The organism is Alkalilacustris brevis, from assembly GCF_003350345.1.
Classification (GTDB): Bacteria; Pseudomonadota; Alphaproteobacteria; order Rhodobacterales; family Rhodobacteraceae; genus Alkalilacustris; species Alkalilacustris brevis.
Window position 1 is genome coordinate 230,687 of sequence record NZ_QNVJ01000064.1, and the last position, 54,621, is coordinate 285,307.

The window sequence follows — 54,621 nt, forward strand, 5'->3', positions numbered from 1 at the left end:
ACCGTAGCCCGATTGAGGAGTTCAGGATAACTCAGCCTTATGGCGTTGCTGCCGCCATAGGGCTGACTGCGCCAGCTGCCGTTGCGGCGCTGCCAGTAGTGGCCGGTCGCCGGGTTGTATAGCGAGTAGGTATTGGCCGAATTGTCATCCGGGTTATACCAGATGTCGGACATTCCGGATTTCCGCGCCTCGATCAGGCGGTACTCGGGGAAGTTGTCGCCATCGGTCATCAGCACCGCCACCTTCAGCGTGTCCGGCTCATCGAAGTCGAAAGGACGGGTCGTATAATCCGGGGCGACCTGTTCTTGCGCGATCAGCCCGTCAACCACTGGCCGGAAACTCGGGTCGAGCAAGGCCACGCCCCATTTCATTCCGATGTCGATCGAGGTGGCGCCGAGTGCCTCCATCCCGTTGATGCGGTTTTTCAGAACCTCGGGGTTCGATTGCAGCGGCAGGATCTCAAGCCCGGCATTCCCCGGCGCAACCGGGCAGTTGTAGTAGAGCGGCGGATGCCCCCCGATGCCGCCATAGCCGACAAAGGGCATCGAATGCCCGGCGCCGACCAGCGGCTGCGAAAGGGGCAGCGCGGTCGTCGCGTAATGGGCTTCATCGAAATCGATGCAATGCGAATAGCCCTGCGCGTGGGCCACATCGTATTGTGAAAGGATGTGCGGCCCCGCATTCACCTGCCCGGTATAAGGCACGATTGAGATCGATATCTGCCCGTCCGAGGTGGCGCCCAGAAGCGTGTCGATGAAATCCCCCGCCGCGTCCTTCAGGTTTTCGAGCCGGTTGTAGGAGTTCATCGACCCCGACAGGTCGAGCACCAGCGACACCTCGACATTGTTGATACGTTCCTCCGCCGCCCCCAGTGTGTTGAGCTGTAGCGTGCCGATCCCCACAAGACGCATGAAGAAGGTCGGCACCGTGGTCGAGGCCGTGACCTGCACGTTCCTGTAGTTCAGCCCCTCATCGACGGTAACATCCCCCAGCAAGGGCAGGAGGCCGGCCTTGTCAAAGTAATCCTCGACCACCTCTCGGGCATCGCGCACCTGACTCAGCGAGGCCGCGGCAAGCACCGCCGAATCCGTCGTCGCCTGCAGCCGGGTGCGCTGCGCCTCGTAGCGCATCGTATCCACGGCGATCCCGCCCGCCACCAGCATGAGCACCATGATGAGCAGCCCGAAAACCAGCAGGCCGCCCTCTTCGGAGCGGCCGAATCCAAGCAGGCTGCGGGCGCTGCACCAGCCGCGGGCCCGCAGCCTTGCCGCAAGAAGTTTCGACCTTTTCATCTGCCAATCTCCCGATTGCGCAAAAAACGAGGTGCCCGAACAGGCGCTATACCAATTCCCGGAACCGGCGCGGGCCTCTTGCCAATTAACCGTCAGGCGGGGCACGTACCCGCAGAACACATTTTGCAACTCAGGGGAGATGCCACGCCACTGGGGCCGAATTGTGGCGCAATTGTTGAGCAACTTGACAGATTTCGCGGCTCTGCTCGGTTCAAGTTTGCGGTTTCACGGGTTCGGAGGCGGTGGCAGACTGGGCCTGTGGAATTGATTCGACACAAGCGGCACCGCGCGCGATCAAACGCTGGACACATCCCACCGCCGGTATTCGCAGCAGAAATTCAGGGAGGGTGAACCACATGAAAGATAATGAAATTCCCCGCGAACCGAGTTTTCGGGAATCCGTCGACCTGATGTTCAACCGGGCTGCCGCGCTGATGAACCTCAGCCCCGGCCTGGAAGAGAAGGTGCGCGTCTGCAACGCCACCTACACGGTGCGCTTTGGCGTGCGGTTGCGCGGGCGGATCGAAACTTTCGTGGGCTATCGCGCCGTGCATTCCGAGCATATGGAGCCGGTCAAGGGCGGCATCCGCTATGCGCCCGAGGTCAACCAGGACGAGGTCGAGGCCCTGGCCGCACTGATGACCTACAAATGCGCGCTGGTCGAAACGCCCTTCGGCGGCTCCAAGGGGGGCCTGTGCATCGACCCGCGCAATTATGAAGAGCACGAACTGGAGGCGATCACCCGGCGTTTCGCCTATGAACTAGCCAAGCGCGACCTGATCCACCCCAGCCAGAACGTCCCTGCCCCCGACATGGGCACGGGCGAGCGCGAAATGGCCTGGATCGCCGACCAGTATGCGCGGATGAACACCACCGACATCAACGCCCGCGCCTGCGTGACCGGCAAGCCGCTCAATTCGGGCGGAATCGCAGGCCGGGTCGAGGCCACCGGCCGCGGCGTGCAATACGCGCTGCGTGAATTCTTCCGCCACCCCGAAGACGTGAAGACCGCCGGGCTGAAGGGCAAGCTCGACGGCAAGCGGGTGATCGTGCAGGGGCTGGGCAACGTGGGCTATCATGCCGCCAAGTTCCTGTCGGAAGAGGATGGCTGCAAGATCATCGGCATCATCGAGCGCGACGGGGCGCTCTACAAGGAAGACGGTCTTGACGTCGAATCTGTGCGCGAGTGGATCGTCAAACATGGCGGCGTGACCGGCTGCCCCGAGGCCGACCACATCGAAGACGGCCCCGCGATGCTTGAGGCCGAATGCGACATCCTGATCCCCGCCGCGCTGGAAGGCGTGATCAATATGGGCAATGCCGACCGCATCAAGGCCCCCCTGATCATCGAGGCCGCGAACGGCCCGATCACCTTTGGCGCCGACGAGGTGCTGCGCAAGAAGGGCACGGTGATCATCCCCGATCTTTATGCCAATGCCGGCGGTGTGACGGTGTCCTATTTCGAATGGGTCAAGAACCTGAGCCACATCCGTTTTGGCCGTATGCAGCGGCGCAACGAAGAGGCGCACGCCCTGCTCCTGATCGAGGAACTCGAGCGGCTGTCGGCCGACAGGCAGTTGGGCTGGGAGCTGTCGCCGGACTTCAAGTCGCGCTACCTGCGCGGCGCGGGCGAAATTGAACTGGTGCGCTCGGGCCTCGATGACACGATGCGCACCGCCTATCAATCCATGCGCGAGGTCTGGCACGCCCGCGATGATGTCACCGACCTGCGCACCGCCGGCTTCATTGTCGCCATCGAACGGGTGGCCGCAAGCTACCGCGCCAAGGGACTCTGAGCGCCGCCGCGACAGTACAGCCAGGGCTGAACAACCGGGGCCGCCATGTCACTGGCGGCCCTTTTGCTGCGCAACTGCCTCATTCCGGCATGATCCCGCCTAAATATCGCCGAATTTGAAGGGTTAATTCGCGAGGTTGTTAGCCAAAGTGGCTTGGCCACACGGAGTACTGGCAAATGCGGCAGATTCGAAAGACTGTACATAAGATTCTGAAGCGGCATTACCGCGACGAAGACGCGGCCGTAACCGTCGAAGCCGTGCTCTGGCTGCCTGTCTTCATCTTCTTCTTTGCGCTAATCGTCGATGCCACCATGATCATGTCAGGGCAGGCGCAGGCGCTGCGCGTGGTGCAGGATGCCAATCGCGGCGTGTCAGTCGGGCTGTACCAGAGCCGCGAAGAAGCCGAGAGCTTCGTCAAGGCCAGCCTCTCGCGGCTCAGCCCCAATGCCGAGGTTTCAACCACCGTGTCCCACGGCATCATCGTCACCAATGTCGTGATGCCCTCGTCCGACCTGGTCGCCTCGGGGCTGCTGAACAATTTCACGTCGCTCGATATTCGCGTCGGCGCGCAACACCTTGCCGAATTCTAAAAGGAGCAGAACGATGCGCTGGAACGCGACCCGAGACGCCCTTGCGGATGCCATGCGCAAATTCCGGCGGCGCGAAGGCGGCGTGATCACGGCCTTCAGCCTGTTCATGCTGATCGCCCTGATGATGATCGCCGGGATCGCGCTGGACGTGGCAAACATGATGAGCCATCGCACCCATCTGCAGGTGGCCGCCGATGCCTCGGCCCATGCTGCGTTGCTCACCCGTGAAACCCGCAGCGAGTCCGAGGCGCGCGATGTCGCAATCCAGCTTTCGCGGCAGAACCTGCCCGGCGAACGCTTCGGCGAGGTTCTCACCCCCGGCGACATCGAATTCGGGCGCTGGAATTTTGAAACGCGCACCTTCACCCCTGACACCCACCCCGTCCAGGCAGTGCGCGTCCACACCCGCCGTATCGAAGGGCGCAGCAACGCGGTGCCGACATTCCTGCTCAAGCTCGTCGGGCTGGAACAATGGAACCTGGTGACGCCTTCGGTCTTTGCCGGTTACCTGCACCCTTGCCTGCGCGAGGGGCTGGTGGCGGAAGAACGCGTGCGCGTGCGGTCGAACAATACCTTCGGCAACGGGTTCTGCGTGCATTCCAATTCATATGTCGAATTCAACAACCACAACACCTTTGAAAGCGGCACGGTGGTCTCCATGCCCGATCTCGAAATGCTTGGGCTGCCCGGCTCTGGGTTCAAGCACAACGACGGGCTGGAAGCCGCGCTGCGCGAAGGCAGCATGGATATCCGCATCCTGAACCGGATCGACACGATCATCGCCGGCCTCAGGTCGGGCGACCCGGCCTACCTGCCCGACTACATCGTCAGCACGCTGCCGGTGGCACTGGAGAGCATGACCATTTCTGACGGCGACCTGGAGCCGGGCTACATATATACTGCTGACTGCCACGGCAGCGGCACGATCTCGATTTCCAGCGGCACGGTACTCTCGAATGTCGTGATCGCGACGGATTGCGACATCTCGTTCGGCAGCAACGCGGAAATTCACGACGTGGTCATCGCCACGTCGAGCACTGCGACGCAGTCAGTTCACGCCGCTGCAGACGTGTCAATCGGGCGCGAGGACAATTGCGCCGAAGGTGGCGATGCGCAGGTTCTGACCCTGGGTGGAATGCACTTTGCGGCCAAGCTCGGGGTGAATGGCGGGCAGCTTGTGGCAAGAGGCGATATCAACTTCGCCGCCCAGGGGGCCGCGGTGGAAGGTGGCTCAATGGTGGCCGGGGGCGAGATCGACGGCACAAGTAACCTGGAGTTCGCATACTGCGGCACTGGCATGGGAAATGCCTACACGGCCGAGGTCTTCCGCCTGGTCAACTGACCGCGCCGCCTTCCTCGGTGCCGGGCACACGGACGGCTTTCTGAGCGCTGGACAGTGGCAGCGGCAAGGCCGATATTCAGCACATGAGCCTGCCGCCCGGATTCCTTGAAGAACTGCGCGACCGCGTGCCGCTTTCGCGGCTTGCCGGGAGCAAGGTTACATGGGACAGGCGCAAATCGAACCCCGCCAAGGGCGACATGTGGGCGCCCTGCCCTTTTCACCAGGAAAAGACGGCGTCATTCCATGTCGATGATCGCAAGGGCTTTTACTATTGCTTCGGCTGTCAGGCGAAGGGCGACGCGATCAGCTTTCTGCGCGAGGCCGACAATCTGAGCTTCATGGAGGCGGTCGAGATGCTCGCGCGCGAAGCGGGGATGCAGATGCCCGCGCGCGACCCCAAGGCCGCCGAACGCGCCGACCGACGCGCCACGCTGGCCGAGGTGATGGAAAAGGCGGTGCGCTTCTACCGGATGCAGCTTGCCACGGCCGCGGCATCCGAGGCGCGCGAATATCTGGCCCGGCGCGGGCTGGACAGCGCCGCCTGCGAGCGCTTCGAGATCGGCTTTGCCCCAGACGGGCGGCAAGCGCTCTGGTCACACCTGACAGGAGGCGGGGCCGAGCCCGCGCAGCTTCTCGCCACCGGACTGGCCGGGCAGTCCGATGACGGCGGCACGCCCTATGACCGTTTCCGCGCGCGCATCGTCTTTCCCATCCGCGACGCGCGCGGGCGTTGCATCGGCTTTGGCGGGCGGGCGCTGCGCGATGGCCCCTGGCCCAAGTATCTGAATTCGCCGGAAACCGAGCTTTTCGACAAGGGGCGCACACTCTACAATCACGGGCCTGCCCGCAGCGCCGTTGCCAAGGGCCAGCCGCTGATCGTGGCCGAGGGCTACATGGATGTGATCGCGCTGGCCCGCGCCGGATTCGAAGGCGCCGTGGCACCGCTGGGCACCGCGATCACCGAGGAACAGCTCCGCATGATGTGGCGCATCGCGCCCGAGCCGATCATCGCGCTCGATGGCGACAAGGCCGGGTTGCGCGCGGGTTTGCGGCTGGCCGATCTGGCGCTACCGATGATCGAGGCGGGTCAGTCGCTGCGCTTTGCGATCCTGCCCGAGGGGCAAGACCCCGACGATCTGCTGCGCGCAGGCGGCGCGGCGGCAATGCAGCGCGTGCTGGACCAGGCCATGCCGATGGTTCGGCTGTTATGGCAGCGCGAGACCGAAGGCCAGGTGCTCGACAGCCCCGAACGGCGCGCCGCGCTCGACAAACGGCTGCGCGAATCGCTGCGCCTGATTCGCGACCCCTCGATTCGCGCCCATTACGCCGACGCGATTCGCGCCCTGCGGGCCGACCTGTTCGGACAGCAACGCAGTACGCGTACATACCCCCGCAGCGCTGCGGGGCGGGCATGGCATCGCACAGGGCAGCCCTCGGCCGCCCCGCTGCCGAGCACACGCGGCACGCTGCTGGCCGGCGCCCGCGACGAGATGGTCGAGGACCGCCTGCGCGAGGCGATCATCCTTGCCGTGCTGATCTCGCACCCACGCTTGCTGCCGGAATTCATGACCGCGTTCGAAACCCTGGAGCTTTCCAGCCCCGAACATGGCACCCTGCGCACAGCGGTGCTGCGCCATTATGCAGAGGGCGACACTGCCGGCACGCTCCGCGATAAAATTGCCGCTGATGCTGGCGAAGCCCTTGAAAAGCTGTTCTCCCTGAGCCATGTCACAACTGCGCCACCCGTCCGCAACACCGGCGATGTCGAACTTGCCAAGCTGTGTCTGGCAGAAGAACTCGCGAAACTCGAAGCACGGCGGGGCGCGCGGCGAGAGATATCGGAGGCGATGGAGGATATCGGCAGCATGGCCGATGAAAGCCTCACTTGGCGTCTGAGCCAGGCAGCAGCGGCCCGCGACAAGGCGGCACGCACCGGGCTAGATGACTCTTCCGATCTCGGAGAAGACCGCGCTGCGCTCTCACAACAACTGCAACGCCTCATAGACGGTGAGGTCTGGGTAAGGAAAAAACGATAGTCGCGTTCATCCCTGTGATTCGCGCGCAGCATTCGCTAAGACTCACCGACCGAATCAGCCCTGCTGCAGGAGCTTCCATGGCTGCCAAAGACACCGACGACACCAAGACCGACGATCAGGACGGCGAAGTCATCCTCGACATGAGCCAGGCGGCGGTCAAGAAGATGATCGCCGGCGCGCGTGAGCGTGGCTTCATCACCTACGACCAGCTCAACACCGTCCTGCCCCCGGATCAGGTTTCCTCCGAACAGATCGAAGACGTTATGTCGATGCTCTCGGAAATGGGCATCAACGTCATCGAGGCGGAAGAAGACGAGAGCGACGACAGCTCGGGCGAAGTGGTCGAGGCCTCGACCTCGCGCGAGGTGGCCGTGACCACCAGCCAGTCAGAGACGCTCGACCGCACCGACGATCCGGTGCGCATGTACCTGCGCGAGATGGGTTCGGTCGAACTGCTTTCGCGCGAGGGTGAGATTGCCATCGCCAAGCGCATCGAGGCCGGGCGCAACACCATGATCGCCGGGCTTTGCGAAAGCCCGCTGACATTCCAGGCAATCACCATCTGGCGCGACGAACTTGTCAGCGAAGACATTCTGCTGCGCGATGTGATCGATCTGGAAACCACATTCGGCAACGCGCTGGATGAAGATTTGGAAGGCGACACAAGTGCGGCGCCGGTGCAAGACCTCGATGTCGCACAACAGTCGCGCCCTGCCGAGGCCGAGCGCAAGGCCGACAGCGGGCCGGAACTGGACGCCGATGGCAACCCGATTGCCAACAGCGACGATGACGACGACGATGACGACCAGTCGAACATGTCGCTTGCCGCGATGGAAGCCGCGCTGAAGCCGCGGGTTCTGGAAACGCTGGACCGGATCGCGCAGGATTACGGCAAGCTGGCCGAAATGCAGGATCAGCGCATGTCGGCCACCATGAGCGAAGGCCCCGCCTTCGCCGCCGCTGACGAGGCCGCCTATCAGAAGCTGCGCTCCGAGATTGTCGAGCTGGTCAACTCGCTGCACCTGCACAACAACCGGATCGAGGCGCTGGTCGATCAGCTTTACGGGATCAACAAGCGCATCATGTCGATCGACAGCTCCATGGTGAAGCTGGCCGACCAGGCCCGCATCAACCGGCGCGAGTTCGTCGACGAGTATCGCGGCAGCGAGCTTGACCCCACCTGGTGCGAGCGCATGGTCGAGAAACCCGGTCGCGGCTGGCAGGCGCTGATGGAACGCTCGCGCCCCAAGGTCGAGGAGTTACGCGCCGAAATGGCCCAAGTCGGCCAGTATGTCGGCGTGGACATCAGCGAATTCCGCCGCATCGTGAGCCAGGTCCAGAAGGGCGAGAAAGAAGCCCGCCAGGCCAAGAAGGAAATGGTCGAGGCGAATCTGCGGCTGGTGATCTCGATCGCCAAGAAATACACCAACCGCGGGCTGCAGTTTCTCGACCTGATCCAGGAGGGCAACATCGGCCTGATGAAGGCGGTGGACAAGTTCGAATACCGCCGCGGCTACAAGTTCAGCACTTATGCGACATGGTGGATCCGCCAGGCGATCACCCGCTCCATCGCCGATCAGGCGCGGACCATCCGCATTCCGGTGCACATGATCGAAACGATCAACAAGCTGGTGCGCACCGGCCGGCAGATGCTGCACGAGATCGGCCGCGAGCCCACCCCCGAGGAACTGGCGGAAAAGCTGCAGATGCCGCTCGAGAAGGTTCGCAAGGTGATGAAGATCGCCAAGGAGCCGATCAGCCTGGAAACCCCCATCGGCGACGAGGAAGACAGCCAGCTTGGCGATTTCATCGAGGACAAGAACGCCGTCCTGCCGCTGGATTCGGCGATTCAGGACAACCTGCGCGAAACCACCACGCGTGTGCTTTCCAGCCTGACCCCGCGCGAGGAACGCGTGCTGCGCATGCGCTTCGGTATCGGCATGAACACCGACCACACGCTTGAAGAGGTGGGCCAGCAGTTCTCCGTCACCCGCGAACGTATCCGCCAGATCGAGGCGAAGGCGCTGCGGAAGCTTAAGCACCCCAGCCGAAGCCGCCGGCTGCGGAGTTTCCTGGATCAGTAACAGGAAAGGAAAAGGGCGCCTGACCGGCGCCCTTTTTCATTGAGACCTCTGGTGGGGGCGGTTAACCCTCTACCAACTCCCCTGCCAGCGCGCGTTCGATCAGGGCAACCGTTTCCTCGACCCCGTAAAGTGCGATGAAGCCGCCGAAGCGGGGGCCCTGGCTGGCGCCCAGAAGCACCTCGTAAAGTGCCTTGAACCAGTCGCGCAGAGGCTCGAACGCGTGATCCTTGCCCACGGCGAAGGCCAGCGTCTGCAACTCTTCGGCGTCCAGCCCGCCATCCCAGGCACGCAGGCGCTGCGCCAAGTCTTCCATCGCGGCGCGCTCCTTGTCATCAGGCAGGCGGAACTGGCGGGCAGGCGCCACAAAATCGTTGAAATAGGCCAGCGCGAAACCCGCGGCCCGATCAAGGTCGGGGTGGGTTTCGGGGCTGGCCTCGGGGGCGTAGCGGCGGATGAAGCCCCAAAGCCCGTCCTTGCCCGCAGCGCCCGCAACTGAGGCCAGGTTGAGCAACATGGCGAAGCTGACCACCATTTTCGATTCCGGCGGATTGCCGCCATGGATGTGCCAGACCGGGTTTGCGGCCTGCTGCTCTGGCGTCTGGGTCGGGTAGGCGCGCAGTTGCTGATGGTATTCATCCACCGCCTTGGGGATGACATCCCAGGAAAGACGCTTGGCCGTGCGCGGCTTGAGAAACATGTAATACGACAGCGACTCGGTCGAGGCATAGGTCAGCCATTCGTCGATGGTCAGCCCGTTGCCCTTTGATTTGCTGATCTTTTCGCCGTTCTCATCGAGAAACAGCTCATAGGTGAAATGTTCAGGAGCGCGGCCATCCAGAATTTCACAAATGCGATCATAGATCGGTGTGTTGGTGGAATGATCCTTGCCATACATCTCGAAATCGACATCCAGCGCGGCCCAGCGCGCGCCGAAATCCGGCTTCCACTGCAGCTTGACGTTGCCACCTGTGACCGGCAGCGTCCATTCGCGCCCGGCTTCGTCATCGAAGGTGATTGTGCCCGCGCGCCCGTCCACATGTTTCATCGGCACATACAGCACGCGGCCCGTCTCGGGATGGATCGGCAGAAAGATCGAATAGGTCTGCTGGCGTTCCTCGCGCAGGGATTTCAGCATCATCGCCATCAGGTCGTCATAGCGTTCGGCGGCGCGCAGAAGCACCGCGTCGAACTGGCCCGAGCGATAGAATTCGGTGGCCGAGATGAACTCGTATTCGAAACCGAAGGTGTCGAGGAACCGGCGCAGCATGGCATTGTTGTGATCGCCGAAGCTGTCATGTGTGCCGAACGGGTCGGGCACCGAGGTCAGCGGGCGTTGCAGGTGCTCGCGCAGCATTTCCGGGTTGGGCACGTTGTCGGGCACCTTGCGCATCCCGTCGAGATCGTCGGAAAAACACACCAACCGCGTCGGGATGTCCGAAAGCACCTCGAAGGCGCGGCGGATCATGGTGGTGCGCGCCACTTCGCCGAAGGTGCCGATATGCGGCAGGCCCGAGGGGCCATAGCCGGTCTCGAACAGGACATGACCCTTGGCGGGCGGGCCGGATTCGTAGCGTTTGAGGATGCGGCGCGCCTCTTCGAACGGCCAGGCCTTCGATGACATCGCGGCGTCGCGCAGATCGGACATGTCCTTAACCCTCTCGAGAACGTCAGGCCAATGGGCCCGCCAAGCCTCGTCTCCTATTGCCCTGCCAGTTCGGCGTCAATATTCTGCGCCGCAACATACCAGCCTACAGACAAAGGATCACCAGATGAGCGCCACCCTGCCTGCCCTGTCCGAACAGGATTGCCTTGTCGCCATCATGATCGCCGTTTCCGCCTCGGACGAGGAGATACGCACCTCGGAACTGGTCGCAATCCAGCAGGTGGTCAACTACCTGCCGATATTCGCCGGGTATGACACCGACCGGCTGCGCACGACCGCGCAAACGGTTTTCGACCTCCTTACCGAAGAAGACGGGCTTGATTCGCTGTTCGGCCTGGTGCGCGAGGCCCTGCCCGAGCGGCTGTTCGAGACCGCCTATGCCTTGGCCTGCGATGTGGCTGCCGCTGATGGCACGCTGATGCAGGCCGAGCTGCGCCTGCTCGAGGAAATCCGGCACGAGCTGGAGATTGACCGCCTGCATGCCGCTGCCATCGAGCGCGGCGCCCGCGCACGGCACATGAAACTGACCTGAGACCGCGCGCCGCGTTCAGGCGTGAAGCACACCCCAGCGTTCGATAAGCTGTTGCTGCAACCGTCGCGCGCGGCCGATCCAGTCGCGCGAACCGGGGGGGCGGTCGCGCTGATCGGCCCTCAGCCCGTTGCGGGTGTCCATGTCGGCCGCAAAGATCGCGAAGGCCAGTTCGGCCCCGCCCTGGCGTGGCCTGGCGTATCCGGCAAGGCCGCTGACGAAATTCAGCGTGCCGGTCTTGGCAGCAACCTCGACGGGATGGTTGCGCTGAATATTGCCTTGCCCGTCGCGCATGACGAATTCACGCATCAGCCCGTGCAGCGGCCCCTGGTGCCGGGCCGCGACCAGCACACGCACCATGTCGGCCGCGCTGATGCGCGAGGCATCCCCCAACCCCGAATGATCGACAAAGCGCGGCCCCTCCAGCCCGAAACGCGCGCGCGCCCAGTCGGCCATCATCTGCCCGGATTGCGCCAGGCTGACGGGGCGGCCGCCGCGCGCGATGCTGGCGGCAAGGCCCACGGCCTCGGCGGTGAGGTTCGTCGAATAGCGCATCATCCCGCGCAGGATTTCGCGCAACGGGTCCGAGCGATGCTCGGCCAGGGCCGTGCCGCGCAGGCTGCCGCCGCTGGCAAGCTGCGGCGCGGGCAGTGAAATCTCGTAGTAATTGGCGATAGCGCGGAACACATCTCCGGCGTAAAGCTCGGGCTGGCGCACAGGCAGCCAGCGCCCACCGCTGCCGCCCAGCGCCGCCTGCGCCACAGTCCAGGTCTCGGAGCCGCCGGCAAGCTCGTGGGTGTAGACGGGAGCTTGGCGGTTCACCACCTGCATCCGCGCCATCGAAACCCCCGGGCGAAAGCGTTGGTCAGGTGCTTCCATGACAACCTGATAGCCGCTGCCGCTGCGCTCCCATCGGAAATGCACGCGATTGAAGTTCAGGTTCAGGCCAGAGACCGCCGGGTTGTATCCCGCCTGCACCGGCTGTTCCGCTGCAATCTCGCGAATGGACGGATAGCTGCCGCCATGCACCAGAAACCGCCCCGTAACCCGGCGCACACCGGCATCGCGTAGCCGCTGCGCCAGCGCGCCCACCCCGTCGCTGCCCAGTGTGGGATCGCCGCCGCCCAGCAAGATCAGATCGCCATTGAGTTGCCCGCCCTGCACCGGCCCCGTCGCCAGGAGCCGGGTGACGAAGCGTTGCTGCGGCTCCAGCGCATCGAGCGCATATAGCGTGGTAACGGCCTTGATCACGCTTGCGGGGGGCAAAGCTGTTGCCGGGCGCAATGCCTCGACCACCTGACCATTGGCGGTATTCACCACGACATAGCCCAGGTTGCCACGCAAGCGCGCGGCCTGAATCAGCGCTTCGGCCGAAGGGGCCGTGCCGGCGACATTGCGCGCCGCTGCCCCGCCCGGTCGCACGGGTGGCATCGGCGAACGACCGGGCGGCGCTGCAAGCGCAGGCATGGCCGCCCCGGCCAGAAGAGAAGTCAGAAAGAAGCGTCTGGATAGATGGCTCACCGGTGCGCACCCTCCTTCATGCCCACAGGTTAAACCTATCCGACCGGGATCAGGCAAGCCTTTCCGCCAGTGGCCCGCACCAATTCATCCGAAAAGACCGCCTGCGGCGGGCGGAGGGCACTCAACTCCCGCTGCCCGAGGGCCAGCCACCGCCAGCGCGCAGCCCGGTGGACGAGATGTCGCGCATGGGCACGTTGAGAAAAACCCAGGCCGGCGGGCGGTGCAGCGCGAGCATCCCCGCATCGCGCGCCTTGACGCGATCCTGCGCAAAGCGCAGCGCCGCCTTGGAGCGCCGTGCGCGCACACGCGCGCCCGGTCGGGCGAACACGGCCACGGGCACCCGTTCCATGATGCTTTGCCAATCCTCCCAGCGGTGAAACCCGGCCAGGTTGTCGGCCCCCATCAACCATACGAAACGCACGCCCGGATAAAGCCGCTGCAGCAGCACAATCGTGCGCGCAGTGTAGCGGCTGTTCAGCCGGGCTTCGATATCGGTGATCTCGACGCGCGGGTGGTCCATCACCGCCCGCGCCGCCGCAAGCCGCGCCGCCATCGGCGCAGGTCCGCGCGCCTTGAGCGGATTGCCGGGGCTGACCAGCCACCACACCCGGTCGAGCCCCAGCCGCCTGAGCGCCTCGCGCGTGATATGCACATGGCCCGAATGCGGCGGATCGAACGACCCGCCCAGCAGCCCCACGCGCAGGCCAGGCGGCGCATGGGGCAGCCCATGACGATGGATGATGCTCATTCCGGAATCTCTCCCACCCGGCCCACGGCCCTGATCTCGCCGCGCTTGAGACGGCTGAAATAGCTTTGCGCTTCCGCCCGCACGATGGGCATGAGCGCGTAAAGCGCGATGATGTTGAAAACTGCCATCGAGAAGATCATCGCATCCGAAAAATCGATCACCGCGCCCAGCTGCGCCGCCGCGCCGATCACCACGAAACCGCAATAGATCAGCTTGAAGGTCAGTTCGGTCCGGCGCCCCTCGCCGAACAGGAAGGTCCAGGCCTTCAGCCCGTAATAGGCCCATGTGATCATGGTGGAAACCGCAAACAGCACCACGGCGATTGCCAACACATAAGGAAACCACCCCACCACGCTGGCAAAGGCCGCCGAGGTCAGCGCCACGCCCTGAACCCCATCCGCCGTGGCGATCTGCCCGCCATCGAGCACATAGACCCCTGCTTGCGCGTCGAACACCAGCACCCCCGAGACGATGATCACCAGCGCCGTGATCGTGCAGATCACTACCGTGTCGATGAAGGGCTCCAGCAGCGCCACCGTGCCTTCCGACACGGGCTCTTTTGTGCGCACCGCCGAATGGGCGATCGCCGCCGAGCCGAGCCCCGCCTCGTTGGAAAACGCCGCACGGCGAAACCCCATGATCAGCGCGCCCACCATGCCGCCCGCGACCCCGAGGCCGGTGAAGGCCCCTTCGAAAATCTGCGCGATCGCCCAGGGCACGCGGTCGGCATTGGCGATCAGCACCGTCGCCGCCCCCAACAGGTAAACCGCCGCCATAAGCGGCACCAGCCGCGAGGTCACGCGCGCGATGCTGCGTATACCGCCCACGATCACCGCAAAGACCACCAGCGCCAGAAAGGCACCCGTGGCCCAGCCCTGCCCGTCCATCAGCCCGCCGCTGACCACCGCGATCTGGGCATGGGCCTGATTGGCCTGGAACATGTTGCCCGCCCCGATCGCGCCGCCCACGCAGCACAGCGAGAACAGCACCGCCAGAAGCCGCCCGCCGGGCAGGCCGCGCTCGGCAAAGCCCTTGGTCATGTAATACATCGGCCCGCCCGATATCGTGCCATCGGGCAGCACGTTGCGGTACTTGACCCCCAGCGTGCATTCGGTGAACTTGGTCGCCATACCCAGAAAACCCGCCAGGATCATCCAGAAGGTCGCCCCCGGCCCGCCGATGCCCACCGCCACGGCAACGCCCGCGATGTTGCCCAGGCCCACCGTGCCCGACAGCGCCGTGGCCAGCGCCTGGAAATGGCTGACCTCGCCCGCGTCCTCGCCGCTGGAATAGTCGCCCCGCACCAGCCGCAGCGCATGGGTGAAGCCGCGCAGCTGCACCAGCCCCAGATAGGCGGTGAACACCGCCGCCGCGACCACCAGCCACATCACGATCCAGGGGAAGTCGGTGCCGGGCAGAGGCGCAAAGATCAGTGCGACAAACCAGCCGGTGGCGTGCTCGAACACCTGATCGACCGCCGCGTCGAAGCCCTGCGCCGCGACTGCCCCCGGAACTGCGGCCAGAGCACCCCCTGCCACCACCCTTCGCAAAGCTGCCCCCATTGTTCCCCCGGCCCGCAAACACTATAGATGCCGCCAACACATCTCATATTCCGCAAGGACATGCATCATGGCGTCTTACCAATATGTCTATCACATGGATGGAGTCTCCAAGACCTATCCCGGCGGCAAGAAATGTTTTGAGAACATCCGCCTGTCGTTCCTGCCGGGCGTCAAGATCGGTGTGGTCGGCCCCAACGGCGCGGGGAAATCCACCCTGCTGCGCATCATGGCCGGCCAGGACAAGGATTTCACCGGCGAGGCATGGGCCGCCAAGGGCGCGCGCGTAGGCTATCTGCCGCAGGAGCCGGAGCTTGACGCCAGCCTCGATGTGCGCGGCAACGTCATGCTGGGCGTGGCCGAAAAGAAGGCCAAGCTGGACCGCTTCAACGAACTGGCGATGAATTATTCTGACGAAACCGCCGAAGAGATGGGCCAGTTGCAAGATGAGATCGACAGCCAGAACCTCTGGGATCTGGATGCGCAGATCGATGTGGCGCTAGAGGCGCTGCGCTGCCCGCCGGACGAGGCCGACGTGACGACCCTTTCGGGCGGCGAAAAGCGCCGCGTGGCCCTGTGCAAGCTGCTGCTTGAAGCGCCCGACATGCTGCTGCTCGACGAACCGACCAACCACCTGGATGCCGAAACCATCGCCTGGCTGCAGCAGCACCTGATCGACTACAAGGGCACGATCCTGATCGTCACCCACGACCGCTATTTCCTGGATGACATCACAAGCTGGATCCTCGAACTCGATCGTGGGCGCGGCATCCCCTATGAGGGGAATTATTCCAGCTGGCTGGAACAGAAGGCCAAGCGGCTTGCGCAAGAAGCGCGCGAGGACAAGTCGCGACAGAAAACGCTGGAAAAGGAACTTGAATGGATCCGCGCCGGGGCCCGCGCGCGGCAGGCCAAATCCAAGGCGCGCATCTCGGCCTATGAGCAGATGGCCAGCCAGTCCGAGCGTGAAAAGGTCGGCAAAGCGCAGATCATCATCCCCAACGGCCCGCGCCTGGGCTCGAAAGTCATCGAAGTGGATGGCCTGCGCAAGGGCTATGGCAACAACCTGCTGATCGAGGATCTGACATTCTCGCTGCCGCCGGGCGGGATCGTCGGCGTGATCGGCCCCAACGGCGCGGGTAAATCGACGCTGTTTCGGATGCTGACCGGCGACGAGCAGCCCGACGCGGGCGAGGTAACCTTCGGCGACACGGTCAAGATGGCCTATGTGGACCAGTCGCGCGACGCGCTCGATGGCAAGAAAACCGTGTGGGAGGAAATCTCCGACGGGCTGGACGTCATCACCCTGGGCGATGCCGAGATGAACTCCCGCGCCTATGTGGGCGCCTTCAATTTCAAAGGGGGCGACCAGCAAAAGAAGGTGGGGCAACTGTCGGGCGGCGAGCGCAACCGGGTGCACCTGGCCAAGCTGCTGCGCTCGGGCGGCAACGTGCTGCTGCTTGACGAGCCGACCAATGACCTTGACGTGGAAACCCTGCGCGCACTTGAGGACGCGCTGGAGGATTTCGCCGGCTGCGCCGTGGTGATCAGCCACGACCGCTTTTTCCTCGACCGGCTCTGCACGCATATCCTGGCCTTCGAGGGCGAGGCGCATGTGGAATGGTTCGAAGGCAACTTCGCCGCCTATGAGGAAGACAAGAAACGCCGCCTCGGCCCCGACGCGCTGGAGCCCAAGCGGATCAAGTACAAGAAGTTCGCGCGGTGAGATAATGTGGCGGGCCGTGGCCCGAGCCGAAACCAGGGCCGGGTGCAGGAACTGTTGCGCCCGGCCTGAACAGCCGCAGGCTGCAGCCCCGCTCCCCCGCCAGGGTTGCCGCCCCGCCCCTCACCCCCGGTGATAGGGCGTGCCCGCCAGGATCGTCGCGGCGCGGTAAAGCTGTTCGGCCAGCATCACGCGCGCCAGCATGTGCGGCCAGACCATCCGCCCGAATGAAATCTTGGCATCGGCCCGCGCGCGCAGGTCGCGCGAAAGCCCGTCGGCGCCACCGATCAGGAACGCCGCATCGCGCCGTCCCTCGTCGCGCCAGCGCGCCAGCATTTCGGCAAACTCGGGCGAGGAAAGCGCCTTGCCGCGCTCATCGAGCGCACAGAGCACCGCGCCATCGGGCGCGGCACGCAAGAGCCGCTCGCCCTCTGCCTCCGGGCCGCCGCCCGAACGATCCTCGATTTCAAGAACCTGCGCGGGGCCAAGGCCCAGCCCCTGCCCTGTCCGGCCAAGGCGCAACAGGTAGTCGTCGATCAGCGCCGCCTCGGGCCCGCCACGCAGCCGGCCCACGGCACAGATATGCAGCCGCATCAGGCGTCGGACGGGGCCGGGGCACCTGCGGGCGCGGACTGCCACATCTTTTCAAGCTGGTAGAAGGCACGCACCTCGGGGCGGAAGACATGCACCACCACGTCGCCCGCGTCGATCAGCACCCAGTCGCCGGCATCCTTGCCCTCGCAGCGGGCGGTGAAGCCGTAATCCTGCTTGAGCCGCTCGACCAGCTTGTCCGCGATCGCCGCCACCTGACGCGAAGACCGGCCCGAGCAGATCACCATGTGATCGGCCATGGTCGAGCGCCCACCAAGATCGATCGTGACGATCTCTTCGGCCTTCTCGTCATCCAGCGTTGAAAGAATGGTGTCCAGCAGCGGCACCTGCGCCGCCTGCTTCTTGCGCGCGGTCATCGCCGCGCCTCCTGCTGCGGCCGGGGCATCGGCCGCCTGCTCCATGTATGACAGGACATGGTCCTCCTTTGTTGCGCGCCGCGCGATGCGGCACCTCGTGTTCTTCAAAAGTAGCAACGCAGCTTGTGAAACTCAACGGGCAGCCCCCCGATCACGCGCAATTGCGCAAGGCGTTGCCCAAATGCGCAAGGGCCGTATTTCGGCAATCCGCACTGGGGCGCAGGCTTTGGGCCGCTCCCGCCGCCGCATATTGCGTCACGCCGCAAAGACGCCTAGATACAAGCGCATGATACGCTATTTCGACATGGATGACAGGCGGCGGCTGCCCTGGCGATTTTTCGGCCTGTCTCATTCTCTTCTGGCTCTGGGCTGACGGGCATTCCGCCAGCCCCGTTCAGCCATTCAGCCTTCCGCAATGGAGAGAGCCATGACAGCTCCGAAGACCCTCTACGACAAGATCTGGGACGATCATCTGGTCGATCAGGCCGATGACGGCACCTGCCTGCTCTATATCGACCGCCATCTGGTGCACGAAGTGACCAGCCCGCAGGCCTTTGAAGGCCTGCGCATGACCGAGCGCAAGGTGCGCGCGCCCGAAAAGACCATCGCCGTGCCCGACCACAACGTGCCCACCACGCCCGACCGCGCCTCGGGCGTGATCGAGAACGAGGACAGCCGCATCCAGCTCGAGGCGCTGGACAAGAACGCGCGCGACTTCGGGCTGAACTACTACCCGGTGAACGATATCCGCCAGGGCATCGTGCATATCATCGGGCCTGAGCAGGGCTGGACCCTGCCGGGCATGACCATCGTCTGCGGCGACAGCCACACCGCGACGCATGGCGCCTTCGGCGCGCTGGCACATGGCATCGGCACCTCCGAGGTGGAGCATGTGCTGGCCACGCAGACGCTGATCCAGTCGAAATCGAAGAACATGAAGGTCGAGATCACCGGCTCGCTTCCGCCGGGTGTGACGGCCAAGGACATCACGCTGTCCGTCATCGGCCGGACCGGCACCGCCGGCGGCACCGGGCATGTGATCGAATATTGCGGCCAGGCCATTCGCGAATTGTCAATGGAAGGCCGGATGACGGTCTGCAACATGGCCATCGAGGGCGGCGCACGCGCCGGGCTGATCGCGCCTGACGAAAAGACGTTCGAGTATATCAAGGGCCGCCCGCACGCCCCGAAAGGTGCCGCCTGGGAAACCGCGCTCGCCTGGTGGAAGACACTCAAGTCCGACGAGGGCGCGCATTGGGACAAGGTGGTCAGCTTTGACGCCTCCGAGATCGCGCCGGTCGTCACCTGGGGCACCAGCCCCGAGGACGTGCTGCCGATCACCGGCACCGTGCCCGCGCCCGAGGATTTCACAGGCGGCAAGGTCGAGGCCGCGCGCCGCTCGCTTGAATACATGGGGCTGGAGCCTGGCACCCGGCTGCAGGACATCGAGATCGACACGGTGTTCATCGGCTCGTGCACCAACGGCCGGATCGAGGATCTGCGCGCCGCCGCCGCCGTGCTGAAAGGCAAGAAGATCAAGGACGGCATCCGCGCCATGGTCGTGCCCGGCTCGGGCCTCGTGCGCGCCCAGGCTGAAAAGGAAGGGCTGTCCGACATCTTCATTGAGGCCGGGTTTGAATGGCGGATGGCCGGCTGCTCGATGTGCCTGGCGATGAACCCCGACCAGCTGGCCCCGGGCGAGCGTTGCGCCGCCACCTCGAACCGCAACTTCGAGGGCCGCCAGGGCCGCGGCGGGCGTACCCATCTGATGAGCCCCGCCATGGCCGCCGCCGCCGCACTGACCGGCCGGCTGACCGACGTGCGCGAGCTGATGTAAGGAAGGCAGAGACATGGACAAGTTCACAACCCTCACCGGGGTCGCCGCGCCGCTGCCTATGGTCAATGTCGATACCGACATGATCATTCCCAAGCAGTTCCTGAAAACCATCAAACGTTCAGGGCTGGGCAAGAACCTCTTCGACGAGATGCGCTATGACCAGAAAGGCAACGAGATCCCCGATTTCGTGCTCAACCAGCCGGCCTATCGCAACGCCGAGATCCTTGTCGGAGGCGAGAATTTCGGCTGCGGCTCGTCGCGCGAACATGCGCCCTGGGCGCTGCTGGATTTCGGCATCCGCTGCGTAATCGCGCCCAGCTTTGCCGACATCTTCTTCAACAACTGCTTCAAGAACGGCATCCTTCCGATCACCCTGCCGCAGGAACAGGTCGATATCCTGATGGACGACGCGCGCAAGGGCGCCAATGCCCGCATGACCGTCGATCTGGAAAACCAGACCATCACCACCTCGGACGGGCAAACGATTGGCTTCGAGGTCGATCCGTTCCGCAAGCACTGCCTGCTCAACGGGCTGGACGATATCGGACTTACGCTCGAGAAAGTCGCCGCGATCGATGCTTTCGAGGCAAGGGCCGCCACGCTCCGGCCCTGGGTCTGAACTGGCGACAAGGGTACGTACCTGGTGCCGCCTGGTGCCGGGATTGGCCGCGAATACCAGATATTGGGCCGCCCTGCCGGGGTGGCCCATTTCATTTGTTCAACCTGATGCAAACCGGCGACAGTTTCGGCCCTCACACCAGAAAAAAATTAGCAAACCTACACAGAATGTTGCAGCCGGAAGTTAATCTGGGCAGGATTAAGGCAAAGATATGGCGCCCTGAAATGCGATATTCGGGGAAGGTCCAAACCAGGTCACGGCAAAGCACCGGGGCCGGACGCATTGAGGATGAGAGGCAGTGTTGACGCGGGTTCTGGGCGCTCTGGCGCGCGCATTTCTGGTATTTCTTCTGGTCACGATGCCGGCGCTCATGATGCCCGGAATCGCGACCGAGACCGCGCAGATCGTGCTGCTTTTTGCCTTTTTCGCAGCCCTGCTGACGGTTATCGAGTATTCCGCGCGCTATCCCGGCCTGATCGAGTTCCGCTACGCGCCACCCTACAACCGCATTCGCTTTCTTGCGCTCTTCCTGATCGTGCTCATGCTTTCGGCAATCGCCCGCGCGCAGCACGAACCGGGCACTCTGACGCTGTTCGTCCAGGCTGTGGGCACCCTGATCGGGCAGTCGATGGATTTCCCCTACAGCCCGGTTCGTCTGGTGACACTGATGCTGCCGGCTAGCAGTTCGGCCGAACATGTCCTGCTGGTACGCAGCGCCGCGGGGATCAGTTATTTCGTCTCGCTTTTCATGCTGATCGTTTTCGTCTGCAGCCTGCGTATCGGCGGATGGCCCGCGCGGCACAACGCTTTCAACGTCTGGGTGAACCTGCCGACATTCGATCCGACTGCCGGGGGCGATGTCGTGCTCAGGCTCGAGCGGGATGCCATGCTTAATATTGCGTTAGGGTTTTTCCTGCCATTCTTGATCCCGGCCCTCATCCTGACGGTCTCGGTCACTGTGCGTCCGGTCACACTGACCGATCCGCAAACACTGGTCTGGACAGTCGCCGCATGGGCATTCTTGCCGGCAACACTTCTGATGCGCGGGGTGGCGCTCAGCCGGATCGCGCGGATGATCCGCGAGAAACGGCGCCGCAATGGCGACACCGAAGGCGCGGCGCTGCAACCTGTCTGACATCCAGCGAACGGGCGCCCTTCACGCGTGCGTTCTTCCTGATTCTGTCACTCTGCGCTGCACTGTTCTGCACTGGCGCGGCGGCGGGCGACACGCTGCGTGTGGCAACCTTCAACGCCAATCTTTCGCGCAGCGGGCCGGGTCTCTTGCTGCGCGACATTCTCTCGGGGCAGGATGAGCAGATCGAGGCCGTGGCGCAGATCATCGCCGCCGCCAAGCCCGACATCCTTCTGCTCACCAAGTTCGATTACGATCATGGCGGCGTTGCGCTAAAGGCTTTTGCCCAGGCCCTGGCCGCCTGGGGCGTGGCCTATCCTTACCGTTTCGCCCTGCGCCCCAACAGCGGCGTGCGCACCGGCCTCGACATGACAGGCGACGGCCGCGAAGATACCCCCGACGATACCCAGGGTTACGGCACATTTGCCGGCCAGGGCGGCATGGCACTGCTGTCGCACCATCCGGTGGATGCGCAGGGTGTGCGCGATTTCTCGGAGTTTCTGTGGCGCGACCTGCCGGGCGCGCTTCTGCCGCGGCGCGATGGCGCACTCTTCCCCTCGGAAGAGGTGTTCGCGATCCAGCGGCTTTCCACCACCGGGCACTGGGATGTGCCGGTGCTGCTGCCCGGGGGACAGTGGCTGCATCTCCTCGCCTTCTACGCCTCGCCGCCGGTATTCGGCGGCCTCGAAGGGCGCAACCTGCGCCGGAACCATGACGAGGTGCGGTTCTGGAACCTGCTGCTGAGCGACGCCCTGCCGATGCCGCCGCCCGATGCCCCGTTCGTGCTGCTGGGTGATGCCAATCTCGACCCGTTCGATGGCGACGGCAAGCATGCGGCTATCCGCGCACTGCTTGCCCACCCCGCCCTTCAGGATCCGGCGCCGCGCAGTGCCGGCGGGGCCGCGATGGCTGATGCGCCCGTCAACGAAGGGCATCGGGGCGAGGCCCCGCTTGACACTACCCACTGGCCACAGGCACGCGGCCCCGGCAACCTGCGGGTCGATTACGTGCTCCCCGCCGCCGGGCTGACACTCCGCGGGGCAGGAGTATTCTGGCCCGCCCCCGAAGACCCCGAGGCGCCGCTGCTGCGCACCCGCAGCGGCGAGGAAGCCTCGCGCCACCGGCTTGTATGGGTCGATCTGGCCCTACCCTTGCACTGAGGCCGGGCGGGTGCAGGCACATCAGCCCGGCGGCGAAGCGGGGCACATCATGCCTGCCAGGGACGGCTGACATACGCATGGCGGGGGCCCCGGTCGGCATGAAGGGCGCACCGTTTCCAAGGCCTGTGCCGGGCTGTTGGGCCTCTCCACCATCACTACGCCCGGTTTCAAACGCTGAAACGGTTTAGCAGGGCAGCGACCGCCCGTTCCGGCAGCTTGCCGCCGAGATGCGCATTCAGCGCCGCAAGACTTGTCCGCGCCGCCATGTCCGGGGCCATAGGCTGGCCCGGAAAGCGCCCGAACCGCGCTTCCAGGTGAAACTGCTCCAGCCGCTCTGCTTCCAACTCGGCCTTCTTGATCTGATTGCGCAGCTTCTGTTGGCCTTCGTCATCAACCGAAAAAGGCGAAGGTTTCAGCTTGCGGCGCAGGCTGCGCAGCGGCACGACCACGTCATCACGCCAGCCGGCCACCGCCGCATCGACCTGCGCCACACTGGCTGCATCGAAGGCAACGCCATCGCGGGCACGAAACAGCAGATAAAGCGCAAGGTTGACATCCGCACTGCCCTCGTCTTGCAAGGCAAGGCAGGCTTCCTGCACCTCGGGGCTGTCGTAGAACTTCAGCGAGAAAGCCCAGAAACGCCCCGTTTCAACTTTTTGTTGCCCGGTCATCCGGCAACTCCTCTCTCCAGCCTCGGTCCTCGGCACCGCCAGCGCATTGGCCGGGCCGGGATCACCATGAACGAATGACGCTGCCCCCCTCAACACCCCGAGTGCAAGACCTGAATCTCGAGCGCAAGACCCGAAACCCTGCCCAGCCCGCTGGCAGGGGCCGGCGCCCCGGGTTAGGTTTGCGCCGATCTGCCCGACAGGACGCAAGCGCCAGAGTCGCGAGAGCCGCCCTTTTGAACAACCGGAGACACTCGATGCCGCAACCCGCTCCCGCCGTTCTCGATTTCCTGCAACGCCGCCGCTCGTGCCCGGCCAAGATGCTGGGCCTTCCGGTGCCTGGCCGGGAAGATCTGATGCCGCTCTTGCAAGCGGCGGCGCGCAGCCCCGATCATGGCAAACTGGAGCCGTGGCGATTCATCGTTCTGGAACGCCGCGCGCTGCAACGGCTGGCCGCACTGGCGGGCGAGTGCGGCCATGCGCTGGGGCTTGCGCCCGAGCAGGTCGAAAAGGGCGTGCGGCAATATGGCGATGCGCATCTGGCGGTGGCGGTCGTTGCCTCGCCCAGAGCATCCGAGAAGATTCCACAGATTGAGCAGCACCTGTCTGCCGGCGCGGTCTGCCTCGCGTTGCTAAATGCTGCCCTGGCCGCGGGTTGGGGGGGCAACTGGCTGAGCGGCTTTGCCAGCCATGACAGGAAGTTCTGCGAAATCGGGCTGGGGCTGGCCGAAGGCGAATTCATTGCCGGGATGATTCATATCGGCACCGCCCCCGCGCAACCGGTGCCAGAACGCCCGCGTCCGGACCTGGAAAAGATCGTGCAATGGGTCGCCGAATAGGCGGCCCCTGCGCGCCAACGCGCTCAGGGGCGGTGGAGATCCGAATCGAGCCTGTTGAAGATATCGATGTCGGCGACCGTGACCAGTTCGTTGATCAGCACGAAGGCCGCGATGCCCCAGCAGACCAGAGCGATGATCGTGGCCAGCTTGACCTTCTGGCGGATGTGCGGATCGACCGGCGCCGATGACGGGGTGCCCGGCACCGTTTCATTGGCTTCTTCCTGCGTCGTCAGACGCAGCGGCAGCACGATGAACAATGCCAAAAACCAGAACACCGCGAACAGCACGAAACCCGACATGATGGTCATGACTCAGACCTCTTCCAACTCGATCAGGGTGCCGTTGAAATCCTTCGGGTGAAGGAACAGCACCGGCTTTCCGTGGGCGCCTATCTTGGGCTCTCCGCCGCCCAGCACCCGCGCGCCCTGCGCCAGCAGACGGTCGCGCGCAGCCGCGATATTTTCGACCTCATAGCACAGATGGTGGATGCCACCCGAGGGGTTCTTTTCAAGAAATCCGGCAATCGGGCTATTGTCGCCCAGCGGGTGCAGCAGCTCGATCTTGGTATTGGGCAATTCGATAAACACAACAGTGACGCCGTGGTCAGGCTCGTCCTGGGGTGCGGCGACGCTTGCGCCCAGCATGTCGCGATACTGCGCTGCGGCCACCTCCAGATCGGGGACGGCGATGGCGACATGGTTGAGGCGGCCAATCATGTGAACTTCCTCGCTGAAACCGGCCAGTCCGGCCTGCATCAACGCCGCTTATGCCTGCCTGCCGCTTGACCCGCAAGCACCCCAAGCGCGGCCAGTTGGCGCAGCCCTGCGCCAGCAAGCGCGCTCTCGCAGGTTGGGGTAAAGTGGCAAAATTGCGGCAAAACCATGTCATAAACTAGCAAGTGCTTGACCTGTTAGTAAAAAATTACTAGGCGAAGGCGTTTTCCGGCGCGTCGCGCGCCGTTGTCTGGGCAGTGTTTGCGGTGAAGTTTGTTGCGATCTCCGGTTCCGGATATTCGGGGGGCACGTTGCTGTCGCTCCTCATGTCGCAAGGGGCGGAGTGTTTCACCCTCGGACAGTTGGAACTGCTGTGGCAGGCCTGGGAGAGCGATGCGCCCTGTCGCTGCGGGGCAAATCTGCGCGATTGCCCCGTATATGGCCCCCTTCTGGACGGGATGTTCAGCCCTTCGGCCAGCGGCGGCCTCACCCCTGCGGCGATGCGACGGCGCGGGGCCGCCTTTCTGAACTCTGCCGATCAGGTTGCCGACTGGGGCGATGTCGAGGCACGCGCACAATTACGGGCCGAGCATGAGGGCTTTCTGCACCCGCTTGCCGCCCTTCTCGACGCGACAAGCGAGACAAGCGGCGCACGTGTTCTTGTCGAGACCTCGGGTGATCCGCGCGTGGCGCTGGCGCTGGACCTGCTCGAAGGGGGTGACCTGCGCGTGCTCAACCTGCTGCGCGACCCGCGCGCGGTCGCGTGCAGCAGCTATCGGCGGGCGGGAGGGCTTGCCGCCACGTGGCGAGAGCTGCGCCGTTGGCGCCGCCGTCAGCAGCGGCTGGAACAATGGCGCCACGGTCTCGGCGCGCGCTACATGGCCCTGCGTTACGAAGATTTCACCGCCCGTCCGCGCGACACGCTGGCGAATGTGCTGCAATGGGCGGGGCTGCAAATGCCTGCGGGGCTGTTTTCAGGCCCGGACAAGGCAGCGCTTGCCACCGAAGGGCTGCATTTTGCCATTCCTGCCGATACCGGCTGCACCGCCACGCAAAACGGTCAGGTCGCGATCACCCCGCACGAAAGCTGGCGCGTGCCACGCAACGCCGCCCTGCGCGGGCTGGCGGTGGTAGCCACCTGGCCCGGCCTTCGCCGACATTACCCGCCGAACATGCGCGCGACAATCGGTCTGCCCCGCGATTGAGGGTGTATCAGAAGGCCTTGAACGTCATCGTGGTCAGCGTGCGCACGATTCCCGGAATGTCGAACAGGCTGCGGTTGAGGTAATGGCCGACATCTTCGTCATCGGGGATATAGACCTTGGCAATCAGGTCATACTCACCCGAGGTCGAATAAAGCTCGGATACAACCTCGCGGTCATAAATCGCGTCGGCAACCTCATAGGTTCTGCCCGGTGAACACCGAAACTGGACGAAAACGCAGCGCATCCCTGACTCCCTGACTGACGCCGGGCCAGCCTAGCGCATCGTCGCACTCGACTGAAACCGCTTTCTGCGTGTCATGACCAGGGAATGCTGGAACACCAGCCTTTTACCCGGCCAGTCGCTCAAGAAGTTCACGGTTGCGGCAATAGTCGGGCGGGCTTTCGGCAGTGGCGTCGGCATGGGCATAGAGCCAAGCGCTGCATTCCTCGACCGAATCGCAGCGCATACAGCGCAACACGGCCCCCCGCAACGACTCGGGCTCAAGCCGGCCGCTGGCCATCGCCTCGCCCACGTCGATGCCGACCGTATCCGCCATTTGACCGACCAGAGCCGCATGTTGATCGATACGCTTGAAGAAATTCATCTCGAACCCTCCTCTTGCACTGCTGCCGGGCCGGTTGGCCCTGCGGTAAGGCTGAATTCTGCACGAAGGCCGATTATGGAGAAATGATCTGCATCAAATACGTTCAGGGTGCAGTCGGGGCTTTGCAGCGGCAGCCACCGGCGCTAGCCTGAACCCATGTTTACCATCGAGCATGATTTCGACGCCACGGTCATCACCCTGATCGACGAGGGCAGCCCGCATCTTCAGGAGGATGTGAGCGTGCAGGCCTTCGAGGATTGCATCGTGGTCGAACAGCTTGATCCGCGCCGGGACGAGCCGGTGCGGATCACCCTTTCGCTTACGCAGCTGCGGGATCTGGGGGCGGCGCTGAACCTGCCCGAAGGGGTCTACCGGCTGCGCCGCGCCGCGCCGCACGGCACGGACAAGCCAGAAAATGGATGAGACGGGCAACCGCCCCGCCGCCCGGCCGCCACAGGGTCAGGGCCGTCTCGATGCGCTGGCACGGGCGGCGGCACGGCACCGGCTTGAAATCATGGGGGCCTTTCACCCGGTCCTGTCCGATAAGGTGCCCTCCGGCACTGGCACCCTGGTGCTGCTGGGGCCGCATGGCCCCGACTTCTGGGCGCATGTCAGCACACAACCGGAGTTCACGGATGGAGCAGCCGACCCGCTTGACCGCTGGTCGCACCGGGTGATCGCGGCGCTGGCCGCGCAGCTTGACGGGCGGGCGCTCTTTCCCTTCACCGGGCCGCCCTGGCACCCTTTCTACGAGTGGGCATTGCGCAGCGGGCGTGCATGGCCCTCGCCCGTGCGGCTGCTGGTGCATGACCGGGCGGGGCTGTGGGCCTCGTTCCGCGGGGCGGTTGCGCTGACCGAACGGCTGGACCTGGCCGAGCCCCCGCCCGCAAACCCCTGTTCGGACTGCGCCGAAAAACCCTGCCTTTCGGCCTGCCCTGCCGGGGCGCTTGGCAGCGCGGGGTATGACATTCCGGCCTGCCATGCCTGGCTTGACACCCCTGCCGGCGGCACATGTCTGAACGCGGGCTGTCTGGTGCGCCGGGCCTGCCCCGTTTCGGCCCGATACGAAAGACCCGCCCAACAATCGGCTTATCACATGCAGCAGTTTCACCCCGCATGAGCAGGTCATCTCCCTTTCGCGTGATCCTGACACGTCATGCCCAGTCCGGCTGGGAGGATACGCCCGGCGGCGACCACGCACGCACCCTCACCGCGCAGGGGCAGGAAGATGCCCGTCGCGTCGGCCGCTGGCTGGCGCATCAGGGGCTGGCCCCCGATACAGCGCTGGTATCTACCGCCCGGCGCACCCGCGAGACATGGGAAAACATCGCCGTGGCACTGCCCGACACCTGCACAGTGGAGTTTCTAGACGAGCTTTACCGCGCCGGACCGGATGTGATGCTGCACCTGCTGCGCCGGGCACGGGGCAAGACCGTTCTGATGCTGGGGCACAATCCCGGCATAGCCGAATGTGCCCGTCTGCTGCTGGACCACGACCCGGCACATCCGCAGTTTGCCACCTATCCGCCCTGCGCGACCCTTGTTGCCGAGTTCCGCATTGCAGGCTGGACCGAGCTGCGTTTCCGCGCCGGCCAAGCAATGCAATTCATTGTGCCTGCCGATCTGGCGGATACCGAAAACATGTGAGCCGCAAGAGCGCGGGCGTCATCTCTCGATGCCTTAATCCTCAGCGCAATGGAGGCGCATAGAGCAGCCCGCCCTGCACCCATTGTGCATTCAGCCCACGCGGCAGGCCGATCGGGGTCTGTTCCCCGACGGTCGAAGCAAAGATTTCTCCGAAGTTGCCGCCAGCAGCAATCGCCCGCGCGGCCCAGGCCTCGTCAAGCCCCAGCCGCGCACCAAGATCGCCCTCTTTCCCCAGGAGCCGGTTGATCGCGGTCGAGGCCGCGCCCTGTGCGTGCTCGGCTATATTGGTCGAGGTCACACCCAGTTCTTCGGCCAGAACCAGCGCGTAGAAAACCCAGCGTACGATCGAAAGCCAGGCGTCATCGCCCGCGCGGACATAAGTGCCCAGCGGTTCTTTCGATATGTATTCAGGCAGAATCACATGATTTTCCGAATCGGCGAAACTCGCGCGCATGGCCGCCAGCGCCGAGACCTCGGCAGAGTAAACCTCGCATTCACCGGCCATGTAGAGCTGCTGCGCCTCGGCATGGTTGCTCACCTCGCGCAGTTGGAATGTCATGTTGTTGGTGCGGGAGTATTCCAGAAGATTGGCCTGCGTGGGCGTGCCCTGCTGCACGCACAGCGTGGCATCGTCCATCTCCAGCGCCGAGCCGAATCCGCTGGAACGTGGCACCATGAAGCCCTGCCCGTCGTAATAGGTGACACCGGCAAAACTCAGCCTCGGGTCCACGTCGTTGCCGAAGCTCCAGGCCGCGCCGCGCAGCACAAGATCAACCTGCCCGGCGGCCAACTCGTCGAACGGATCCTGCGCGGCAACCGGCACGAACACCACCGATGCGGCATTGCCCAGCACCGCAGCCGCCACCGCCCGGCAGAGCGCAACATCGAAACCCTGCCAGACCCCGCTGGAATCGGGCGCGGCGAAACCCGGCATATTTGGCTGCACACCGCAGACGAGGCTTTCGCGTTCATGCACCTTTTCAAGTGTCTGTGCCCCGGCGCCCGCCCCCATGACAAACCCCGCCGCGACAAGGACTGCCCCGAAAATGCTGCGCGTCATTCTCACCTCTTCCTGCCTGACTGCCACGCCCCCGCAAGCTGCCTCGGCCTTGACCGTTGTCATTTTGCCGCGCGCCGACCGATTCGTTCGGCCCTTTCCCCGGGTATGACGTGCAGCGTGCGGACACCATAAGCGAAAAACCGCCGTCGCCAAAAGGTGAATGGGTTGAGCAGGGGGATTGGCCCGTTGAAGAGGTGTTGGCCCGCCCGGTCGAACGCGACCACCATGCTGACGCACCAGCGCAAAGTTCAGTGATCGCGCCGGGCGGCCACGCCCAGAAGTGACAAAAGCCGCGCCGCATCGAGAAACCCCGCACGCCTTGCGGCGGCATGGGCCGCGGCCTCGGCATCTTCGCCCCATAGTTCGATCTGCCACTCTTCGTCGATACGCGACAGCTGCCAGAGCGTCTCGGGCTTGTCGCGCCCAAGCGCCGCCGCCAACCCGATCACCAGCGAGCCGCTCAGCGCCACCAGCCCGTGCAACCCCACCAGCCCGAAGGGCGTGAAGCGGGCGACTTCGCGGCGAAGGGCTTTCAGGCTGGCCTCAGGCTGTGGGCGGGGCATGACACCATCGGCCCGCTCAAGCGACGCGCCAAGATCCCTTGCCGCCCAGTCCAGCAGCGGATCCCACGCCCGCGCCTGCCGCGCGCGCAGCGCCTCGGGCGCCGGGGCGCGGTAGCACAGCAGATCGCTTGCGCCATAGCCGGCGATCTCATCAACCACGGATTCGCGGCGCCCGGCCACCCCGTCGATGGCGGTATTGGCCGCCCGTGTAAGCGACATGTTTTCGGGGCGGATGACATCCTCCTGTGCGTCCCATTCGGCGGCCAATGCCTCGGCCAATGGGCGGCTGGGCACCACCAGGGGGGCCTTCCCGGGGGTCTTTACCGGGCGCGAATCCAGCATGACGGCATAGCCCGCGCCCCCTTCGGCGGCGGCGACCGACACGGTTTTCCAAAACCGCCGCGCCTTCCATTCGCCGCTCATGCCGCGGCCTCCTGCAAAGCGGCCAGCGCCGGGCCAAGGGCCGAGAAATCCTCGATCACGCGGGCCGCGCCGGCCCGGTGCAATGCCGCGGCCGCGTGATAGCCCCAGGCCACACCGATCCCCGGCAAGCCGGCATTGCGCGCCATCTCCATGTCATAGCTGGTGTCGCCAACCATAACCGCATTTCCGGGCGCGACGCCGGTTTCGCGCAAGGCGGCCTCCAGCATCGACGGGTGCGGCTTGGACGGATGATCATCGGCCACCTGCGCGGTCACGAAATAATCACCCAGTTCATGGGTGCGCAGCATATGGTCTAGCCCGCGCCGCGACTTGCCCGTCGCCACCCCCAGCAAGACGCTGTCCTGCCCGGCCAGCGCCTGCAGCACGGCCCGCGCGCCGGGGTAAAGCGGCGATTCCGCCTGGGCACGCCGCGCTGCGAAAGCGCCGCGATACCCGGCGGTCAGCCCCTCGATCAGGTCGCGCGGCGCCTCGGGCGCCAGCCGGCGCATCGCCTCGGGCAGCGAAAGCCCGACGATGCCCAGCACAGCGGCGCGCGGTGGCGTGACCAGCCCCAGATCGCCGAAAGCAACCTGCATCGCGGCCATGATATGGTTCTGGCTGTCCACAAGGGTGCCATCCACATCGAAGACGACAAGGCGCAGCGGGGTGGTCATCCGGCCTCCTCGAACGGGTCGGCGGGCACATCGGCCTCGCGCCAGTCGAAGGTGGCCCAGCTGCGTTTCATGTGCTCGGGCAAGGGCGCGACCAGCGTCACCACGCGCCCGGTGATCGGATGGATGAACCGCAGCGAGCGCGCGTGCAGATGCAGCTTGCGGCTGATATCGCCGCCCAGTTGCGCACCCCAACCCTCGCCCAGGTTCTCCTGCCCCGAGCCGCCATATTTGCCATCGCCCACGATCGGGTGGCCCAGTTCGGCCATATGGGCGCGCAACTGATGCGTGCGCCCCGTCACCGGCACCAGCGCGACCCAGGCCGCGCGCTTGCCCAGCGCCGAAAGCACTGCGTAATCGGTGGTCGCGCGGCGCGCGCCTTCGGTCGCGGCCACCTCGTCGGGGTGAATGCAGCGCATCTTTTCACCCTCGCCGCCCGGGCCGCGCCCGCCGGCCTTGACCAGCGCGTAGCGGATCGTCCCCATCATGGGCTGCGGCACCCCGGCGACCAGCGCCCAGTATATCTTGCGGGTTTCGCGGGCGCGGAAAGCTTCCGACAACCGCCGCGCCACCCTTGGCGTGCGCGCCAGCAGCAAGATGCCCGACGTGTCCTTGTCGAGACGGTGCACCAGCATTGGCTTGTCCTTGTAGCCAAAGCGCAGCGCATCCGAGAGGCCATCGACATGCCGCTGCCCCAGACCAGAGCCTCCCTGGCTGGGCAGCCCCGGCGGCTTGTTGAGCGCGATGATATGCTCGTCCTTCCACAGCACCGCCGCCTGGATCATCCGCGCGTCGGCCTCGGGGATGCCCCGGTCGGGTTCGGGCGGCAGGGGCGCGTTGTCATCGGGCAGCGGCGGAATGCGCAGCTTCTGGCCCGGCTCCAGCCGTGTCGAGGGCTTGACCCGCCCGCCATCAATGCGCAGCTCGCCCTTGCGGCACATCTTTTCGATCCGCCCCTGGCTGAGCTGCGGAAACTGGCGCCGCAGCCAGCGGTCAAGCCGCTGGTCGCCCTCGTCGGGCCCGATCATGCGCGTCTGCACCCCGCTCATGCCAGCCACCCCCGCGCAAGCCATACACCCGCAACAACCGCCGCCAGCGACAGGATCACCGAGCCCAGCGCATAGCCCACCGCCCAGCCGTGCAGCCCCCGCTCCCACAAGAGCAACGCATCGAGCGAGAATGTCGAAAAGGTCGTATAGGCCCCCAGCACGCCGACCAGCAGAAAGGGCGCGTGGCGCATCAGCCCCTTATCGATCAGCCACACAAACACGATGCCGATCAGGAAAGACCCCAGCACGTTCACAAACAGCGTGCCGCTGGGCACGCCGGGGCCGAAAAGCCGCTGCGCCCCCATCTGGGTGCCATAGCGCAGGATCGCGCCGGCCGCGCCGCCCAGGGCAACTTGTGTCAGGGTCCAGAACATGGGGCTTTCTCTTTCGCGCACGGGCGCGCTTGTCAACCGCCCGACACAGGCTGCGGCCGCCTTTCCCCGGCCGGCAGTACGGCCAATGCAGGCGCAGCCTGCCGCCAGGGCAAGGCGATTGCCCCTGCTGTCATATGAGCTAGTCTTGTCGCCAACTGGCCAGAGCCATCCGCAATCAGGAGCAATCATGCGTAAGATCCCGCTTGGAAGAACCGGCATCGAAGTTTCCGAAATCTGCCTTGGCTCCATGACTTGGGGCACCCAGAACACCGAGGCCGAGGCCCACGCCCAGCTTGACCGCGCGATCGAACGCGGCGTCAATTTCATCGACACCGCCGAGATGTATCCGACCAATCCGATTTCAGCCGAGACCGTGGGGGGCACCGAGAGGATCATCGGAAACTGGCTGAAGGCCACGGGCCGGCGCGACCGTGTCGTGATCGCCACCAAGGTCTCGGGCGAAGGCACGAAAGTCATCGAGGGCGGCCCGCCGATCAGCCGCGCGCGGATGACCGAGGCTGTCGAAAACTCGCTGCGCAGGCTTCAGACCGATGTGATCGACCTTTATCAACTGCACTGGCCCAATCGCGGGTCGTATCACTTCCGCCAGAACTGGAGCTTCGACCCCTCGCATCAGCGGCGCGACGAGACGGTGGCCCATATGATGGAGATCCTGGAAACCGCGCATGAACTGGTGCAGGCGGGCAAAATCCGGCATCTGGGCCTTTCTAACGAATCCGCCTGGGGCACGGCCATGTGGCTTCGCCTGGCCGAGGAAAACGACCTGCCGCGGATGCAGACGATCCAGAACGAGTATTCGCTGCTATGCCGTCTGTTTGACACCGACCTGGCCGAACTGAGCGTGAACGAGGAACTGCCGCTGCTGGGCTATTCTCCGCTGGCAGCGGGGCTTCTGAGCGGCAAGTATGCGGGCGATGTCACGCCCGAGGGCACGCGGCGCGCTCTCAACGCCAATCTGGGCGGGCGGATCACGCCCAGGGTCTGGAGCGCGGTTTCCGCCTATATGGGCATCGCCAACGAGGCCGGGCTTGACCCCTGCCAGATGGCGATTGCCTGGTATCGCAGCCGCCCGTTCACAGCCATTCCGATCATCGGCGCAACCAGCACCGAGCAGCTCGACAACCTGCTCGGGGCCGCCGACCTGACGCTTTCCGACGATGTCCTTGCCGCCATCGGACGGGCCTGGCGGGCGCATCCGATGCCGTTCTGAAGCACGCGATCAGGCGATGCGGCGGAACGCCGGGCGATCGCCGGTATTGTCGAAAAACGGCACGCTTTCGGGCTGGCCCACGCCGGCCTCGACCAGTGCGGCGACTTCGGCCAGAACGACCTCGGTGATGAAGGGCAGATCGAAACGCCGCGCCTCGGCCAGCGGTATCCATTGCAGGTGGCTGAGTTCCTCGCAGGCGGCCGAGAAATCGTCCGGGTCGCCTGCAATCCGCCCGGCCTCGACCAGAAAGAAGCGTGCGTCGAACCGGCGCGGTCGCCCCTTGGGCGTGACCGCGCGAAACACATAGCGCAGCCCGGTCGCGCTGGGGCACATTCCGCGCGCGGCAAAATCGGCCCAGTCGGGCGCGGGCGGATCAGGCCATTCACCCGGCGCGCCCAGCATCAGCCCGGTTTCTTCCCAAAGTTCGCGGATCGCTGCCGTCGCCAGCGCGGCCGGGTTCGCGCCATCCTGCGCGATCCGGGACGCGCAAACCGGGTCAAGCGGCGCGGCCAGCGTAACATCGGCATCGCCCGGATCAACCGCGCCACCAGGAAACACCACCTTGTTGGGCATGAAGGCGGCCCCTGCCCCGCGCTGCCCCATAAGCACACGCGGGACGGTTGCGGCATCGCGGATCACCAGCACCGTGGCCGCGTCGCGAATTGCTGTCTTGTCCATCTGATGCCTTCCTGCCGGGGCTGCGCCAAGGTTCCGGTTTCGCCCTGTTAGCCCGCCCGGCAACCCCTGGGCAAGCCGGATCGGCCTGAACGCCCCGCCAAGGGACGCTCAGCCATCCGTGCCGCCGAAGCCGTGCATCCGGCGCGACCACTGGATTCCCACCATCATCCCCTTGAGCCGCGGCAACAGCCAAAGCGAGGCCACCACCGTGCCCAGCGAAAATATCAGCGCCATTGGCAACGGATCGGGCCGCCAGGTGATGAAGACCCAGTAGAACGGCGGCACCATCAACTTGCCCACGATCAGGATCGTCAGATAGGCCGGGCCATCATCGGCGCGCTGGTGATGCAACGCCTCGCCGCAGGTTGGGCAGGTATCGCGCACCTTGAGATACCCTTCCAGCAGGGTTCCCTCGCCGCAAGCCGGACACTTGCGCTGCCAGCCATTCAGCATGGCGGGCCGCACCGGCCGGTCTTGCCTGGCTGTGGCGTCGGAGGACGGCATGGCGGGATGTCCGCCCGAGGCAAGCTCGTGTTCGCTGTGCATGGGCTTCATACACTCCCGCATATCATTCAACTGCGCCACTCCTATCAGCCCGCCCGGGCAATGTCAGCCATCCACCGGGCGCGGCATTGCGACGCTGCGCGTGCCATTGCGACGCTGCGCGCGACTTCGTGATCGCCGGCGCGACGGAACGGCACCGGCGCCACGTATCAGAGGCATCGGTTCGCGTGAACATGCCGGGGCAAGAGGCCCCGTGCGGCGCAACGGCGAACAACGCAACAGGAGCAGACCATGACACCCAGAACCAGCCTTTCACTCGCCGCGCTTGCCCTGACAATGGCAACGGGCGCGTTTTTCCTCGCCCCCGTCTCCGCCGAAGCTCAGGCCCCAGGCGACCGCACGCTCGCTTTTGAAGCGATGGATGCGGATGGTGACGGCATCGTCACGCAGGAAGAGTTCGAAGCCTTTCTCGCCGATCGCCCCCGCATGGGCCAACGCGGCATGATGCGCGACCGCGGCGCGATGCGTGGCATGTGGCAGCACGGCGGAATGGGCTTTGGCCCTGGCGCGGCAATGGATGAGGACGGCCGCACCGGCTTTGCCGCGCGGATGATCGAACGCTTCGATACCGACGGCGACGGCGCCCTGAGCGAGGCCGAGATCGCCGCCGCGATGGAGCACATGGCCGAAATGCGCAACGATCCCGCAGCCCGCGCCCGCATGATGTTCGAGCACATGGATACCGACGGTGACGGCATGATCTCGCCCGAGGAATTCGAAACCGCCCACGCCGCCATGCAGGAACGTATGCAGCAGCGCGCCGAAGCAAGGGGTGGCCGGGCCGGGAAAGCGCCGGAGCACCGGCGCCACCGTCATGGGCCGCGCGGGAACTGAGCGGGCCGGCACATTGCCGGGGCGGGGGCTGAGCCCGCGCCCCGGCGCTACCGCTTGCCGCGCGGAGCAACTGCAACTACTCCGTTTGACGGATGGACATGCCCAAGGATCACGCAGCCCCCGCCGGGACGGAAACGCAGCCAGAGGCGCCGGATGCGGCGTTGATGGCGCTTTATTCCAATGGCGATCCGGGGGCGGCGCGGCTGCTGACCGTGCGGCACCTGCCGCGGGTTCTGGCCTTTGCCACGCGGATGCTCGGCGACAGGGCCGAAGCCGAAGACGTGGCGCAGGAGGCGATGATGCGTCTGTGGCGCATCGCCCCGGAGTGGAAGCCCGAGGCCGCGAAGGTCTCGACCTGGCTTTATCGGGTGACGGCGAATCTGTGCACCGACAGGCTGCGCCGCCGGGGCCGCGCGGCGGGGCTGGACGACACGTCGGAACCTGCCGATGGCGCGGCCGGAGTCGAGGCAGGCCTGATCGCCGCCGATCGCGCCGATGCCCTGCGGCAGGCGCTTGCGGAACTGCCGGAACGACAACGCCAGGCGGTGATCCTGCGGCATATCGAGGGGCTGGACAACCCGGCCATCGCCGAAGCGATGGACACCGGCATCGAGGCAGTGGAAAGTCTGATAGCGCGGGGCAAGCGGGGCCTGATGGCGCGCCTGGCACCGCGCCGCAGCGAATTGGGGTATGACGATGACTGACCGGCACGACAAGCCGCGCCACACCACCGGGGAGGAGGCGCTGGAACGTGAACTGGCCCGGCTGGGGCGGCTGGCCCCTCAGCCGGGCCCGGATCTGGTTGCTCGGGTGCTGGCCGACGCGGATGCCCTGCAGGCGCAGCGCCACGGCGAAACGGCGCCCGTTGCCGCGCGCGCCCGTCCAGCAGGCTCGCAATGGTGGCACGTGACCCTTGGCCTGCTGGGCGGGCGGCAGGGGCTTGCAGGGCTGGCCACGGTGGCGCTGGCCGGGTTCTGGATCGGGGCCGACCCGCCGGCGCCAATCACCGCGCTCGAATCCGCGTTCTGGGGGGTTTCGGTCACTGTCGAGATACAGGACGACCCCTTGTTCACGCTGGAAGATTGACCGACCGGAGAAACAACCGAAATGACCAACGCAAGCCAGCCCTCGCCCTCCGGCCCGCCGCGCCAGCGCCTGCTGCGCGTTGTGCTTTTCGTGTCGCTCGCGCTCAACCTGCTGATCGGCGGGCTGGTTCTGGGCGCCGTTGTGGGCCGCGACGGACCGATGCATGACCGACATGTGATGCTCGACCTCAGTTTCGGCCCCTACACGCGGGCGCTGGCGTCGGAAGACCGCGCAGCCCTGCGCGAGGCTTGGCGCACCCATGCGCCCGGCTGGCGTGATCTGCGCGAGACCCAGCGCGCGGAATTCGAAACCTTTGTCGACGCACTGCGGGCCGAGCCGTTCGAGCGGCAACAGCTCGACGCGGTCATGGAGCGGCAGCAGGCCCGGCAAACCGCGCAGCGCGCGCTTGCCTGGCAGATCCTGAGCGATCACCTCGCGGCCATGCCCGCGCACGCACGCGCAACCTATGCCGACCGGCTGTCAGAGGCAGCCAGTCGCAATGGCAGCAGCCGCCCCGAACGCACGGGGCGCGACTGACCCTCGGGCATTTCTGCGGGCGTGCACAGCCCTCAGGCCGCGCGCAACCCGACGCTTACCTTGTTACGCCCGTTGGCCTTGGCCGCCATCAGCGCGGCATCGGCACGCTTGAGCACACGTTCCGTCACGCGGATGCCGGCGCCTTCGGGCGCGCCTTCCCCCGCGACGAGGCCGATCGACAAGGTGACCATGATGCCATGCGCCACGCCCGCCACGATGATCGGCTCGGCGCTGATCGCCCGGCACAGGCGCTCGGCCGCCAGCCGGGCGCTGCCCAGCCCGGCATCGGCCATGGCGATGATGAATTCCTCGCCCCCGATCCTGGCCAGCAGATCATTGGGCCGCAACTGCCCGCGCAACCTGCGCGCAACCTCGACCAGCACGGCATCGCCCGCAGCATGGCCCCAAGTATCGTTGATATCCTTGAAGCGGTCGAGATCCAGCATCATCACCGCATAGCGCCGCCCGGTCTGGTGCGCGCGCTCGGCAAGCTGGGCGATATAGGGCAGGCCGTAACGGCGGTTGTAAAGGCCCGTCAGCGGATCGGTCACGGCCATCTGCAACCCGCTGCGCAGGGTGGCGCGCAACCGTTCGGCACGGCGCTTGCGGCCAATCTGCGCATTCAGGCGGAAAGCCGCCTCATCAGGGGCGAATTCGGCAGCCAGAAGCTCGTTCGCCCCCAGATCCAGCGCCATGGACCCGCACACGGCGCCGCCCACGCCCATCACGACGCAAATCGCAGCATGGCGCGACGCGGTGCGCGCGCGCAATTCAGAGACCAGCCGCAACCCATCGCCCGGCGCCGACAAGTCGGCGCCTATCACATAAGCGTCGGGCGCCAGATCAAGGTCATGCAGTGCTACCTCGGGTGGCACCACGACCAGCCGCGCATCCATCAGAGGCGCCAGAACGCGCCGCCACGAAAGTGCTGTCTGCCGCTTCCCGGCGATCAGCGCAACGGTGGCAGGCTGCTCAAACCCGGCGGCAGGTTCGGAAAACCCGATGGCGCGGGAGGCGGCATCCCGCAAGCGCAGTTCGTTTTCGGTTTCGCGGGCGCGCAGCAGACTACGAATACGCGCCATCAGCATTGCCTCGTCCAGCGGCTTGGTCAGGCAATCCTCGGCCCCTGCCCGCAGCGCCGCCATACGCTGCGCCGCATCCAGCGGCCCCGACAACATGAGAAGCGGGATGTCGCGGGTTGCCGGATCGGCCTTGAGCTGCCGGATAAGCGCAATCCCGGGCATGTCGGGCAGCACCATGTCGAGCAGGATCAGATCAGGGTTGCGCGTTCTCGCCAAATGCAGCGCCGCCGCGCCGTCAGGTGCCTGAATCGCCTCATGGCAGGCCGCAGCGAGCCGGGCCTTGATGACAATCCGGTTCGTCGCAACCGGATCAATAATGAGGATCGCGCCTGACATGGGTTCTCCGATGTTCCCGCAGATGCCGATGCGCCTTGCACCGCCCCGCCTGATCACCTTTTACTCACACTGGTTAAGGATTCCTTTAAGCGAGGGAGAGCAAGTCATGTCGGCGAGCCGCGAAACCGCCGAGGTTGTGGCCCTTAAAGCCCTGCGCTGGCTTTGCGCGCATGAAGAACTTCTGCCCGTTTTTCTGGGCGCTAGCGGCGCCTCGCTGGATGACCTGCGCGAGAATGCGAGCGATCCGGAAACCCTGGGCGCGGTGCTTGATTTTCTGCTGATGGATGAGACCTGGTTGCAGGCCTTCTGCACGCAGGAGGGCCTTACCCCCTCCGAGCCGGGCGCGGCGCGTGCCATGCTGCCCGGCGGGGCCACGATGCACTGGACCTGAGCGGCGCCGCCGCCGGCGCGATCAGAACTTGGGCAGGCTGCGGGTTTCGCCTTCGCGCATACTGGCCATGATGCGCGCCAGTTGCTGCACCTCGTCGGCGGAAAGCTTGCCAAGAAAATGGCTGCCGTTTTCCTCGGCCACAGGGGTGGCGCGCAACAGCAATTCGCGGCCGCCCTCGGTCAGCTTGACGCGAGTGGTGCGGCGGTCGGGCTCGCCGTTGAACCGTACCAGCAGACCGGCGTCTTCCATCCCGCGCAGCGCGCGCGAAGTGGCCGAGCGGTCGATCCCGATAAACTCGGCAATCTCCGACGGCTGGCTTCGGCCCTCGTGCTCGACCGCGAGCAGCACGCACCAGGTGATCCGGGTCAGGCCAAGCGCGCGCAACCCCTCCTCAAGACGCCGCTCCTGCATCCGCGAGGTCAGCGTCATTTGATAAAGCACCGAGTCGTGCAGCCGGTATGTGTGGCATGTGTCCATCCGCCAATCGTTGGACAAGGCAACGAAAGTGTCAACATTGCGCGACACAATGCACCGGCGGGAAAATGCGTGCCGATACCCCTCGTACAGGCAAGGGTTGCAAAATGCGCGCCTCTTTCTATCCTGTTTGCCTCTCGCAACATCTCAGGAGGTGCCGCCCATGCCCGCGCTTTCCGCGGTCGTCTTCGACAAGGACGGCACGCTTTTCGACTTTCACGCAAGCTGGGGCAACTGGACCGCGGCGCTGCTGGAAGAACTGGCTGGAGGCGACCGGATGCGCGCGGGGCGGCTGGGTGCTGCGCTGGGCTATGACCTGACACATCGCAGCTTTGCCCCCGACAGCCCGGTCATCGCCGAAACGCCCGAGATACTGGCGCAGATCCTGCTGCCCTATCTTCCCGGTTTCAGCGGCGCGAGCCTCGTGCAGCGCATGAACGTGCTGGCGGCACAGGCGCAGATGGTCGAGGCGGTGCCTCTGGCCCCTTTCACCGCATCGCTCTGCCAGCGCGGGCTTCGGCTGGGCCTTGTGACAAATGATGCCGAGGCATCGGCGCGCGCGCATCTGGCGGCCGCCGGGATCGCCGCCGGGTTCGATTTTGTCGCGGGCTTCGACAGCGGGCACGGGGCCAAGCCGCAACCGGGGATGCTTCTGGCCTTTGCCCGAAGTGTCGGCGTGGACCCTGCGCAGGTGGTCATGGTCGGCGACAGCCCGCATGACATGATTGCCGGCCGCGCGGCGGGCATGACAACGATCGGGGTGCTCACCGGACCTTCTCCGGCCAGTGACCTGGAGCCGCTGGCCGACGCCATCCTGCCCGATATCGGCCATCTGCCGCATTACCTCGACCGGCATCGAGGCAAGACAGAAGCGTAATCGCGCGGCCCCTGCTCGCGGCTCTCCTTGAATGGCCGTTCTCATTTTCTTTACGCCCCGATCCTAGCATCGCCGCGGTGGGGATGCCGGAGGGGTTTCATGCATGGTCTCATCAACCGCGCGGTCCAGTGCTTTTTGCGTGATGCGTATGGGGCCGACACCTGGCGGGCGGTCGCCGCGGATGCGGGCATCGGCGCGAACGGGTTCGAGGCCATGCTCAGCTATGACGATACGCTAACCGATGCGCTGCTCGTCGCAGCGGTGCAGCGGCTCGACCGCCCTTGCGAACAGATCCTCGAGGATCTGGGCACCTTTCTGGTTTCGCATCCCAGCTTCGAAGGGTTGCGTCGCCTGTTGCGCTTTGGCGGCGTGGGCTTTGTCGATTTCCTGTTTTCGCTTGACGATCTTCCCGGGCGCGGGCGGCTGGCGGTGCCCGACCTGGACCTGCCGCAGCTCGAAATGATCGAGGATGACGGCACCGCCGGGCGATACCGGCTGCTTTGCCGGGCACGACACCAGGGGTTTGGCCATGTCATGCTGGGAGTCCTGCGTGCCATGGCGGATGATTACGGTGCGCTGGCGCTACTGGAACATCGCCACACCGATGAAGACGCGGCAATCATAGACATCCACCTTCTGGATCAGCGCCACGCCTCGGGCCGCGCCTTCGATCTGGCCGAAGGCTGGAGGGGCGGATGAGCGCCGCGCGCGCACCCACAGCGCCGGTTCTGCCCGTCGGGCTGGACGCGCTTGGCAGGCTCATGCCAATGAGTCTCTGGGTCGGCCCCCGGGGCATCATCCATGGTGCCGGGCCGACGCTAGCCAAGCTGTTTGCCGGGCAGACCCTGATCGGCGCGGAGTTCTTCGATCTGTTCGTGATGCTGCGCCCGCGCAACGTGGGGGATCCCTCGGCGCTTGTGCAGTGCGGCGGACAGCGGCTGAAACTGCGCCTGCGTCAGCCGCCCCATACCGGCCTCAGGGGGCAATGCGTGGCACTGACCGGGGGGCAGGGGGTGTTGCTCAACATGTCTTTCGGGATCGCCGTGGCAGATGCGGTGCGCGACCACCGGCTGACCGACAGCGATTTCACCCCCACCGATCTGGCCGTCGAGATGCTGTATCTCATCGAAGCGAAATCAGCAGCGATGGAAGAATTGCGCCGCCTGAACCTTCGGCTGCAGGAGGCCCGTGCCGCCGCCGAAAACCAGGCGCTGACCGATGCCTTGACCGGGCTGCGCAACCGCCGGGCGATGGACCTCGCGCTTGAAGACGCCGCGCAGCGCCACATCGCCTTCGGCCTGCTGCATGTCGATCTGGATCGTTTCAAACAAGTCAACGACACGCTTGGCCATGCTGCGGGCGATCATGTTCTGGCCCATGTCGCCCGCATCCTGCGTGAGGAAACGCGTGCGGACGATACGGTTGCGCGGGTGGGCGGCGATGAATTCGTGCTGATCCTTCCCGGTCTGACAAGCGGCCGCGCGCTCAACCGCATCGCGGAGCGGATCATCCGGCAGATCGAGGCTCCGGTCAGGTTCGATGGCCAGCTTTGCCGGGTCTCGGCGAGCATCGGCATGACCAGTTCTGTGCATTACCCGGCGCCGCGCCCCGACCGCCTCCTCAGCGATGCCGACCGCGCACTCTATGTCTCGAAGAACAGGGGCCGGGGGCGGTATACGCTTTTTACCCCGTCCCTCAAAGGAGACCCTGCCTGCCATTGCCGCGCGGAGCCCGGAACGGCGCAGGGCCAGGGCGCCCCCGGCGCGCGCGCATAATGCCGAAAGAATGCGCCACCTCTGGCCACGTCTCGCGGTGCTGGCAGTCGCGCGCGGCAACGGCTTTGCCGCATGGTCCCGCGCGTGACCTTTGGCAAAACCGGGAGTTACGCCGTGTTTCGACAAATCGACCGTGATATTTCAAAGGCTGGAGCGGGTGAAGGGAATCGAACCCTCGTCGTCAGCTTGGGAAGCTGCTGCTCTACCATTGAGCTACACCCGCCTGTGCAAGCCGAGGTAGCCAAAGCCGCGCGGGAGGTCAAGCGCGATGCGCGCGGCGGACGGCGTTTCAGGCCAGTGCGTCAGAACCGGCCTGGCCGAAAGGGGGCGGGATCGAGCGCGGCTTGGCGCCCGGCAACGCCGTCAGCAATTACTTCCGCGGTAACAGGCGCCAGGGTAAGGCCCAGATGCCCGTGGCCGAAGGCCAGCCAGACCCCCCGCGCCCCCGGCACCGGGCCGATGACCGGCAAGGAGTCGGGCAGCGAGGGGCGAAATCCCAGCCATTGCCGGCAGGGCGGTGGCAGATCGGGCAGGAAATGCCGCGCGTGGCGTTCCAGAGCACGCAGCCGACGGGGGGCCGCCGGGGCGTTCAGCCCGCCCAGTTCAACCGTGCCGGCCACCCGCAGCCTGCCCGCCATCGGGCAGAAATAGAACCCGCGCCGCTCAGGGCTGACGGGGCGGCTGAAACGGCTCGCGGCGGCATCAAACTCCAGGTGATAGCCGCGTTCGGTTTCAAGGGGAACACGCGCCCCCGCCGCCTGTGCAAGCGGGGCTGACCAGGCGCCGGCGGCGATCACCACATGCCGGGCAGTCAGCGAAAGGCCTGGCCCGGTCAAGCTGGCCCCGCCCCGCCCCCCAGGGCGCAGACCGGTGACGTGTGTGTCGATCCGGCGCACGCCCGCCATCGCAGTGGCGTTGGCCAGCTTGCGCATCATCGCGGTCGGGTCGGTCACGCTGCGGCCATCGGGGAAATACGCCGCCCCCGCCACCTTGCCCGCCGAGACAGCAGCGGCAAGTGCCGGTTCCATTTGCGCGACCTCGGCACCGCCTAGCTGTTCCAACTGCACGCCAAGGGCGCGCTGCCAGGCGCGGCCACCTTCGGCGGCGATGCTCTCGCGTTCTGATTCGTAAAGAAGCAGCGCCCCGTTCGCGCGCAGCAGTTCCGTGCCATCTATCTCGGCGGCCAGATCCTGCCACCCGCTGCCCGCGCGATTCATCAGGCTGGCCAGCGCCTGCGCGTTGCGCTGTGCCGGGCGGGGCAGCGACTGCCGCAGAAAGCGCAGCAGCCAGGGCGCCAACGTGGCAATCGCCGCAGCCCGGATCGACAGCGGGCTTGTCGATGACAGCAGCAATCGTGGCAAATCGCGCAGCAGGCCCGGCTGACCCAGCGGCAGAACCGCGTAATCCGCAATCACTCCCGCATTGCCATGAGAGGCCCCTTCGCCGGCCTGGTCCGTGGGGGCGATCAGCGTTACCTCGTGGCCTTCGCGCGCCAGGCGCAGGGCGATCGAAAGCCCGGTCACCCCGGCGCCGATAACGGCGATCTCGCCCTCTTCAGGGGTTTGTTGCGGATCACGGGGCTGCAAGCCGGGCCTTGTTCTGTTTTATCACGTCGCGGTTGGATTGCGCGAGTGTTCCTCGGCGCGCTGCCTGCATAGAGAACGATTCGCCGCCTTGCGTCCAGACGCATGTGCAAATGTCCGTGCGGGTGATGCAGCATGGACTCGCTATGTGACCGCGCGCGCTCAGTACCCCTGGCCGGGGTCAACCTGGTGCAGAAACGGCAGGCCGGTTTCCCCGCGCAGGATGTTCTGCGCAATCACACGGGCGGCGCTGGCGGGGCGGGTTTCCGCGGCGATATGCGGCGTGACGGTCACGCGCGGATGCGCCCAGAAGGGATGCGCTGCAGGCAGCGGTTCGGTGCGGAAGACATCGAGCGTGGCATGGGCGACATGCCCGCTGTCGAGCGCGGCAATCAGCGCCTCGTCATCGATCAGCGCGCCGCGCCCGGGGTTGATCACCACGGCCCCGCGCGGCAGTTGTGCCAGCCGCTCGGCATTGAGCAACGACTCGGTCAGCGGGGTATGCGGCAACAGAAGCACCAGAATCTCCGCCTCGGTCAGCGTCTGCACAAGCCCGCATTCGCCGGCATGGCACGTGATCTGCGACTGGTCCCGCGGGGTGCGGCTCCAGCCGGTGACGTTGAAGTTCAACCGGGCCAGGGCGTCGGCACAAGCCCGGCCCAAGGCCCCCAGCCCGAGAACGGCGACCTTGCGGTCTCGTGCCAGCGGGGGCGGTTCCTGATTCCAGGTGCCGTTCTGCGCGGCCAGGAGCGCGTCCAGCCCCAGATGGTAACGCAGCACATGGCCGGTGACATATTCAACCATCCCCTCGGTCAGCCCGTAATCGACCATGCGGCAGAGCGGCTGGGTCAACGTCGGGTTGTTCACGATCTTCTCCACCCCCGCCCAGAGGTTGAGCACCGCCTTGCAGCCGGTATAGGGGCTGAAATCCTCGATCACGCCGTCGGGCGAATAGATGATGTAATCCACCGCCGCTGGGTCGCGTGGCGGTGTCTCAAGCAGTTCGGCCTCGACGCCCGCTTCCCTCAGCGCATCGCGCAACGGGGTGGCATAATCGGGCCAGAGATCAGGATTGGCGGCAAAATAAATGTCAACGCTCATGCCCGTCCCCTAGGCCTGTGAATATGCGCGCTCTGCACCAGGCCGAATCCGATCATCAGCACCAGCATGGCCGAGCCACCGTAAGATACCAGCGGCAAGGGCACCCCCACAACCGGGGCGAGACCCATGACCATCGCCATGTTGACCGCGAAGAACAAGAAGAAATTGGCCGCCACCCCCAATGTCACGAGCTGCGAAAACCGGCTTTTCATCTTCATTGCCGCAACGATACAGAAGATCAGGATCAACGCATAGAGCAACAGCAGTGAGGCCCCACCAAGAAAGCCGAACTCCTCGGCCAGGGTTGTGAAGATGAAATCCGTGTGCTTTTCCGGCAGGAAGTTCAGCCGCGATTGCGTGCCCTGCATGAAGCCGCGTCCCGACCAACCGCCCGAGCCGAGCGCGATCTTCGACTGGCTTATGTGATAGCCTGCACCCAACGGGTCTATCGACGGGTCGAGAAAAGCGTCGATCCGGCGATACTGGTAATTCTGCAAAAGCTGCCAGTCGGTCCCGCGCGAGACCATCACAGCCGTGACAACGCCCACGCCCGCGCCGATAACCACGGCGAAGTAGATCCAGCTGACACCGGCCAGGAACATCACTGCCCCGCCCCCGGCCAGCAAAAGCAGTGCGGTGCCCAGATCGGGCTGGCGCAGGACCAGCGCGGTGGGCAGCAGGATCAGCAAGAGCGCGATCACCACCCAGACCGGGCGCGAGGTCTTGCGGATGTCAAGCCAGTCGTAATAGGCGGCCAGCACCATTACCAGCGTGATCTTGGACAGTTCCGAAGGCTGAAGCCGGATGATGCCGAGATCGATCCAGCGCTGTGCCCCCATACCCACCGAACCGAAGAATTCGACGAACACCAGCAGCAGCAGCGAAAGCCCGTAGGCGAGCCCGGCGACATTGCGCCAGAACCAGATCGGCACGAAGGCTACCACGAACATCATCGCCAGCCCCAGCGCAAAACGCTTGATCTGCGGGTCGGCCCAGGGGGCAAGCTGCCCCCCGGCAATGGAATAGAGCATCAGGAACCCGACCCCGGCCACAGCCGAAAGCAGCAGCACCAATGCCCAGTTCACATGAAGCACCTTTGCCGCGCCGGTCGGCACACGCTGAACCGCGTATTCGAGATAGCTCATGCGCGCCCCCGCGACCCTTGCGTGCTGCGCTCGATCCGTTCGATCAACTCGCGCTGCATGGTTTCGATGCGATTGCGCTGCGGGGCCGGATAGGCCGATAGCGGCGGCGTGCCTTCATGAAGCGCCTGCAGGATGATGTCGCGCGCGACCGGCGCCGCCGCGCTGGAGCCGCCGCCGCCATGTTCCACCACCACCGACACCGCAAGGCGCGGGGCGTCGGCGGGCGCGAAACCGACGAAGAGCGCGTGGTTGCGCCGGTTCCAGGGCAGATCCTCCTGGCTGCGCACGCCTGCGGCGCGCTCTTCGGCGGTAATGCTGAAGACCTGGCTTGTCCCGGTCTTGCCGGCCATGCGGTGCGAGGCCTCCACAATCCGGGTGGAGTAGGCAGTGCCGCGCTGGTGGTTCGAAACCTCGTCCATCCCCCGCCGCACGAGGTTGAGCCAGCGCTGGTCGAGCCCAAGCGGCGGGGCGTCGGCGGCGCCCGGCATTTCCTGGCCATCTATGGCGCGCACAAGCCGGGGTGCGACGGCACGGCCGCTGGCCAGCCGCGCGGTCATCACAGCCAGTTGCAGCGGCGAGGAAAGCACGAAGCCCTGGCCGATCGCGGCATTGATCGTGTCGCCCACCAGCCACGGCTCGCCGCGGCGGGTCTGTTTCCATTCGCGTGTGGGGTTGAGACCGGCGGCAATGGCCGAAAGCGGCAGGTCGTGCCGCTGGCCCAGCCCCAGCCGCGCGGACATGTCGTTGATGCCCTCGATTCCCAGCCGCTGGGCGATCTCGTAGAAATAGACATCGCAGCTTTCGCTGATCGCCGAGACCATGTTGACCCGGCCATGCCCGCCCCGCCGCCAGCAATGAAACCGCCGCCCCGACACATCCATGTGGCCGGGGCAGAAGATCCTTTCGTCGGGCGTGACGATTCCGGCTTCGAGCGCGGCCAGAGCCACCACCATCTTGAAGGTCGAGCCGGGCGGATAAAGCCCTTGCGCCGATTTGTCGGCGAGCGGGCGAAACTCGTTTTCCGTCAACGCGCGGTAATCGGGCACCGAAATGCCGCGCACGAAAAGATTCGGGTCAAAACTGGGGGCCGAAGCGATGGCCAGAAGATCGCCGCTATCAACATCCATGACGATGGCCGAGGCGCTTTCGCCCTCAAGCCGCGCCATCACATAGCTCTGCAGCCGGTGATCCACTGTCAGCTGGACATTGCGCCCCGGGGTGCCCTCCTGGCGGTCCAGCTCGCGCATGACGCGGCCCACGGCGTTCACTTCGATCCGGCGCGAGCCGGCGGCGCCGCGCAGCACGCCTTCCAGGTGCCGCTCGACCCCGATCTTGCCAATCTGGAACCCGGGGATCTGCAACACAGGCTCGGGCGCCTCCAGCGCGGCCAGGTCCGCCTCGCTCACCGGGCCGACATAGCCCACCACATGGGCAAACTCCGGCCCCAGCGGATAATGGCGCGACAGGCCCATCTCGGGGGTGACGCCGGGCAAGGCCGGCGCATTGGCGGCAACCTTGGCCACAGCGTTCCATGGCAGGCGTTCGGCCACGGTGACGGGCACGAACGGGCGGTTGCGCATGGTGTCACGCAAAGCGCGCGCGACATCCTCTTCGCTCAGGTCGATCAGCAGGGCGAGGCGCCGCAACACCTTTTCCACATCGCCCGCATCCTCTCGCACGATGACCACGCGATAGTTCTGCTCGTTGCCGGCGATCACCTGGCCCTGCCGGTCATGGATCAACCCGCGGATCGGCGGAATCAAGCGGATATTGATGCGGTTCTCGTCGGCCAGCAGGCGAAACTGATCGGCCTGCTCGACCTGCATCTGGCGCATTCGGAACAGCAGCGCCCCCATCGCCATCGCCTGCACGCCGCCCAGAATGAGCGCCCGGCGCGAAATCTTGCGCGCACTTTCCTCGGTATCGCGGCGCGGCGGCTTCATAGCGGGCGCCCCAGGGCATCGACCTCGCCAGTGGCGGGCTTGCGCACGCGCAGGGCCGCATGGCACGCGGCCACAACCAACGGATAGGCCATGACGGTCAGCAACATCTGTAACAGGCTCAATCCCAGCACGGGCCGGGGAAGCATTGCAAGGTTCAGCAGCAGCCGCTCGGCCAGGAACATGGCCATCATCACCAGTGAAACCATCCCCCACTCGGCGGGAAAGCCCAGCTCGCGCATAAGCGCCTGCCGGTGGCGCAGGAACTCCGTGCCCATCAGCACGATGGCGGCCCACAGCCCCGGCGGGCGCATCAGCAGCAGGTCTTCCAACACAAAGACGGCAGCCACGAGCAGGGCCGGCATGTAATCGGGCCGCCGCAGCACCCAGGCCAGCACAAGGCATAGCAGAAGGTCAGGCCCGGGCAGGCCCGCAGGCATCAGGTCAAGCGGCAACAGACGCAGAAACAGCGACGCGCCCGCCAGCGCCACGAACAGCGCCCAGTACCGCCAGGGGCTGGTCCAGACTGGCTCAGCCATCGGCGCGCTCCGCCTGAAGCTCGCTTTCGGAAAGCGGCGCTTCCTCAGCGGGCTCTTCCGGCTCTTCCGGATCGGGCAGCGGCACCAGCAGCGCACCGGCGTCGTCGATCCGCTCCATCGGGCGCGAGCGCAGCACACGCAGAAACTCAAGGCGCTGGTAATCGGCGGCCAGGCGCACGCGCAACTGCCGGTCGCTGCCCTGGGCAACCTGCCCCACCAGCAGCCCGGCGGGAAACACCCCGCCATCGCCCGAGCTGACGACCCTATCGCCCGGTCGCACATCCTGCGCGGATTCGAGGAAATCCAGCGGCGGCATCGCGCTGTTGTCGCCCACCAGCAGCGCGCGCTGGCCCGAGGGCTGCACCGTGACCGGGATCCGGCTGTTGGAATCGGTCAGTAGCACCACGCGGCTGGATTGCTGACCCACGCCCGAGATCCGCCCGACAAGGCCTAGCCCGTCCATCGCCGCCCAGCCATCCTGGATGCCATCACGCGCGCCCACGTTCAGCAACACCGAACGCCGGAAGGGCGAGCCGGAATCGGCCAGCACCACGCCCGTGACATGGGTGAGCTGCGGATTGAGCCGCACCTGGTTGAGGTCGCGCAGCCGCGCATTCTGCTGTTCAAGCTGAAGTGCGGCCTCGCGCCAGGCCTTCATCTGCTGCAATTCGCGCCTGAGTTCCTGATTCTGTTCGTAAAGCCGCGCGTAGGACCGAGCCTCGCCCAGCATGTTGGCAGCCTTGGTGACGGGCAGAAGCGCCCAGTCGAAGCTGGGCACCACACGGTCGACAAGCGCGATGCGGAACCGTTCCACCCGCGGGCTGTCGACCCGCCAGAGCGCGAAAACCGCCAGCAGCGTCACCACCAGACAGCCGATCAGGATACGCCTTACCGGGCGGGCATATGCGTCCTGGGGTGTCCGCTCCTTTGCCACGACTGCCTTTCCTCACGCATGTCCATGCCGGGGTGCCGCCGGGGTGCCGTCAGCTTTCGTAGTCTATGGCATGGCGCAACTGCTTTTCGTATTCCAGTGCCTTGCCGGTGCCCAGGGCCACACAATTCAGTGATTCATCGGCCACCGAGATCGCCAGTCCCGTCTGTTCGCGCAGTGCCAGGTCGAGATCGCCAAGCAGCGCGCCACCCCCGGTCAGCATCACACCGCGATCCACGATATCGGCGGCCAGATCGGGCGGCGTTGCTTCAAGCGCCATCATAACGGCCTCGCAAATCGCCGTCACAGTCTCCGAGAGCGCCTCGGCGACCTGCGCCTGAGAAATCTCGATTTCCTTGGGCACACCATTGAGCAGGTCGCGCCCGCGAATATGGATCGCCGCGCCGCGCCCGTCATCGGGCATCCGCGCCGTGCCGATCGAGGTCTTGATCCGCTCGGCGGTCGATTCGCCGATCAGCAGGTTCTGCTGGCGTCGCAGATACGAGATGATCGCCTCGTCCATCCGGTCGCCGCCCACGCGGACCGACCGCGCATAGACGATATCGCCAAGGCTGAGCACCGCCACTTCGGTCGTGCCGCCGCCGATATCGACAACCATGCTGCCGGTCGGATCGGTGATAGGCATTCCCGCACCGATAGCCGCCGCGATGGGCTCCGAGATCAACCCGGCCCGGCGTGCGCCGGCAGACAGCACCGATTGCCGGATCGCACGCTTTTCAACCGGGGTGGCGCCGAAGGGCACGCAGACGATCACCTTGGGCTTGGTAAAGGTGGTGCGCTTGTGGACCTTGCGGATGAAATGCTTGATCATCTCTTCGGCCACGTCGAAATCGGCGATCACGCCGTCGCGCATCGGGCGGATCGCCTCGATCGAGCCGGGGGTGCGGCCAAGCATCAGCTTGGCGTCCTCGCCCACGGCGAGCACGGTCTTCTTTCCGTCCTTGACGTGATAGGCCACGACCGAGGGCTCATTGAGGATAATCCCCCGCCCCTTGACGTAAACCAGCGTGTTCGCCGTGCCGAGGTCGATCGCCATATCCGACGAAAAGAGACCCGAAAAAACCATGCTGCGAGGTTCCTGTCCTGCCTGTGATGCGCAGCCTTCGCGCGGATGCCCCATGCCCCTGGATGCAAAGCCTGCCTGTATGTGCGCAGCCCGGCCAGACCACGCGCCTTCGCGCCCTTATAGGCGTGTGCGGGTATCGGCGTAAAGAGGCGGGGCCGGGCGGATCAGCAGCAATCCGCCCGCGCGCGCAGATGTGACAGGTGCAAGTATGCGGCCACTCAGCGGCGGGCGCACACCCTACCGCCCTTCAGGACGCGGCCGAGGTGATGTCAACGCCAGGGCGGCCTGCACGCTCATAGCCGAGATACCGGTTCAGCGCCGTCACATAGGCCTTGGCCGAGGCCACGACCGTATCGGTATCGGCCGACTGCCCGGTAAAGATGCGCCCGTCCTTTTCCAGCCGGACACTGACGGTGGCCTGGGCATCGGTGCCTTCGGTCACGGCATGGACCTGGTAAAGTTGCAACCGCAGCTCATGCGGCACCAGTGCCTTGATGGCGTTGAAGGTGGCATCCACGGGGCCGTCGCCGGTGGCGTGGGTCTCGGCACTCTTGCCGTCGATGTCCAGCGTCATGTCCGCAGTCTGCGGCGCGGTCGTGCCGCAGACCACCTTGAGCGATTTCAGTTGCACGATCTCGTTATGTGCGGCGGTCGTGGACTCCTGCATCAGCGCGATCAGGTCGTCGTCATAGACCTCTTTCTTGCGGTCGGCCAGCGCCTTGAACCGCACGAAAATGTCGCCCAGCTGGTTGTCGGCAACCTCATAGCCCAGGTCGCGCAGCTTGGCGCGCAGCGCGGCGCGGCCCGAATGCTTGCCCATCACCAGGTTGGTCGAGGCCAAGCCGATATCCTCGGGGCGCATGATCTCGAAGGTCTCGGCGTTCTTGAGCATCCCGTCCTGGTGGATGCCGGATTCATGGGCAAAGGCGTTCTTGCCGACGATGGCCTTGTTGAACTGCACCGGAAAGCCCGACACCGCCGCCACCAGCCGGCTGGCCTGCATGATGCGCCGGGTGTCGATGCCGGTGGTGAAAGGCATGATATCATGGCGCACCTTGAGCGCCATCACCACCTCTTCGAGCGCAGTGTTGCCCGCACGCTCACCCAGGCCATTGATGGTGCATTCGATCTGACGTGCCCCGGCCTCGACGGCGGCCAGGGCGTTGGCGGTGGCCATGCCCAGATCGTTGTGGCAATGGGTGGCGAAGATCACCTGATCGGCGCCGGGCACACGCTCAAGCAGCATCTCGATGATCTCGGCACTTTCGCGCGGTGCGGTATACCCCACGGTATCCGGAATGTTGATCGTGCTGGCACCGGCCTTGATGGCGATTTCCACGACCCGGCAGAGGTAGTCGCGCTCGGTCCGGGTGGCGTCCATCGGCGACCATTGCACATTGTCGCACAGGTTGCGCGCGTGCGTCACCGTCTCGTGGATGCGCTGGGCCATTTCGTCCATGTTCAACGCGGTGATGTCGCGGTGCAGGGGCGAGGTGCCTATGAATGTATGAATGCGCGGGCGCGGGGCCTGTTTCACGGCCTCCCAGGCGCGGTCGATATCGCCGAAACTGGCGCGCGCCAAGCCACAGATCACGGCATTCTTCGAGCGGCGCGCGATCTCGCTGACGGCGCGGAAATCCCCTTCCGAGGCGATGGGAAAGCCCGCCTCGATGATATCGACGCCCATTTCGTCGAGCAGCGCGGCGATCTCGAGCTTTTCTTCGTGCGTCATGGTCGCGCCGGGCGACTGTTCGCCATCGCGCAGGGTGGTGTCAAAGATCAGAACGCGGTTCGGGTCGCGGGCGGCTGGGGCTGCCACGGCCTGTGCGGGTGTGATGTTGTCGGTCATCTGCGGATTCTTTCTGTTGTCCTTAGCCTGAGGCCCGCCGGTGGCACCTTGAGGGCCTTCGTGCGGGATGGGCGCGCGTCACCTCTGAGCGGCGCGCCCGGACGGCACGCTCAGAGGCTGCTAAGGAGAAGGAGGCCACGGAAACGGCGCCGCAGCAGGGCGGCGGCAGGCTTCGTGATATCCGGTCCTCTGATCATGAGCGGGAATATATCGTCTGAAACAGAAAAGAAAACCCGAAAACCGCAAGCGGCGACTGACGGATACCGCCTCCGGCGGGGATATTTTTCTCACAGTGAAGAAGGCAGGGCGGCGCTTGCCCGTCGAAGCAATCGGGCTAACTGAAGACATGGTTTCTGGCGCCAGCAGGCGCCGCGGAGCAGGAATAAGGCGGCATGGAACGGGCATTGATCATCGGCGCGTCAGGCGGGATCGGCGGCGCGGTTGCGGCGCAGCTTTCCCGCGAGGGTGTCGCGGTCGAGGGGCTTTCGCGGCGCGAACACGGCTTTGACCTCTGTGCGCCTGAAACGGTCGAGGCGCAGCTTACCCGTCGCGACGGGCCCTATGATCTGGTCTTCATCGCCACGGGCGCGCTCGAGCTTGACGGGCGGTTGCCGGAAAAGGCGCTGCGGCAGGTAACGGCCGAGGGGCTTGCGCGGCAATTCGCGGTCAACGCCATAGGTCCTGCGCTGATCCTGCGCCACGCCGCGCGGCTGCTGCCCCGCGACAGGCGCTCGGTGCTGGCGGCGCTTTCGGCCCGGGTGGGGTCGATTGCGGATAATCGGGCGGGTGGCTGGTATGGCTATCGCGCGGCCAAGGCCGCCCTGAACCAGATCGTTCATGGTGCGGCGATCGAACTGGCGCGCACCCATCCAGAGGCCATCTGCGTGGCGCTGCATCCCGGCACGGTTGCGACCGGACTGACCGCGGCCTATCGCGGGCGATACCCGGCGGTGCCGCCCGATCAGGCGGCCGCGCGGCTGCTGAAGGTCTGCGCAGGCCTCACGCCCGAACAGAGCGGGGGCTTTTACGACTACAGCGGCACGGCGGTGCCCTGGTAGCGATGCCGGGCCGGTGGCCGCCCCTGGCCCGCGCGCGCCGGATGTGCAGGCGGCTCAGCCGCCGTCGCCCGGCCCCTCGGGCATGACGGGCGTGTCTTCGCCGGTGGTGCCGTCGCTCAGCGCGCCGTCTTCCCATGTGCCCGAAACCGTCTGCCCGCCGGCATAGCGCAGCACGCCCTCACCGTGGCGCTGGCCGGCGCGGAAGCTGCCCTCGTAGACGTCGCCGGTGGAATAGGTGGCGAGGCCCTGGCCCTCGATCTCGCCCGCGACCCAGTCGCCTTCATAGGTGAAGCCGTCGGGCATCTCCAGACGGCCCTGGCCGTGGCGCTCGCCGCTGCGGAACTGGCCATCATAGACCGAACCGTCGGGATACCGCGCGACACCCTGGCCGTGGCGCTGGCCGGCGGCCCATTCGCCCTCGTAGCGGTAGCCATCGGGGTGGGTCATCACGCCCTGCCCGTGGTTCTGCCCGTCGCGGAACGCCCCCTCATAAACCATGCCGTCGGCAAACTGAGCTACCCCCTCGCCGCTGATCACGCCGCGCGACCAGCCGCCCTCGAAACTGGAGCCATCGGCGAATTCCATGCGGCCCTGGCCATCGGGCACGCCGCTGCGGAACTGGCCTTCATAGACCGAACCATCGGCATAGGTGGCGCGGCCTTCGCCTTCGATCCGGCCGGCGACCCAATCGCCCTCGTAGGAAAAGCCTTCGGCACTGTCATAGCGGCCGCTGCCGTGGCGCTGGTCATTCTCGAAGCGGCCGACATAGGTTGCGCCGTCGTCATAGGTGACACGGCCATCGCCGTGGCGCTGGCCGGCCAGGAAGCCGCCCTCGTAGACATCGCCATTGGCATATTCGAGCCGGCCGTCCCCCTCCATCTGCCCGGCCTGCCACTGGCCTTCGTAGAGGGCTCCATCGGCCATGGTCAGCCGGCCTTCGCCTTCGCGCTCGCCGTCCTCGACCCGGCCTTCATAAACTGCGCCATCGGCATAGGTGATCCGGGCCTCGCCGCGTTTGATGCCTTCGTCCCACGCGCCCTCGTAGCGATAGCCGCCTGGGCTTTCCATCACGCCCTGGCCGTGATGGCGGCCGGTCAGAAAGCCGCC

Annotated in this window: 57 protein-coding genes and 1 tRNA gene (2 of these 58 only partly in view); 27 read left to right on the top strand and 31 right to left on the bottom strand. The window is 65.5% G+C overall.

The window, feature by feature from the left end; genetic code table 11:
- Window positions 1-1,292: the 5' portion of a TadE/TadG family type IV pilus assembly protein gene (locus DQ229_RS10605; protein WP_114966225.1), read on the bottom strand. The gene continues 301 nt to the left of window position 1, outside the view; only the first 1,292 of its 1,593 coding nucleotides appear in the window; the start codon lies at window positions 1,290-1,292; its stop codon lies off the left edge, out of view.
- Between the two features lie 356 nt (window positions 1,293-1,648).
- Between DQ229_RS10605 and DQ229_RS10610 the strand changes: the two genes are divergently transcribed.
- The 5 genes from DQ229_RS10610 to rpoD all read left to right on the top strand — a co-directional run bounded on the left by DQ229_RS10610 (window position 1,649) and on the right by rpoD (window position 9,140).
- Window positions 1,649-3,088, top strand: a complete 1,440-nt coding sequence (locus DQ229_RS10610) for a Glu/Leu/Phe/Val family dehydrogenase (RefSeq protein WP_114966226.1) — start codon at window positions 1,649-1,651, stop codon at window positions 3,086-3,088.
- Window positions 3,089-3,264: 176 nt separating this feature from the next.
- Window positions 3,265-3,678: a TadE/TadG family type IV pilus assembly protein gene (locus DQ229_RS10615; RefSeq protein ID WP_114966227.1), complete on the top strand. Its 414-nt coding sequence runs from the start codon at window positions 3,265-3,267 to the stop codon at window positions 3,676-3,678.
- 13 nt (window positions 3,679-3,691) lie between these two features.
- On the top strand, window positions 3,692-5,020 hold the full coding sequence (locus tag DQ229_RS10620; protein ID WP_114966228.1) for a pilus assembly protein TadG-related protein: 1,329 nt from the start codon (window positions 3,692-3,694) through the stop codon (window positions 5,018-5,020).
- Window positions 5,021-5,103: 83 nt separating this feature from the next.
- On the top strand, window positions 5,104-7,056 hold the full coding sequence (gene dnaG / locus DQ229_RS10625) for a DNA primase (protein ID WP_114966229.1): 1,953 nt from the start codon (window positions 5,104-5,106) through the stop codon (window positions 7,054-7,056).
- 77 nt (window positions 7,057-7,133) lie between these two features.
- The gene (gene rpoD / locus DQ229_RS10630; protein WP_114966230.1) at window positions 7,134-9,140 is read left to right on the top strand and encodes an RNA polymerase sigma factor RpoD; all 2,007 of its coding nucleotides are present in this window, start codon (window positions 7,134-7,136) and stop codon (window positions 9,138-9,140) included.
- A gap of 61 nt (window positions 9,141-9,201) precedes the next feature.
- Here rpoD and DQ229_RS10635 read toward each other — a convergent pair whose 3' ends face one another.
- Entirely contained in the window at window positions 9,202-10,785 is a 1,584-nt protein-coding gene (locus DQ229_RS10635; RefSeq protein ID WP_114966231.1) for a lysine--tRNA ligase, read from the bottom strand.
- Between the two features lie 124 nt (window positions 10,786-10,909).
- Between DQ229_RS10635 and DQ229_RS10640 the strand changes: the two genes are divergently transcribed.
- Entirely contained in the window at window positions 10,910-11,335 is a 426-nt protein-coding gene (locus DQ229_RS10640) for a tellurite resistance TerB family protein (RefSeq protein ID WP_114966232.1), read from the top strand.
- Between the two features lie 15 nt (window positions 11,336-11,350).
- Here DQ229_RS10640 and dacB read toward each other — a convergent pair whose 3' ends face one another.
- From dacB to DQ229_RS10655, 3 genes are all read right to left on the bottom strand, one after another.
- The gene (dacB, locus tag DQ229_RS10645) at window positions 11,351-12,763 is read right to left on the bottom strand and encodes a D-alanyl-D-alanine carboxypeptidase/D-alanyl-D-alanine endopeptidase (RefSeq protein ID WP_238381036.1); all 1,413 of its coding nucleotides are present in this window, start codon (window positions 12,761-12,763) and stop codon (window positions 11,351-11,353) included.
- A gap of 211 nt (window positions 12,764-12,974) precedes the next feature.
- Window positions 12,975-13,601 (bottom strand): nicotinate-nucleotide adenylyltransferase, encoded by a 627-nt coding sequence (locus tag DQ229_RS10650; protein ID WP_114966234.1) that lies wholly within the window; start codon window positions 13,599-13,601, stop codon window positions 12,975-12,977.
- A complete protein-coding gene (locus tag DQ229_RS10655; protein ID WP_114966235.1) occupies window positions 13,598-15,163 on the bottom strand; it encodes an alanine/glycine:cation symporter family protein in 1,566 nt (521 codons plus the stop codon). The genes DQ229_RS10650 and DQ229_RS10655 overlap by 4 nt, the downstream gene beginning before the upstream one ends.
- 67 nt (window positions 15,164-15,230) lie before the next feature.
- On the opposite strand from DQ229_RS10655, the gene ettA reads away from it, so the two are divergent.
- Window positions 15,231-16,886: an energy-dependent translational throttle protein EttA gene (ettA, locus tag DQ229_RS10660; protein WP_114966236.1), complete on the top strand. Its 1,656-nt coding sequence runs from the start codon at window positions 15,231-15,233 to the stop codon at window positions 16,884-16,886.
- Window positions 16,887-17,006: 120 nt separating this feature from the next.
- Here ettA and rlmH read toward each other — a convergent pair whose 3' ends face one another.
- The gene (gene rlmH / locus DQ229_RS10665; protein WP_114966237.1) at window positions 17,007-17,477 is read right to left on the bottom strand and encodes a 23S rRNA (pseudouridine(1915)-N(3))-methyltransferase RlmH; all 471 of its coding nucleotides are present in this window, start codon (window positions 17,475-17,477) and stop codon (window positions 17,007-17,009) included.
- Window positions 17,477-17,851: a ribosome silencing factor gene (rsfS, locus tag DQ229_RS10670; RefSeq protein ID WP_238381037.1), complete on the bottom strand. Its 375-nt coding sequence runs from the start codon at window positions 17,849-17,851 to the stop codon at window positions 17,477-17,479. Before rsfS ends, rlmH begins: the two co-directional genes overlap by 1 nt.
- A 181-nt stretch (window positions 17,852-18,032) precedes the next feature.
- Here rsfS and DQ229_RS16810 point away from each other — a divergent pair, with 181 nt between their 5' ends.
- From DQ229_RS16810 to DQ229_RS10690, 5 genes are all read left to right on the top strand, one after another.
- Window positions 18,033-18,224 (top strand): hypothetical protein, encoded by a 192-nt coding sequence (locus DQ229_RS16810; protein WP_238381038.1) that lies wholly within the window; start codon window positions 18,033-18,035, stop codon window positions 18,222-18,224.
- A gap of 54 nt (window positions 18,225-18,278) precedes the next feature.
- On the top strand, window positions 18,279-19,688 hold the full coding sequence (leuC, locus tag DQ229_RS10675; protein ID WP_114966239.1) for a 3-isopropylmalate dehydratase large subunit: 1,410 nt from the start codon (window positions 18,279-18,281) through the stop codon (window positions 19,686-19,688).
- 13 nt (window positions 19,689-19,701) lie between these two features.
- A complete protein-coding gene (gene leuD, locus DQ229_RS10680) occupies window positions 19,702-20,307 on the top strand; it encodes a 3-isopropylmalate dehydratase small subunit (RefSeq protein ID WP_114966240.1) in 606 nt (201 codons plus the stop codon).
- Window positions 20,308-20,605: 298 nt separating this feature from the next.
- Entirely contained in the window at window positions 20,606-21,442 is an 837-nt protein-coding gene (locus DQ229_RS10685) for a hypothetical protein (protein WP_114966241.1), read from the top strand.
- 101 nt (window positions 21,443-21,543) lie between these two features.
- The gene (locus tag DQ229_RS10690; RefSeq protein WP_202909559.1) at window positions 21,544-22,599 is read left to right on the top strand and encodes an endonuclease/exonuclease/phosphatase family protein; all 1,056 of its coding nucleotides are present in this window, start codon (window positions 21,544-21,546) and stop codon (window positions 22,597-22,599) included.
- Between the two features lie 167 nt (window positions 22,600-22,766).
- On the opposite strand, the gene DQ229_RS10695 is transcribed toward DQ229_RS10690, so the two are convergent.
- Window positions 22,767-23,270, bottom strand: coding sequence for a TIGR02444 family protein (locus DQ229_RS10695; RefSeq protein WP_114966243.1), 504 nt, complete (start codon window positions 23,268-23,270; stop codon window positions 22,767-22,769).
- A 254-nt stretch (window positions 23,271-23,524) separates the two neighbouring features.
- Here DQ229_RS10695 and DQ229_RS10700 point away from each other — a divergent pair, with 254 nt between their 5' ends.
- On the top strand, window positions 23,525-24,106 hold the full coding sequence (locus tag DQ229_RS10700) for a nitroreductase family protein (protein WP_114966244.1): 582 nt from the start codon (window positions 23,525-23,527) through the stop codon (window positions 24,104-24,106).
- A 23-nt stretch (window positions 24,107-24,129) separates the two neighbouring features.
- Here the strand turns inward: DQ229_RS10700 and DQ229_RS10705 are convergent, their stop codons facing one another.
- Together DQ229_RS10705 and mce are read right to left on the bottom strand one after the other, a co-directional pair.
- Window positions 24,130-24,414, bottom strand: coding sequence for a DUF1467 family protein (locus DQ229_RS10705; protein ID WP_114966245.1), 285 nt, complete (start codon window positions 24,412-24,414; stop codon window positions 24,130-24,132).
- 3 nt (window positions 24,415-24,417) lie between these two features.
- Window positions 24,418-24,822 (bottom strand): methylmalonyl-CoA epimerase, encoded by a 405-nt coding sequence (gene mce / locus DQ229_RS10710; RefSeq protein ID WP_114966335.1) that lies wholly within the window; start codon window positions 24,820-24,822, stop codon window positions 24,418-24,420.
- 323 nt (window positions 24,823-25,145) lie between these two features.
- Between mce and DQ229_RS10715 the strand changes: the two genes are divergently transcribed.
- Window positions 25,146-26,024 carry a sulfotransferase gene (locus tag DQ229_RS10715; protein WP_238381039.1) on the top strand — a complete coding sequence of 293 codons (879 nt, stop codon included), beginning with the start codon at window positions 25,146-25,148 and terminating at the stop codon, window positions 26,022-26,024.
- Window positions 26,025-26,031: 7 nt separating this feature from the next.
- Here DQ229_RS10715 and DQ229_RS10720 read toward each other — a convergent pair whose 3' ends face one another.
- Both DQ229_RS10720 and DQ229_RS10725 read right to left on the bottom strand, forming a co-directional pair.
- On the bottom strand, window positions 26,032-26,268 hold the full coding sequence (locus DQ229_RS10720; RefSeq protein WP_114966247.1) for an Lrp/AsnC ligand binding domain-containing protein: 237 nt from the start codon (window positions 26,266-26,268) through the stop codon (window positions 26,032-26,034).
- Between the two features lie 103 nt (window positions 26,269-26,371).
- Window positions 26,372-26,629 carry a DUF6455 family protein gene (locus DQ229_RS10725; protein WP_114966248.1) on the bottom strand — a complete coding sequence of 86 codons (258 nt, stop codon included), beginning with the start codon at window positions 26,627-26,629 and terminating at the stop codon, window positions 26,372-26,374.
- A gap of 156 nt (window positions 26,630-26,785) precedes the next feature.
- On the opposite strand from DQ229_RS10725, the gene DQ229_RS10730 reads away from it, so the two are divergent.
- From DQ229_RS10730 to DQ229_RS10740, 3 genes are read left to right on the top strand one after another with little or no spacing between them, the layout of a single operon-like run.
- On the top strand, window positions 26,786-27,052 hold the full coding sequence (locus tag DQ229_RS10730) for a hypothetical protein (protein WP_114966249.1): 267 nt from the start codon (window positions 26,786-26,788) through the stop codon (window positions 27,050-27,052).
- Window positions 27,045-27,749, top strand: a complete 705-nt coding sequence (locus DQ229_RS10735; protein ID WP_420796860.1) for a ferredoxin — start codon at window positions 27,045-27,047, stop codon at window positions 27,747-27,749. Before DQ229_RS10730 ends, DQ229_RS10735 begins: the two co-directional genes overlap by 8 nt.
- A complete protein-coding gene (locus DQ229_RS10740; RefSeq protein ID WP_114966250.1) occupies window positions 27,746-28,276 on the top strand; it encodes a SixA phosphatase family protein in 531 nt (176 codons plus the stop codon). Before DQ229_RS10735 ends, DQ229_RS10740 begins: the two co-directional genes overlap by 4 nt.
- 40 nt (window positions 28,277-28,316) lie before the next feature.
- Here DQ229_RS10740 and DQ229_RS10745 read toward each other — a convergent pair whose 3' ends face one another.
- From DQ229_RS10745 to crcB, 5 genes are all read right to left on the bottom strand, one after another.
- Window positions 28,317-29,336: an amino acid ABC transporter substrate-binding protein gene (locus tag DQ229_RS10745; RefSeq protein ID WP_202909557.1), complete on the bottom strand. Its 1,020-nt coding sequence runs from the start codon at window positions 29,334-29,336 to the stop codon at window positions 28,317-28,319.
- Window positions 29,337-29,584: 248 nt separating this feature from the next.
- A complete protein-coding gene (locus DQ229_RS10750; RefSeq protein ID WP_114966251.1) occupies window positions 29,585-30,322 on the bottom strand; it encodes an ATP12 family chaperone protein in 738 nt (245 codons plus the stop codon).
- A complete protein-coding gene (locus DQ229_RS10755; protein ID WP_114966252.1) occupies window positions 30,319-30,996 on the bottom strand; it encodes an HAD-IA family hydrolase in 678 nt (225 codons plus the stop codon). Before DQ229_RS10755 ends, DQ229_RS10750 begins: the two co-directional genes overlap by 4 nt.
- Entirely contained in the window at window positions 30,993-32,042 is a 1,050-nt protein-coding gene (locus DQ229_RS10760) for an RluA family pseudouridine synthase (protein ID WP_114966253.1), read from the bottom strand. The genes DQ229_RS10755 and DQ229_RS10760 overlap by 4 nt, the downstream gene beginning before the upstream one ends.
- Entirely contained in the window at window positions 32,039-32,416 is a 378-nt protein-coding gene (gene crcB / locus DQ229_RS10765) for a fluoride efflux transporter CrcB (protein WP_114966254.1), read from the bottom strand. The genes DQ229_RS10760 and crcB overlap by 4 nt, the downstream gene beginning before the upstream one ends.
- A gap of 187 nt (window positions 32,417-32,603) precedes the next feature.
- Between crcB and DQ229_RS10770 the strand changes: the two genes are divergently transcribed.
- Entirely contained in the window at window positions 32,604-33,647 is a 1,044-nt protein-coding gene (locus DQ229_RS10770; RefSeq protein ID WP_114966255.1) for an aldo/keto reductase, read from the top strand.
- A gap of 9 nt (window positions 33,648-33,656) precedes the next feature.
- Here DQ229_RS10770 and DQ229_RS10775 read toward each other — a convergent pair whose 3' ends face one another.
- Together DQ229_RS10775 and DQ229_RS10780 are read right to left on the bottom strand one after the other, a co-directional pair.
- Complete coding sequence (locus tag DQ229_RS10775) at window positions 33,657-34,325, bottom strand: NUDIX hydrolase (RefSeq protein WP_114966256.1); 669 nt, start codon at window positions 34,323-34,325, stop codon at window positions 33,657-33,659.
- 108 nt (window positions 34,326-34,433) lie between these two features.
- Entirely contained in the window at window positions 34,434-34,871 is a 438-nt protein-coding gene (locus tag DQ229_RS10780; protein WP_420796861.1) for a DUF983 domain-containing protein, read from the bottom strand.
- 249 nt (window positions 34,872-35,120) lie between these two features.
- Here DQ229_RS10780 and DQ229_RS10785 point away from each other — a divergent pair, with 249 nt between their 5' ends.
- From DQ229_RS10785 to DQ229_RS10800, 4 genes are all read left to right on the top strand, one after another.
- Window positions 35,121-35,723, top strand: a complete 603-nt coding sequence (locus DQ229_RS10785; protein WP_114966257.1) for an EF-hand domain-containing protein — start codon at window positions 35,121-35,123, stop codon at window positions 35,721-35,723.
- 92 nt (window positions 35,724-35,815) lie between these two features.
- Window positions 35,816-36,427 (top strand): RNA polymerase sigma factor, encoded by a 612-nt coding sequence (locus DQ229_RS10790; RefSeq protein WP_420796862.1) that lies wholly within the window; start codon window positions 35,816-35,818, stop codon window positions 36,425-36,427.
- Window positions 36,420-36,809, top strand: a complete 390-nt coding sequence (locus DQ229_RS10795) for a hypothetical protein (RefSeq protein ID WP_114966258.1) — start codon at window positions 36,420-36,422, stop codon at window positions 36,807-36,809. The genes DQ229_RS10790 and DQ229_RS10795 overlap by 8 nt, the downstream gene beginning before the upstream one ends.
- 21 nt (window positions 36,810-36,830) lie before the next feature.
- Window positions 36,831-37,346: a periplasmic heavy metal sensor gene (locus tag DQ229_RS10800; RefSeq protein ID WP_114966259.1), complete on the top strand. Its 516-nt coding sequence runs from the start codon at window positions 36,831-36,833 to the stop codon at window positions 37,344-37,346.
- Between the two features lie 32 nt (window positions 37,347-37,378).
- On the opposite strand, the gene DQ229_RS10805 is transcribed toward DQ229_RS10800, so the two are convergent.
- A complete protein-coding gene (locus DQ229_RS10805; protein WP_114966260.1) occupies window positions 37,379-38,764 on the bottom strand; it encodes a diguanylate cyclase in 1,386 nt (461 codons plus the stop codon).
- 106 nt (window positions 38,765-38,870) lie between these two features.
- Between DQ229_RS10805 and DQ229_RS10810 the strand changes: the two genes are divergently transcribed.
- A complete protein-coding gene (locus DQ229_RS10810) occupies window positions 38,871-39,155 on the top strand; it encodes a DUF3572 domain-containing protein (RefSeq protein ID WP_114966261.1) in 285 nt (94 codons plus the stop codon).
- 21 nt (window positions 39,156-39,176) lie between these two features.
- Here the strand turns inward: DQ229_RS10810 and DQ229_RS10815 are convergent, their stop codons facing one another.
- A complete protein-coding gene (locus DQ229_RS10815; protein WP_114966262.1) occupies window positions 39,177-39,632 on the bottom strand; it encodes a MarR family winged helix-turn-helix transcriptional regulator in 456 nt (151 codons plus the stop codon).
- Between the two features lie 160 nt (window positions 39,633-39,792).
- On the opposite strand from DQ229_RS10815, the gene DQ229_RS10820 reads away from it, so the two are divergent.
- From DQ229_RS10820 to DQ229_RS10830, 3 genes are all read left to right on the top strand, one after another.
- Window positions 39,793-40,506 (top strand): HAD family hydrolase, encoded by a 714-nt coding sequence (locus DQ229_RS10820; protein ID WP_114966263.1) that lies wholly within the window; start codon window positions 39,793-39,795, stop codon window positions 40,504-40,506.
- A gap of 99 nt (window positions 40,507-40,605) precedes the next feature.
- Entirely contained in the window at window positions 40,606-41,205 is a 600-nt protein-coding gene (locus DQ229_RS10825) for a heme NO-binding domain-containing protein (RefSeq protein WP_114966264.1), read from the top strand.
- Window positions 41,202-42,281: a diguanylate cyclase domain-containing protein gene (locus DQ229_RS10830; protein WP_114966265.1), complete on the top strand. Its 1,080-nt coding sequence runs from the start codon at window positions 41,202-41,204 to the stop codon at window positions 42,279-42,281. Before DQ229_RS10825 ends, DQ229_RS10830 begins: the two co-directional genes overlap by 4 nt.
- A gap of 149 nt (window positions 42,282-42,430) precedes the next feature.
- Here the strand turns inward: DQ229_RS10830 and DQ229_RS10835 are convergent.
- From DQ229_RS10835 to DQ229_RS10875, 9 genes are all read right to left on the bottom strand, one after another.
- Window positions 42,431-42,504 (bottom strand) — tRNA-Gly (locus tag DQ229_RS10835).
- A 79-nt stretch (window positions 42,505-42,583) separates the two neighbouring features.
- A complete protein-coding gene (locus DQ229_RS10840; RefSeq protein ID WP_114966266.1) occupies window positions 42,584-43,867 on the bottom strand; it encodes an NAD(P)/FAD-dependent oxidoreductase in 1,284 nt (427 codons plus the stop codon).
- A gap of 159 nt (window positions 43,868-44,026) precedes the next feature.
- Complete coding sequence (locus DQ229_RS10845; protein ID WP_114966267.1) at window positions 44,027-44,965, bottom strand: 2-hydroxyacid dehydrogenase; 939 nt, start codon at window positions 44,963-44,965, stop codon at window positions 44,027-44,029.
- Window positions 44,962-46,110, bottom strand: a complete 1,149-nt coding sequence (gene rodA / locus DQ229_RS10850) for a rod shape-determining protein RodA (protein ID WP_114966268.1) — start codon at window positions 46,108-46,110, stop codon at window positions 44,962-44,964. Before rodA ends, DQ229_RS10845 begins: the two co-directional genes overlap by 4 nt.
- Entirely contained in the window at window positions 46,107-48,053 is a 1,947-nt protein-coding gene (gene mrdA, locus DQ229_RS10855; protein ID WP_114966269.1) for a penicillin-binding protein 2, read from the bottom strand. Before mrdA ends, rodA begins: the two co-directional genes overlap by 4 nt.
- Window positions 48,050-48,589 carry a rod shape-determining protein MreD gene (locus DQ229_RS10860; RefSeq protein WP_114966270.1) on the bottom strand — a complete coding sequence of 180 codons (540 nt, stop codon included), beginning with the start codon at window positions 48,587-48,589 and terminating at the stop codon, window positions 48,050-48,052. Before DQ229_RS10860 ends, mrdA begins: the two co-directional genes overlap by 4 nt.
- Window positions 48,582-49,523 carry a rod shape-determining protein MreC gene (mreC, locus tag DQ229_RS10865; RefSeq protein ID WP_114966271.1) on the bottom strand — a complete coding sequence of 314 codons (942 nt, stop codon included), beginning with the start codon at window positions 49,521-49,523 and terminating at the stop codon, window positions 48,582-48,584. Before mreC ends, DQ229_RS10860 begins: the two co-directional genes overlap by 8 nt.
- Before the next feature lie 49 nt (window positions 49,524-49,572).
- Complete coding sequence (locus DQ229_RS10870) at window positions 49,573-50,607, bottom strand: rod shape-determining protein (protein ID WP_114966340.1); 1,035 nt, start codon at window positions 50,605-50,607, stop codon at window positions 49,573-49,575.
- A 247-nt stretch (window positions 50,608-50,854) separates the two neighbouring features.
- Entirely contained in the window at window positions 50,855-52,456 is a 1,602-nt protein-coding gene (locus DQ229_RS10875; protein ID WP_114966272.1) for a 2-isopropylmalate synthase, read from the bottom strand.
- A 392-nt stretch (window positions 52,457-52,848) separates the two neighbouring features.
- On the opposite strand from DQ229_RS10875, the gene DQ229_RS10880 reads away from it, so the two are divergent.
- Complete coding sequence (locus DQ229_RS10880; RefSeq protein ID WP_114966273.1) at window positions 52,849-53,514, top strand: SDR family NAD(P)-dependent oxidoreductase; 666 nt, start codon at window positions 52,849-52,851, stop codon at window positions 53,512-53,514.
- 54 nt (window positions 53,515-53,568) lie between these two features.
- Here DQ229_RS10880 and DQ229_RS10885 read toward each other — a convergent pair whose 3' ends face one another.
- Window positions 53,569-54,621: the 3' portion of an MORN repeat-containing protein gene (locus tag DQ229_RS10885; RefSeq protein WP_238381040.1), read on the bottom strand. It continues 420 nt past the right edge of the window; the window shows 1,053 of its 1,473 coding nt (coding positions 421-1,473); its start codon lies beyond the right edge, outside the window; the stop codon is at window positions 53,569-53,571.

Coding starts and splice junctions, on each gene's coding strand:
- mrdA (WP_114966269.1), bottom strand. CDS start 48,053: ATGAAGCCGCCGCGCCGCGATACCGAGGAAAGTGCGCGCAAGATTTCG.
- DQ229_RS10640 (WP_114966232.1), top strand. CDS start 10,910: ATGAGCGCCACCCTGCCTGCCCTGTCCGAACAGGATTGCCTTGTCGCC.
- DQ229_RS10620 (WP_114966228.1), top strand. CDS start 3,692: ATGCGCTGGAACGCGACCCGAGACGCCCTTGCGGATGCCATGCGCAAA.
- crcB (WP_114966254.1), bottom strand. CDS start 32,416: ATGTTCTGGACCCTGACACAAGTTGCCCTGGGCGGCGCGGCCGGCGCG.
- DQ229_RS10795 (WP_114966258.1), top strand. CDS start 36,420: ATGACTGACCGGCACGACAAGCCGCGCCACACCACCGGGGAGGAGGCG.
- DQ229_RS10720 (WP_114966247.1), bottom strand. CDS start 26,268: ATGCGCTGCGTTTTCGTCCAGTTTCGGTGTTCACCGGGCAGAACCTAT.
- DQ229_RS10610 (WP_114966226.1), top strand. CDS start 1,649: ATGAAAGATAATGAAATTCCCCGCGAACCGAGTTTTCGGGAATCCGTC.
- DQ229_RS10860 (WP_114966270.1), bottom strand. CDS start 48,589: ATGGCTGAGCCAGTCTGGACCAGCCCCTGGCGGTACTGGGCGCTGTTC.
- DQ229_RS10650 (WP_114966234.1), bottom strand. CDS start 13,601: ATGAGCATCATCCATCGTCATGGGCTGCCCCATGCGCCGCCTGGCCTG.
- DQ229_RS10810 (WP_114966261.1), top strand. CDS start 38,871: ATGTCGGCGAGCCGCGAAACCGCCGAGGTTGTGGCCCTTAAAGCCCTG.
- dacB (WP_238381036.1), bottom strand. CDS start 12,763: ATGCCACCCGTGCGACCGGGCGGGGCAGCGGCGCGCAATGTCGCCGGC.
- DQ229_RS10815 (WP_114966262.1), bottom strand. CDS start 39,632: ATGGACACATGCCACACATACCGGCTGCACGACTCGGTGCTTTATCAA.
- DQ229_RS10735 (WP_420796860.1), top strand. CDS start 27,045: ATGGATGAGACGGGCAACCGCCCCGCCGCCCGGCCGCCACAGGGTCAG.
- rlmH (WP_114966237.1), bottom strand. CDS start 17,477: ATGCGGCTGCATATCTGTGCCGTGGGCCGGCTGCGTGGCGGGCCCGAG.
- DQ229_RS10655 (WP_114966235.1), bottom strand. CDS start 15,163: ATGGGGGCAGCTTTGCGAAGGGTGGTGGCAGGGGGTGCTCTGGCCGCA.
- DQ229_RS10760 (WP_114966253.1), bottom strand. CDS start 32,042: ATGAGCGGGGTGCAGACGCGCATGATCGGGCCCGACGAGGGCGACCAG.
- rpoD (WP_114966230.1), top strand. CDS start 7,134: ATGGCTGCCAAAGACACCGACGACACCAAGACCGACGATCAGGACGGC.
- rodA (WP_114966268.1), bottom strand. CDS start 46,110: ATGAGCTATCTCGAATACGCGGTTCAGCGTGTGCCGACCGGCGCGGCA.
- DQ229_RS10845 (WP_114966267.1), bottom strand. CDS start 44,965: ATGAGCGTTGACATTTATTTTGCCGCCAATCCTGATCTCTGGCCCGAT.
- DQ229_RS10745 (WP_202909557.1), bottom strand. CDS start 29,336: ATGACGCGCAGCATTTTCGGGGCAGTCCTTGTCGCGGCGGGGTTTGTC.
- DQ229_RS10755 (WP_114966252.1), bottom strand. CDS start 30,996: ATGACCACCCCGCTGCGCCTTGTCGTCTTCGATGTGGATGGCACCCTT.
- DQ229_RS10875 (WP_114966272.1), bottom strand. CDS start 52,456: ATGACCGACAACATCACACCCGCACAGGCCGTGGCAGCCCCAGCCGCC.
- DQ229_RS10800 (WP_114966259.1), top strand. CDS start 36,831: ATGACCAACGCAAGCCAGCCCTCGCCCTCCGGCCCGCCGCGCCAGCGC.
- DQ229_RS10740 (WP_114966250.1), top strand. CDS start 27,746: ATGAGCAGGTCATCTCCCTTTCGCGTGATCCTGACACGTCATGCCCAG.
- DQ229_RS10785 (WP_114966257.1), top strand. CDS start 35,121: ATGACACCCAGAACCAGCCTTTCACTCGCCGCGCTTGCCCTGACAATG.
- DQ229_RS10635 (WP_114966231.1), bottom strand. CDS start 10,785: ATGTCCGATCTGCGCGACGCCGCGATGTCATCGAAGGCCTGGCCGTTC.
- DQ229_RS10725 (WP_114966248.1), bottom strand. CDS start 26,629: ATGAATTTCTTCAAGCGTATCGATCAACATGCGGCTCTGGTCGGTCAA.
- DQ229_RS10780 (WP_420796861.1), bottom strand. CDS start 34,871: ATGCACAGCGAACACGAGCTTGCCTCGGGCGGACATCCCGCCATGCCG.
- DQ229_RS10825 (WP_114966264.1), top strand. CDS start 40,606: ATGCATGGTCTCATCAACCGCGCGGTCCAGTGCTTTTTGCGTGATGCG.
- DQ229_RS10880 (WP_114966273.1), top strand. CDS start 52,849: ATGGAACGGGCATTGATCATCGGCGCGTCAGGCGGGATCGGCGGCGCG.
- DQ229_RS10830 (WP_114966265.1), top strand. CDS start 41,202: ATGAGCGCCGCGCGCGCACCCACAGCGCCGGTTCTGCCCGTCGGGCTG.
- DQ229_RS10615 (WP_114966227.1), top strand. CDS start 3,265: ATGCGGCAGATTCGAAAGACTGTACATAAGATTCTGAAGCGGCATTAC.
- DQ229_RS10790 (WP_420796862.1), top strand. CDS start 35,816: ATGGACATGCCCAAGGATCACGCAGCCCCCGCCGGGACGGAAACGCAG.
- DQ229_RS10705 (WP_114966245.1), bottom strand. CDS start 24,414: ATGACCATCATGTCGGGTTTCGTGCTGTTCGCGGTGTTCTGGTTTTTG.
- leuD (WP_114966240.1), top strand. CDS start 19,702: ATGGACAAGTTCACAACCCTCACCGGGGTCGCCGCGCCGCTGCCTATG.
- rsfS (WP_238381037.1), bottom strand. CDS start 17,851: ATGACCGCGCGCAAGAAGCAGGCGGCGCAGGTGCCGCTGCTGGACACC.
- mce (WP_114966335.1), bottom strand. CDS start 24,822: ATGATTGGCCGCCTCAACCATGTCGCCATCGCCGTCCCCGATCTGGAG.
- DQ229_RS10770 (WP_114966255.1), top strand. CDS start 32,604: ATGCGTAAGATCCCGCTTGGAAGAACCGGCATCGAAGTTTCCGAAATC.
- DQ229_RS10695 (WP_114966243.1), bottom strand. CDS start 23,270: ATGACCGGGCAACAAAAAGTTGAAACGGGGCGTTTCTGGGCTTTCTCG.
- ettA (WP_114966236.1), top strand. CDS start 15,231: ATGGCGTCTTACCAATATGTCTATCACATGGATGGAGTCTCCAAGACC.
- DQ229_RS10730 (WP_114966249.1), top strand. CDS start 26,786: ATGTTTACCATCGAGCATGATTTCGACGCCACGGTCATCACCCTGATC.
- DQ229_RS10775 (WP_114966256.1), bottom strand. CDS start 34,325: ATGGACAAGACAGCAATTCGCGACGCGGCCACGGTGCTGGTGATCCGC.
- DQ229_RS10805 (WP_114966260.1), bottom strand. CDS start 38,764: ATGTCAGGCGCGATCCTCATTATTGATCCGGTTGCGACGAACCGGATT.
- DQ229_RS10870 (WP_114966340.1), bottom strand. CDS start 50,607: ATGGTTTTTTCGGGTCTCTTTTCGTCGGATATGGCGATCGACCTCGGC.
- DQ229_RS10820 (WP_114966263.1), top strand. CDS start 39,793: ATGCCCGCGCTTTCCGCGGTCGTCTTCGACAAGGACGGCACGCTTTTC.
- leuC (WP_114966239.1), top strand. CDS start 18,279: ATGACAGCTCCGAAGACCCTCTACGACAAGATCTGGGACGATCATCTG.
- DQ229_RS10700 (WP_114966244.1), top strand. CDS start 23,525: ATGCCGCAACCCGCTCCCGCCGTTCTCGATTTCCTGCAACGCCGCCGC.
- DQ229_RS10750 (WP_114966251.1), bottom strand. CDS start 30,322: ATGAGCGGCGAATGGAAGGCGCGGCGGTTTTGGAAAACCGTGTCGGTC.
- dnaG (WP_114966229.1), top strand. CDS start 5,104: ATGAGCCTGCCGCCCGGATTCCTTGAAGAACTGCGCGACCGCGTGCCG.
- DQ229_RS10715 (WP_238381039.1), top strand. CDS start 25,146: ATGTCGCAAGGGGCGGAGTGTTTCACCCTCGGACAGTTGGAACTGCTG.
- DQ229_RS16810 (WP_238381038.1), top strand. CDS start 18,033: ATGCGCAAGGGCCGTATTTCGGCAATCCGCACTGGGGCGCAGGCTTTG.